The 56,107-nt window shown below is 66.3% G+C and carries 51 protein-coding genes (1 of these 51 running past the window's edge); 19 read left to right on the top strand and 32 right to left on the bottom strand.

Annotated features, from left to right (window positions below):
• A protein-coding gene (gene potE, locus PCA10_RS19215; protein WP_016493735.1) for a putrescine-ornithine antiporter crosses the window boundary here: on the bottom strand, positions 1-498 show its 5' portion. 840 nt of this gene lie to the left of the window's left edge; only the first 498 of its 1,338 coding nucleotides appear in the window; its start codon is at positions 496-498; its stop codon lies off the left edge, out of view.
• Between the two features lie 113 nt (positions 499-611).
• Between potE and PCA10_RS19210 the strand changes: the two genes are divergently transcribed.
• Complete coding sequence (locus PCA10_RS19210; RefSeq protein ID WP_016493734.1) at positions 612-1,241, top strand: class I SAM-dependent methyltransferase; 630 nt, start codon at positions 612-614, stop codon at positions 1,239-1,241.
• 60 nt (positions 1,242-1,301) lie between these two features.
• Here PCA10_RS19210 and PCA10_RS19205 read toward each other — a convergent pair whose 3' ends face one another.
• Positions 1,302-1,694, bottom strand: a complete 393-nt coding sequence (locus PCA10_RS19205) for a DUF1801 domain-containing protein (protein ID WP_016493733.1) — start codon at positions 1,692-1,694, stop codon at positions 1,302-1,304.
• 443 nt (positions 1,695-2,137) lie between these two features.
• Entirely contained in the window at positions 2,138-2,380 is a 243-nt protein-coding gene (locus PCA10_RS19200) for a hypothetical protein (protein ID WP_016493732.1), read from the bottom strand.
• Between the two features lie 274 nt (positions 2,381-2,654).
• On the opposite strand from PCA10_RS19200, the gene PCA10_RS19195 reads away from it, so the two are divergent.
• Positions 2,655-3,920 (top strand): CynX/NimT family MFS transporter, encoded by a 1,266-nt coding sequence (locus PCA10_RS19195; RefSeq protein WP_016493731.1) that lies wholly within the window; start codon positions 2,655-2,657, stop codon positions 3,918-3,920.
• A gap of 81 nt (positions 3,921-4,001) precedes the next feature.
• On the opposite strand, the gene PCA10_RS19190 is transcribed toward PCA10_RS19195, so the two are convergent.
• Entirely contained in the window at positions 4,002-4,949 is a 948-nt protein-coding gene (locus tag PCA10_RS19190; protein ID WP_016493730.1) for a LysR family transcriptional regulator, read from the bottom strand.
• Between the two features lie 120 nt (positions 4,950-5,069).
• On the opposite strand from PCA10_RS19190, the gene PCA10_RS19185 reads away from it, so the two are divergent.
• Positions 5,070-5,819: a 3-oxoacyl-ACP reductase family protein gene (locus PCA10_RS19185; protein ID WP_016493729.1), complete on the top strand. Its 750-nt coding sequence runs from the start codon at positions 5,070-5,072 to the stop codon at positions 5,817-5,819.
• Between the two features lie 154 nt (positions 5,820-5,973).
• On the opposite strand, the gene PCA10_RS19180 is transcribed toward PCA10_RS19185, so the two are convergent.
• From PCA10_RS19180 to fnr, 11 genes are all read right to left on the bottom strand, one after another.
• A complete protein-coding gene (locus PCA10_RS19180) occupies positions 5,974-6,897 on the bottom strand; it encodes an aldo/keto reductase (protein ID WP_016493728.1) in 924 nt (307 codons plus the stop codon).
• Entirely contained in the window at positions 6,894-8,186 is a 1,293-nt protein-coding gene (locus PCA10_RS19175) for an NTP/NDP exchange transporter (protein ID WP_016493727.1), read from the bottom strand. Before PCA10_RS19175 ends, PCA10_RS19180 begins: the two co-directional genes overlap by 4 nt.
• A gap of 178 nt (positions 8,187-8,364) precedes the next feature.
• Positions 8,365-9,687, bottom strand: coding sequence for a two-component response regulator AauR (aauR, locus tag PCA10_RS19170; RefSeq protein ID WP_016493726.1), 1,323 nt, complete (start codon positions 9,685-9,687; stop codon positions 8,365-8,367).
• Positions 9,684-11,594 carry a sensor histidine kinase gene (locus PCA10_RS19165; protein WP_041770858.1) on the bottom strand — a complete coding sequence of 637 codons (1,911 nt, stop codon included), beginning with the start codon at positions 11,592-11,594 and terminating at the stop codon, positions 9,684-9,686. Before PCA10_RS19165 ends, aauR begins: the two co-directional genes overlap by 4 nt.
• Positions 11,595-11,653: 59 nt before the next feature.
• On the bottom strand, positions 11,654-13,321 hold the full coding sequence (gene ggt, locus PCA10_RS19160) for a gamma-glutamyltransferase (RefSeq protein WP_041770856.1): 1,668 nt from the start codon (positions 13,319-13,321) through the stop codon (positions 11,654-11,656).
• 77 nt (positions 13,322-13,398) lie between these two features.
• Entirely contained in the window at positions 13,399-14,133 is a 735-nt protein-coding gene (locus PCA10_RS19155; RefSeq protein ID WP_016493723.1) for an amino acid ABC transporter ATP-binding protein, read from the bottom strand.
• Positions 14,130-14,798, bottom strand: coding sequence for an amino acid ABC transporter permease (locus PCA10_RS19150; protein ID WP_197539886.1), 669 nt, complete (start codon positions 14,796-14,798; stop codon positions 14,130-14,132). The genes PCA10_RS19155 and PCA10_RS19150 overlap by 4 nt, the downstream gene beginning before the upstream one ends.
• Positions 14,795-15,541, bottom strand: a complete 747-nt coding sequence (locus PCA10_RS19145; RefSeq protein WP_016493721.1) for an amino acid ABC transporter permease — start codon at positions 15,539-15,541, stop codon at positions 14,795-14,797. Before PCA10_RS19145 ends, PCA10_RS19150 begins: the two co-directional genes overlap by 4 nt.
• 170 nt (positions 15,542-15,711) lie before the next feature.
• On the bottom strand, positions 15,712-16,620 hold the full coding sequence (locus tag PCA10_RS19140; RefSeq protein WP_016493720.1) for a glutamate/aspartate ABC transporter substrate-binding protein: 909 nt from the start codon (positions 16,618-16,620) through the stop codon (positions 15,712-15,714).
• A 352-nt stretch (positions 16,621-16,972) separates the two neighbouring features.
• Positions 16,973-17,521, bottom strand: a complete 549-nt coding sequence (locus PCA10_RS19135) for an adenine phosphoribosyltransferase (protein ID WP_016493719.1) — start codon at positions 17,519-17,521, stop codon at positions 16,973-16,975.
• Between the two features lie 51 nt (positions 17,522-17,572).
• The gene (fnr, locus tag PCA10_RS19130) at positions 17,573-18,307 is read right to left on the bottom strand and encodes a fumarate/nitrate reduction transcriptional regulator Fnr (protein ID WP_016493718.1); all 735 of its coding nucleotides are present in this window, start codon (positions 18,305-18,307) and stop codon (positions 17,573-17,575) included.
• A 145-nt stretch (positions 18,308-18,452) separates the two neighbouring features.
• On the opposite strand from fnr, the gene PCA10_RS19125 reads away from it, so the two are divergent.
• Complete coding sequence (locus PCA10_RS19125) at positions 18,453-18,908, top strand: hypothetical protein (RefSeq protein ID WP_016493717.1); 456 nt, start codon at positions 18,453-18,455, stop codon at positions 18,906-18,908.
• A gap of 7 nt (positions 18,909-18,915) precedes the next feature.
• Here PCA10_RS19125 and hemN read toward each other — a convergent pair whose 3' ends face one another.
• The 14 genes from hemN to ccoN (PCA10_RS19055) all read right to left on the bottom strand — a co-directional run bounded on the left by hemN (position 18,916) and on the right by ccoN (PCA10_RS19055) (position 32,623).
• Entirely contained in the window at positions 18,916-20,298 is a 1,383-nt protein-coding gene (hemN, locus tag PCA10_RS19120) for an oxygen-independent coproporphyrinogen III oxidase (RefSeq protein ID WP_016493716.1), read from the bottom strand.
• 81 nt (positions 20,299-20,379) lie between these two features.
• A complete protein-coding gene (locus tag PCA10_RS19115) occupies positions 20,380-21,105 on the bottom strand; it encodes a sulfite exporter TauE/SafE family protein (RefSeq protein WP_016493715.1) in 726 nt (241 codons plus the stop codon).
• Positions 21,098-21,319 (bottom strand): cbb3-type cytochrome oxidase assembly protein CcoS, encoded by a 222-nt coding sequence (gene ccoS / locus PCA10_RS19110; RefSeq protein WP_016493714.1) that lies wholly within the window; start codon positions 21,317-21,319, stop codon positions 21,098-21,100. Before ccoS ends, PCA10_RS19115 begins: the two co-directional genes overlap by 8 nt.
• Before the next feature lie 25 nt (positions 21,320-21,344).
• Positions 21,345-23,744, bottom strand: a complete 2,400-nt coding sequence (locus tag PCA10_RS19105) for a heavy metal translocating P-type ATPase (RefSeq protein ID WP_016493713.1) — start codon at positions 23,742-23,744, stop codon at positions 21,345-21,347.
• A 6-nt stretch (positions 23,745-23,750) separates the two neighbouring features.
• Positions 23,751-24,251: a FixH family protein gene (locus tag PCA10_RS19100; protein WP_016493712.1), complete on the bottom strand. Its 501-nt coding sequence runs from the start codon at positions 24,249-24,251 to the stop codon at positions 23,751-23,753.
• Positions 24,252-24,266: 15 nt separating this feature from the next.
• Complete coding sequence (ccoG, locus tag PCA10_RS19095; RefSeq protein WP_016493711.1) at positions 24,267-25,682, bottom strand: cytochrome c oxidase accessory protein CcoG; 1,416 nt, start codon at positions 25,680-25,682, stop codon at positions 24,267-24,269.
• Between the two features lie 134 nt (positions 25,683-25,816).
• A complete protein-coding gene (gene ccoP / locus PCA10_RS19090) occupies positions 25,817-26,791 on the bottom strand; it encodes a cytochrome-c oxidase, cbb3-type subunit III (protein WP_016493710.1) in 975 nt (324 codons plus the stop codon).
• Positions 26,788-26,976 (bottom strand): CcoQ/FixQ family Cbb3-type cytochrome c oxidase assembly chaperone, encoded by a 189-nt coding sequence (locus PCA10_RS19085; RefSeq protein WP_016493709.1) that lies wholly within the window; start codon positions 26,974-26,976, stop codon positions 26,788-26,790. The genes ccoP (PCA10_RS19090) and PCA10_RS19085 overlap by 4 nt, the downstream gene beginning before the upstream one ends.
• A 6-nt stretch (positions 26,977-26,982) precedes the next feature.
• Positions 26,983-27,594, bottom strand: a complete 612-nt coding sequence (ccoO, locus tag PCA10_RS19080; RefSeq protein WP_016493708.1) for a cytochrome-c oxidase, cbb3-type subunit II — start codon at positions 27,592-27,594, stop codon at positions 26,983-26,985.
• Positions 27,594-29,033, bottom strand: coding sequence for a cytochrome-c oxidase, cbb3-type subunit I (ccoN, locus tag PCA10_RS19075; RefSeq protein WP_041770359.1), 1,440 nt, complete (start codon positions 29,031-29,033; stop codon positions 27,594-27,596). Before ccoN (PCA10_RS19075) ends, ccoO (PCA10_RS19080) begins: the two co-directional genes overlap by 1 nt.
• Before the next feature lie 438 nt (positions 29,034-29,471).
• Entirely contained in the window at positions 29,472-30,407 is a 936-nt protein-coding gene (gene ccoP, locus PCA10_RS19070; protein ID WP_016493706.1) for a cytochrome-c oxidase, cbb3-type subunit III, read from the bottom strand.
• Positions 30,404-30,571 (bottom strand): CcoQ/FixQ family Cbb3-type cytochrome c oxidase assembly chaperone, encoded by a 168-nt coding sequence (locus PCA10_RS19065; protein WP_016493705.1) that lies wholly within the window; start codon positions 30,569-30,571, stop codon positions 30,404-30,406. The genes ccoP (PCA10_RS19070) and PCA10_RS19065 overlap by 4 nt, the downstream gene beginning before the upstream one ends.
• A 4-nt stretch (positions 30,572-30,575) precedes the next feature.
• The gene (gene ccoO, locus PCA10_RS19060) at positions 30,576-31,187 is read right to left on the bottom strand and encodes a cytochrome-c oxidase, cbb3-type subunit II (RefSeq protein ID WP_016493704.1); all 612 of its coding nucleotides are present in this window, start codon (positions 31,185-31,187) and stop codon (positions 30,576-30,578) included.
• Between the two features lie 11 nt (positions 31,188-31,198).
• The gene (ccoN, locus tag PCA10_RS19055) at positions 31,199-32,623 is read right to left on the bottom strand and encodes a cytochrome-c oxidase, cbb3-type subunit I (RefSeq protein ID WP_016493703.1); all 1,425 of its coding nucleotides are present in this window, start codon (positions 32,621-32,623) and stop codon (positions 31,199-31,201) included.
• Positions 32,624-32,731: 108 nt separating this feature from the next.
• Between ccoN (PCA10_RS19055) and PCA10_RS19050 the strand changes: the two genes are divergently transcribed.
• Positions 32,732-33,349: an alpha/beta family hydrolase gene (locus PCA10_RS19050; RefSeq protein WP_016493702.1), complete on the top strand. Its 618-nt coding sequence runs from the start codon at positions 32,732-32,734 to the stop codon at positions 33,347-33,349.
• Positions 33,350-33,414: 65 nt separating this feature from the next.
• Complete coding sequence (gene rhuM / locus PCA10_RS19045; RefSeq protein WP_016493701.1) at positions 33,415-33,726, top strand: RhuM family protein; 312 nt, start codon at positions 33,415-33,417, stop codon at positions 33,724-33,726.
• 240 nt (positions 33,727-33,966) lie between these two features.
• On the opposite strand, the gene PCA10_RS19040 is transcribed toward rhuM, so the two are convergent.
• Positions 33,967-34,443 carry an Lrp/AsnC family transcriptional regulator gene (locus PCA10_RS19040; protein WP_016493700.1) on the bottom strand — a complete coding sequence of 159 codons (477 nt, stop codon included), beginning with the start codon at positions 34,441-34,443 and terminating at the stop codon, positions 33,967-33,969.
• 130 nt (positions 34,444-34,573) lie between these two features.
• Between PCA10_RS19040 and kynB the strand changes: the two genes are divergently transcribed.
• From kynB to PCA10_RS19020, 4 genes are all read left to right on the top strand, one after another.
• A complete protein-coding gene (gene kynB / locus PCA10_RS19035) occupies positions 34,574-35,215 on the top strand; it encodes an arylformamidase (protein WP_016493699.1) in 642 nt (213 codons plus the stop codon).
• Positions 35,216-35,224: 9 nt separating this feature from the next.
• On the top strand, positions 35,225-36,475 hold the full coding sequence (kynU, locus tag PCA10_RS19030) for a kynureninase (RefSeq protein ID WP_016493698.1): 1,251 nt from the start codon (positions 35,225-35,227) through the stop codon (positions 36,473-36,475).
• 86 nt (positions 36,476-36,561) lie between these two features.
• Positions 36,562-37,878, top strand: coding sequence for an OprD family porin (locus PCA10_RS19025; protein ID WP_016493697.1), 1,317 nt, complete (start codon positions 36,562-36,564; stop codon positions 37,876-37,878).
• A 33-nt stretch (positions 37,879-37,911) separates the two neighbouring features.
• Positions 37,912-39,321 (top strand): amino acid permease, encoded by a 1,410-nt coding sequence (locus PCA10_RS19020; RefSeq protein WP_016493696.1) that lies wholly within the window; start codon positions 37,912-37,914, stop codon positions 39,319-39,321.
• Positions 39,322-39,334: 13 nt separating this feature from the next.
• Here the strand turns inward: PCA10_RS19020 and PCA10_RS19015 are convergent, their stop codons facing one another.
• Entirely contained in the window at positions 39,335-40,666 is a 1,332-nt protein-coding gene (locus PCA10_RS19015) for an alpha/beta fold hydrolase family protein (protein WP_016493695.1), read from the bottom strand.
• Between the two features lie 613 nt (positions 40,667-41,279).
• The gene (locus tag PCA10_RS19010; protein WP_041770855.1) at positions 41,280-42,845 is read right to left on the bottom strand and encodes a methyl-accepting chemotaxis protein; all 1,566 of its coding nucleotides are present in this window, start codon (positions 42,843-42,845) and stop codon (positions 41,280-41,282) included.
• Positions 42,846-43,470: 625 nt separating this feature from the next.
• On the opposite strand from PCA10_RS19010, the gene PCA10_RS19005 reads away from it, so the two are divergent.
• The 9 genes from PCA10_RS19005 (at position 43,471) to PCA10_RS18965 (ending at position 55,977) form a co-directional block, all read left to right on the top strand.
• The gene (locus PCA10_RS19005) at positions 43,471-44,781 is read left to right on the top strand and encodes a nucleotide sugar dehydrogenase (RefSeq protein WP_016493692.1); all 1,311 of its coding nucleotides are present in this window, start codon (positions 43,471-43,473) and stop codon (positions 44,779-44,781) included.
• Between the two features lie 76 nt (positions 44,782-44,857).
• Positions 44,858-46,339: a glycosyltransferase family 2 protein gene (locus PCA10_RS19000; RefSeq protein ID WP_016493691.1), complete on the top strand. Its 1,482-nt coding sequence runs from the start codon at positions 44,858-44,860 to the stop codon at positions 46,337-46,339.
• A gap of 66 nt (positions 46,340-46,405) precedes the next feature.
• Positions 46,406-47,584, top strand: a complete 1,179-nt coding sequence (locus tag PCA10_RS18995; RefSeq protein WP_016493690.1) for an alginate biosynthesis protein Alg44 — start codon at positions 46,406-46,408, stop codon at positions 47,582-47,584.
• The gene (locus PCA10_RS18990) at positions 47,581-48,963 is read left to right on the top strand and encodes a sel1 repeat family protein (RefSeq protein WP_041770358.1); all 1,383 of its coding nucleotides are present in this window, start codon (positions 47,581-47,583) and stop codon (positions 48,961-48,963) included. Before PCA10_RS18995 ends, PCA10_RS18990 begins: the two co-directional genes overlap by 4 nt.
• A complete protein-coding gene (locus tag PCA10_RS18985; RefSeq protein WP_016493688.1) occupies positions 48,960-50,408 on the top strand; it encodes an alginate export family protein in 1,449 nt (482 codons plus the stop codon). Before PCA10_RS18990 ends, PCA10_RS18985 begins: the two co-directional genes overlap by 4 nt.
• A 14-nt stretch (positions 50,409-50,422) precedes the next feature.
• A complete protein-coding gene (gene algG / locus PCA10_RS18980) occupies positions 50,423-51,943 on the top strand; it encodes a mannuronan 5-epimerase AlgG (RefSeq protein WP_016493687.1) in 1,521 nt (506 codons plus the stop codon).
• Positions 51,944-51,947: 4 nt separating this feature from the next.
• A complete protein-coding gene (locus PCA10_RS18975) occupies positions 51,948-53,336 on the top strand; it encodes an alginate O-acetyltransferase AlgX-related protein (protein WP_016493686.1) in 1,389 nt (462 codons plus the stop codon).
• Positions 53,333-54,424, top strand: a complete 1,092-nt coding sequence (locus tag PCA10_RS18970; protein WP_016493685.1) for a mannuronate-specific alginate lyase — start codon at positions 53,333-53,335, stop codon at positions 54,422-54,424. The genes PCA10_RS18975 and PCA10_RS18970 overlap by 4 nt, the downstream gene beginning before the upstream one ends.
• A gap of 107 nt (positions 54,425-54,531) precedes the next feature.
• On the top strand, positions 54,532-55,977 hold the full coding sequence (locus PCA10_RS18965; protein ID WP_016493684.1) for a mannose-1-phosphate guanylyltransferase/mannose-6-phosphate isomerase: 1,446 nt from the start codon (positions 54,532-54,534) through the stop codon (positions 55,975-55,977).
• Positions 55,978-56,107 lie beyond the last annotated feature (130 nt).

Raw genomic sequence — 56,107 nt, 5'->3', positions numbered from 1 at the left:
CACCGACAGCCCCGCCACCGGGATGATCACCCCCCAGACGGTGATCGAGCCGATGTGCCCGGTGATCTTCGGTCCGCCGAAGTTGGCCAGGGTGGTCAGCCAGATCAGCACCACCGCGCCGATGAACAGGGGGATGGCGCCGCTGCCCAGCCAGGGGAGGAAGGGTGTCAGGTAGCCCACGGCGGAGATGGCGATGGCCACGTTGCCGATGGCCAGCGAGAGGAAGTAGAGGTAGGAACAGAGGAAGAAGGCCGACTTGCCATGGGCCTCCTCGGTATAGGCCGACATCCCGCCGGAGCGGTTGCAGTAGATGCCGCACTGGGCGAAGCAGTAGGCGATGGCCATGGAGCCCACCGCGGTGATCGCCCAGGACAGCAGGGAGATGGCGCCCAGCTGGGCCATGCTCGACGGCAGCATGATGATGCCCGAGCCCATCATGTTCACCGCCACCAGGGTGGTCAGGCCGGTGAGGGTCATTTTCTTGCCGGAAGCTGCCATGCGGGAATCCTTCGAGGAGAAGCGCTTCCAGAAAGATAGGCGGCGCACGCCGTTGCTGCCGCCGGCCACGAGGTAGAATTCCGTTATTCGTAATTCGCCGCGTCGAGCCGCCCATGCCCCTGCCACCCGAAGACCTCGCCAGCATCACCGCCACCACCCTGGGCGACTACAACCGCAACGCCGCCGCCTTCCGCGAGGGCACCCGCGACCACGACGTGAGCCAGAACATCGAGGCGCTGCTGCGGCACATCCAGGGTGAGGCACCTTTCGCCATCCTCGATTTCGGCTGCGGACCGGGGCGCGACCTCGCCACCTTCACCCGCCTGGGCCACCAGGCCATCGGCCTGGACGGCGCGGCGAGCTTCGTCGCCATGGCTCGCGCCGATTCGGGTTGCGAGGTCTGGCACCAGGACTTCCTCGCCCTCGACCTGCCGGCCGAACGTTTCGACGGCATCTTCGCCAACGCCAGCCTGTTCCATGTGCCGCGCCAGGAACTGCCACGGGTCCTGGCGCAACTGCGCGCGGCGCTGAGGCCCGGCGGCGTGCTGTTCAGCTCCAACCCGCGCGGGCACAACGACGAAGGCTGGAGTGGCCAGCGCTACGGCGCCTGGCACGACTATGAAAGCTGGAAGGCGTTGCTGGAGGCGGCGGGCTTCGAGGAACTCGAACACTACTACCGCCCCGCCGGCCTGCCCCGGGAACAGCAACCCTGGCTGGCGAGCCTGTGGCGCAGGGTGGGGTAAGGCGGTAGCCCGGATGCAATCCGGGGAAGGCCCAACCGCCGCTCCCGGATTGCATCCGGGCTATGAAAGATTGAACGCCACCGCCGTGCGGATCAGCGTCGCCAGCGCCGCTTCATCGATGCGCTCGCCCTCATGGATATCGATGGCGCGACGGGTGTTGCCTTCGAGGCTGGCGTTGAACAGGCCGGTTGGATCGTCCAGCGACGCGCCCTTGGCGAACGTCAGCTTCACGGCTTTCTTGTAGGCCTCGCCGGTGCAGATGATGCCGCCGCGGGACCACACCGGAACCTGCCATTTCCACTCCTCGACCACCTCCGGATCGGCCTGGAGGATGATCGCGCGCACACGGGCCAGCGTCTCGCCGCGCCAATCGCCCAGCTCGGCGATGCGTGTGTCTATCAGGTGGGAGGCGGGGGCTTCCGCTGCCGTGGTTTCCGTCCTGTCCTTCTTCATGGATGTGTCGCCTGCTCCGAGGGATGGACGCTTGAGTATCGTCAATGGATGGCGTTCCGGTAGGCGCGATTTCAATCGCGATCCTGGCCGTAGGATGGGTAGAGCCTGCGAAACCCATCGCGCTCTGCCGAGCTGGGCAGTCGGTGGACCACGCTTCACCGGTCCACCATCGGCGGTCTGGCGTGGCACTGTTGGTGGATGGAAAAGCGCCATCCACGAAGTCATCGCGTTGACATGAAACGCCCTGCGAATGCGCGGTGCCGATACCGGAAAGAGAGCCGTAGGATGGGTTGAGCGAAGCGATACCCATCAGCGCTGTTCGATGGTGTGGAATTGCGCATGGGAGAAGGAAAACGCCGCACCTTGTGAGTGCGGCGTTTTTGTTGCCGGGGCCGGTCGCTCCTGGCAGTGGACGGGCCGGGTGGGCCCATCCGGGAAAAGGGTCAGCCCTTGCGCGGGGCTTCCTTGGGCAGGTCCTCGCCGGCTTCCGGTACCCGGGGGTGGAGGATGGCCTGGCGGACCTTCTCGTAGTCGTCGTAGGGCAGGCCGGCGCGGCTGAGCATTTCCAGGGCGAACTGTTTCACTTCGGCGTCGGTGTAGGGGCGTTGCTCGGGTTCGGGCTGGCCGGCGCAACCGGTGAGGACCAGGGCTATTACGGCCAGCGCAAGGATGTGTGCGTGCTTCATGGTGCCCCCTGGGCAGTCCGTTGCGGAATGTGCGAAGGCTACCAATGGCATGGGGTGGGGAAAAATCATCCCCGCCGATAATGACTATTTCGTGAATCGCAAGTATCCCCGTTGCGAGGCATTGCTTAGGGAGCTAACCTTTTCCCCTTCGCCTCCCGGGCCTTCCTCCTGCAGTGCGCGCGGCTGGAAGCCCTCGAACGACTGGATGCGGACGCCGCCCTCGCGGCCAACCGCGCCGTGCTGATCTGACCTTGCCCCATTTGCCGGAACTGCCATGAATGCCGCCAACGACCCCAAGCCGGCCTGCCCGCCGGAAGAACTGCTGATCGACGCCGAGGCCGACGACGAGCCCACGCCACCCGTGATACGCGGCGGCACCTGGCTGTTGCTGGCGGGCCTGGTGATGGTGGCGCTGAACCTGCGCCCGGCGCTCTCCAGCCTGGCGCCGATGCTGAACATGGTGCGCGAGGCCACGGGCCTTTCGGCCACCGGCGCGGGCCTGCTGACCACCTTGCCGGTGCTCTGCCTCGGCCTGTTCGCACCGCTGGCGCCTATCCTCGCGCGGCGCCTGGGCAGCGAGCGCACGGTGCTGCTGATCCTCCTCACCCTGGCCGGCGGCATCGTGCTGCGCAGCCTGTTCCCGGTGGCCGGGTTGTTCCTCGGCAGCCTGCTGGCGGGGGCGAGCATCGGCATCATCGGCGTGCTGCTGCCGGGGATCGTCAAGCGCGATTTCCCCCATATCGCCGGGCTGATGACCGGGGTCTACACCATGGCCCTGTGCCTGGGCGCGGCGCTGGCCGCCGGCGCCACGGTGCCGATGGCCGGTCTGCTGGACGACGCCTGGCAACCGGCCCTGGCCTTCTGGGCGCTGCCGGCGATCCTCGCCGCGCTGGTCTGGCTGCCCCAGGCGCGCCAGGCCCAGCACGGCCACCGCCAGGCCTACAAGGTCACCGGCCTGTGGCGCGACCCCCTGGCCTGGCAGGTGACCCTGTACATGGGCCTGCAGTCGTCCCTGGCCTACATCGTCTTCGGCTGGCTGCCGTCGATCCTCATCGATCGCGGTCTTTCCGCGGTGCAGGCCGGCCTGGTGCTCTCCGGTTCGGTGATGGTGCAGCTGATCAGCGCCCTCGGCGCGCCCTGGCTGGCCACCCGTGGCCGCGACCAGCGCGCCGCCGTGGTGCTAGTGATGGGTCTGACCCTGGCGGGCCTGCTAGGCATGCTCTATGGGCCGCTGTCGGGCATCTGGGGTTGGGCGGTGGTGCTCGGCCTCGGCCAGGGCGGCACCTTCAGCATCGCCCTGGCGCTGATCGTGCTGCGCTCGCGGGACGCCCACGTGGCCGCCAACCTCTCCGGCATGGCCCAGGGCGTGGGCTACACCCTGGCCGCCATGGGCCCGCTGATGGTGGGGGTGGTGCACGACCTCACCGACGGCTGGAGCGCGGTGGGGATCATCTTCGTGGTGGTCAGCCTGGCCGCCACGGCGTTTGGCCTGGGGGCCGGGCGCAACCTGCATGTCTCCGCCCGCAGCGAGCATGTTTGACGGGCGCGATTTGTAGGATGTGGTTGAGCGCAGCGATACCCATCACCGGGACCGCATGGGTATCGCTTCGCTCAACCCATCCTACGGGCTGCCACGCATAGGGACAGAGTTGGCGTTGAACTTCTCCGCCAGCGTCCGCTCGCGGAAGCGTTCGACGATGAAGTCGATGAACACGCGTGTCTTGGCCGGCAGCAGCTTCTGCGCGCTGAAGTAGAGCGACAGCCCGCCGGTGTCCACGTACCAGTCCGGCAGCACCCGTTCCAGGCTGCCGCTCTGCAGGTGGGGCAGGGCATGCACGGTGCTCACCAGGGTCACTCCCAGGCCTTGCAGGGCCGCATGGCAGGCCGCCTCCGGGTCGCTCATGGCCATGCGCATTTTCAACTCGAAGCTGGCCTGCTGGTTGTCGCGGGTGCGTAGCGGCCAGGCACGCACCCGGCCGGTCTGGGGCGAGCGGAGAAGGATGCCGTCGTGTCGGGCGAGGTCGTCTGGTGATTCGATGGCCGGGTGCCGCGCCAGGTAGTCCTTCGCTGCCAGCAACACCCGGTGGCCCGGCCCCAGTTGCCGGGCGATCACCCCGGGCGGCAGTTCGAAGCCGCCGCCGATGGCCGCGTCGAAGCCTTGGCCGATCAGGTCCACCGGGCGGTTGTCGAAGTGCCAGTCGGGGACGATGGCCGGGTAGCGGGCGAGGAAGTCGGCCAGGTGCGGCAGGATGTAGTCGCGGCCGAAGGCCATGCCCATGCTCACCTTGAGGGTGCCCGCCGGCTGGCCCTGGCTGCTGGCGAGGTTGGCCACCGCGCCCTGGATGCTCGCCAGCCCGCCGCTCACTTCCGCCAGGAAACGCTCGCCGGCCTCGGTGAGGCTCAGGCTGCGGGTGCTGCGCAGGAACAGCCGGACGCCAAGGCCGGACTCCAGTTTCGCCACGTTCTTGCCCACCGCCGCCGGGGTCAGGCCCAGGCGCCGCGCGGCCTCGGCAAAGCTGCCGGCCTCGGCGGCGCGGACGAAGCACTCGATGCTGCTGAGGGTTTCCATGGGCTCTCCATAAACCATTGGTATCGACTGAATATAGCGATTGCCAGCTTATCGGTTGTGAATCCTGGAGCAATACTGGGGCCGTCTTCCACACCAACCCCCAGTTCCAGGAGAAACCCCATGAGCACTCTGAAAACCCTCGAAGGCAAAGTCGCATTCATCCAGGGCGGTTCCCGCGGCATCGGCGCCGCCATCGCCAAACGCCTGGCCAAGGACGGTGCCGCCGTCGCGCTGACCTATTCGGCCTCCGCCAGCAGTGCCCTCGAAGTGGTCGAGGCCATCGAAGCCGCCGGCGGCCGCGCCATCGCCATCAAGGCCGACAGCCGCGACGAGCAGGCCATCCGCGCGGCCATCCGCCATGCCGTGGACAGCTTCGGCCGCCTCGACATCCTGGTGAACAACGCCGGTGTGCTGGCTGTGGCACCCATCGAAGAGTTCAAGATCGAAGACCTGGACCGCACCCTCGACGTGAACGTGCGCAGCGTGGTGATCGCCAGCCAGGAAGCCGCCCGGCTGATGGGCGAGGGTGGTCGGATCATCACCATCGGCAGCACCAATGCCGAGCGCATGCCCTTCGCCGGTGGCTCGGTCTATGCCCTGAGCAAGGCGGCGGTGGCCGGTTTCACCAAGGGCCTGGCCCGCGACCTGGGGCCGCGCGGTATCACGGTGAACAACGTGCAGCCCGGCCCGGTGGATACCGAAATGAACCCCGACAGCGGCGAGTTCGCTGAGTCCCTCAAGGGGATCATGGCCCTGCCGCGCTATGGCCAGGCCGAGGAGATCGCCAGCTTCGTGGCCTACCTGGCCGGCCCTGAGGCGGGCTACATCACCGGGGCCAACCTGACGATCGATGGTGGGTTCTCGGCCTGAGGTTCTGCGAAACCCGTCGACCTGATCGATGGGTTTCGCTTCGCTCTACCGTCCTACGGGGTGCGTGATCACGCGTAGGGTGGATCACGCTTCATCGATCCACCAGCGGAGTCCGGCTCGGCACCGTTGGTGGAAATGAAGAGCGATTTCCACCCTACAAGAGACGAATCAGGCGCTCGCGAAACGCCTGGTCGGCTTCCCGCCCCCGCCCTGCCTGTAGGTTGTCCAGCATGTGGCGGGGGTTTCCCGTTCCGGGAATCACGCAGGTCACCGCCGGGTGGCTCAGGCAGAACTTCAGCAGCAGTTGTGGCCAGCTGGTGCAGTGGTAGTCGCCGGCCCAGTCCGGCAGGGGTTTGTCCAACAGCGTGCGCAGCAGGTTGCCGCCGCCAAAGGGACGGTTGATCAGCACCGCCACGCCACGCTCGGCGGCCAGGGGCAGGATGCGCCGCTCCGCGGCCCGGTCGTTGACCGCGTAGTTGATCTGCACGAAATCCAGTTTCTCGCTGCCCAGCACCTGCTCCAGCTGGTCGTAGGCGCTCTCGGTGTAGTGGGTGACGCCCAGGTAGCGGATGCGGCCGGCTTCCTTCCACTGGCGCAGGGTCACCAGGTGTTCCTGCCAGTCCACCAGGTTGTGCACCTGCATGAGGTCGATGCGCTGGCGCTGCAGCAGCGCCATGGACTGCTGCATCTGCTTCACGCCGGCCTGGCGACCCTGGGTCCAGACCTTGGTGGCGACGAAGGCGCGGTCCTGGGCCTGGAGTTCGTCCAAGAGGCCACCGATGGCTTGCTCCGCCTGGCCGTACATGGGCGAGCTGTCGATCACCGAGCCGCCGGCGGCGAACAGCGCTTGCAGCACCTGGCGGCAGTCGGCCCAGGCCGCGCTGTCCTGGCGGGCGATGTCGAAGCCCCGGTAGGTGCCGATGCCGACCACCGGCAGCTGCTCGCCGCTGGAGGGAATCGCGCGCTTGCGCAGGGGCTGTTGCGCCGTGTCGGCGCCCAGGCTGAAGGGGCTCATGGCCAGGAGCGCCGTACCGGCGCTGAGCCGGAGGAATTGGGCGCGGGTGATGCCGCTTTTCATGGCTTGGCCTCCTGTGGGCTTGCCGAGGATTGAGTCTGCTCGTGGCGGCGGCCCAGGCGCCAGCCCAGTGCCGACCAGGCCAGGGCCACGCCGGCACCCACCAGCGCCACTGCGGCGGCACCGAGGCCGATGGCGTTGAGCAGTGCATTGAGCCAGGCGCTCAGGGCATCGCCGCCGCGATAGACCAGGGTGTCGATGAAGTTCTTCGCCCGGTATTTCTGCTGGGCATCCAGCGGCACGAATAGCATCTCCCGCCCCGGCCGCACGAAGGCGTATTCCCCCACCCGACGCAGCACCATCACCCCGGCCAGCACGGCGAACTGGGGCAGCAGCGCCAGGCCGACGAAGCCCAGCGCCACCAGCAGCGGCACCCCGGCCAGCAGCGCTCCGACGCCGAAGCGCTGGGCCACGCGCCCGGCGATGAACAGCTGGCAGGCCAGCGACAGTGCCTGCACGACGAAGTCGAGCAGGGCGAACACGCGAACCTGCTGCTGGCTGTCGGGGAACAGCGCCGCCACCAACCGCGCCTGCTCGAAGTAGAGGAAGGTGCTGGTGCAGGACAGCAGCAGGACGAAGGCGCAGATGCCCAGCAGGTAGGGCGAGCCCAGCACCAGGCTGATGCCCGCGAAGGGGTTGCCGGGCACCGGGCGTTCCGGTGGTTCCCGCTCCGCGCCGGGGCGCCCGGCGCCGCCCTGGGCACGCCAGCTCATCAGGTAGCGGCGCAGGGCCAGGGGCGGTAGCAGGAGCAGCGCGGCCAGCACCAGCAAGCCGGCGGTGCCCAGGCTGCCCACCAGCAGGCCGCCGAGCACAGGGCCGAGCAGCCCGCCCAGGCTGGCCCCGGCGGCGATGGCGGGGAACAGGCGCTTGGCCTGGCGGCGGTTGAATACGTCGGCCAGCAGGCTCCAGGCGAGCGACACCACGAACAGGTTGTAGACCGACAGCCAGACGTAGAAGGCTCGCGCCGTCCACAGCGGGTCGGGAGTGCGCCAGAGCAGCCAGGCGAAGATGCACAGGTGGCTGGCGAAGAACAGGTAGACGCAATCGAGCAACACCCGCCGCGGCACCCGCGCGTTCAGCCAGCCGAAGGCCGGCACCGCCAGCAACATGGCGACGAAGGTGGCGCTGAACAGCCACTGCAGGTTCTCCACGCCACCGGCGATGCCCATGGTTTCGCGCACCGGGCGCAGCATGAAATAGCCGCCGAACAGGCTCAACAGCAGGGCGAAGGCGGCCAGGGCCGGGCCCAGTTCACCAGGCCTGGCATGGATGGCGCGGTGCAGCGGGGACATGGCGGTGGTTCGTTGGGAGTGGTCTGGAAGGGTTTAGACCATGGAGGGGCGGGATGTCTTGCGGGAGGGGTTGCAGGATTTTTCGTAGGTTGGGCCAAGCGCAGCGCGGCCCAACATGGGGGCGTGGCGCAGGGATGTTGGGCTTCGCGTCGCTCAGCCGCAACCTACGGTTCGCATTTCACAGCCCGTACTTCTTCACCTTGTCGAACAGGGTGGTCTTGGCCATGCCGAGGGCGATGCAGGCCTGGCTGAGGTTGCCGCCGTGGCGTTCCAGGGCGGCGCCGAGCAGGTTCTTCTCGAAGGCTTCCACCGCTTCGGCGAAGCGCGGCTCGTTGCCGTCCGGGGTCTGGCCGCTCTTCTTGAACACCGGCAGGCCCAGGGCGAAGCGTTCGGCCACGTTGCGTAGCTCGCGCACGTTGCCCGGCCAGTCGTGGGCCATCAGCGCGGAGAGGGTGGCGTTGTCCAGTTCGGGCGCCGGCCGGTCGAATCGCAGGGAGGAGAGCTGCAGGAAGTGCTCGAACAGCAGCAGGATGTCCTCGCGGCGGTCGCGCAGCGGCGGCAGCTCCAGGGTGACCACGTTCAAGCGGTAGTAGAGGTCGCTGCGAAAACGCCCGGCGCGGCCTTCCTCGTCCAGGTCGAACTTGGTGGCGGCGACCACCCGGCAGTCCACCGGGATCGGCTGGTTGGAGCCCAGGCGTTCCAGGGTCTGTTCCTGCAGCACGCGGAGGAACTTGATCTGCAGGTTGAGCGGCATGCTCTCGATTTCGTCGAGGAACAGGGTGCCCTGGTGGGCGTGCTCGATCTTGCCGATGCGGCGCTTGCCGGCGCCGGTGAAGGCGTGGGCCTCGTGGCCGAAGATTTCGCTGTCGAACAGGTTCTCCGGCAGGCCGCCGCAGTTGAGCGCGACGAATTGCCTGGGTTGGCGCCGGCTGTAGTCGTGCAGGCAACGGGCGACCAGTTCCTTGCCGGTGCCGGTCTCGCCTTCGATGAGCACGTTGGCCGAGGTGTCGGCGACGTTGGCGATCAGCTCGCGCAGGGCCTGGATGGCCGGCGAGCGGCCGATGATGCGCTGCTCGAGGGATTGCCGGCCGGCGAGCTGGCGACGCAGCTGCGACACCTCGCGGGCCAGGGCGCGTGTTTCCAGGGCGCGGCGCGCCACGTCCACCAGGCGTTCAGGGGAGAAGGGCTTCTCCATGAAGTCATAGGCGCCGTCGCGCATGGCCTGCACCGCCATGCTGATGTCGCCGTGGCCGGTGATCAGCACCACCGGCAGGCTGCGGTCGCGGGCCTTGAGGCGTTCGAGCAGGGTCAGGCCGTCCATGCCGGGCAGGCGGATATCGCTGATGACGATGCCGGCGAAATGCTCGCCCACCTGGGCCAGGGCCTCTTCGGCGCTGCCGACGCCGATGCTGGGAATGTCTTCCAGGGCCAGCGCCTGCTGGCAGCCCATCAGGACGTGGGGGTCGTCTTCGACGATGAGGACGCTGAGGGGCTCGGTCATGGGGCGGTGCTCGCGGTTCCTTCGGGGCGGTGCAGCAGCGGCAGGCAGAGTTCGAACGCGGTGCCGCCGGTTTCCGGATGCTGGGCCGCCAGGCTGCCGCCCGCAGCGGTGGCCAGGCTGGCCGAAAGGGTCAGGCCCAGGCCCAGGCCATGTTCGCCGGGCTTGGTGGTGAAGAAGGGCTCGAACAGGTACTGGCGGTTGGCCGGGTCGATGCCGGGGCCGTTGTCGCGCACCTGCAGGCGGTAGGTATCGCCGTCGGCGTGGCCGCTGAGCCAGAGCAGGCAGTCGCTCTGGCCGCTCATGGCGTCCAGGGCGTTGGCCACCAGGTTGACCAGGATCTGCTCCAGGCGGGTCTGGTCGATGGCCAGCAGCACATCGTCGACGTCGCGATTGAGGGTCAGCCCGCTGCGGTCAAGGCGGCTGTGCAGGAGGAACAGCGCGGCGTCCACCGCCTTGCCCAGGCGCGCCTGGCCGTGGTCGTCGGAGCGTCGGGCGAAGGCGCGCAGGCTGGCGGTGATGCGGCCCATGCGATCGACGAGTTCGTTGATCGCCGCCAGGTTGGTGCTGGCGGTGTCCAGGGCGCCACGGGCGAGGAAGCGCACGGTGTTGCCGGAGAGGGTGCGCAGGGCCGCCAGGGGTTGGTTGAGTTCGTGGGCGATGCTGGTGGACATCTGCCCGATCACCGCCAGCTTGCCGGCCTGGACCAGGCCGTCCTGGGCCTTGCGCAGGTTGTCCTCGGTCTGCTTGCGCTCGCGGATTTCCGCCAGCAGGCGGCTGTTGCTGGCGCGCAGGTCCTGGGTGCGTTCGGCGATCTTGCGTTCCAGCTCGTTGTTGGCCGCCAGCAGTGCCTCGCGGGCCGCCAGGCGGGTGGCGAAGACCTTGCGCCGCTCGTTCCAGGCGATCAGCAGGAAGGCCAGCAGGGCGAAGCCGACGGCGGCGAGCATGCCCTGGATCACCGCTTCGCGGCGCAGGTCGGCCAGCGGCGAGAGCAGGGTGAAGTGCCAGGGGGTGTCGTCGAGGGTGCGGGTCTGGGCCAGGTAGGCCACTTCGCCTTCGGCCGCTCCCACCGGGTCGCTGGCGGCGAAGCTGATGGCTTCCAGGCCCTCGCCCAGCACCTGGCGGCTCAGGGGTTCCCATTCGTTCAGGGCCCACCAGTAGTACTGCAGGCTGCGGGCCAGGCGTTCCTTGTCTTCGGCCGAGAGCGGGCGCACCGCCTTCATGCGCAGGGCCGGGTCGCTGGAGAGGATGATGATGCCGTTCTCGTCGCTGACGAAGGCTTGCAGGCGGGCCTTTTCCCAGCGCTCCTGCAGGGTTTCCAGCTTCACCTTGACCACCGCCACGCCAATGATCCGGTCCTGGTAGCGCAGGCCGTGGGCCAGGTAGTAGCCGGCCTCCCCGGTGGTGCTGCCGATGCCGTAGAAGCGGCCGGGGCGGCCTTGCACGGCTTCCTGGAAGTAGGCGCGGAAGGCCAGGTCCTCGCCCAGGTAGCTGTCCGCGTCGCGCCAGTTGCTGGTGGCCAGCACCCGGCCCTGGGTATCCAGCAGGTAGATGGCGCGGGCGCCGCTGCGGCGGTTGAGGCCTTCGAGGTAGTGGTTGACCAGGTTGCGCCGGTAGGGCGTGGGGTTGAGCAGCAGGTGGCTGACGCTGGATTCCAGCTCCAGCAGGCTGGGCAGGTAGGTGTAGCGGTTGATCTCGCTTTCCACGGCGCGGGCGTGGAGTTCCAGCTGGCGCTCGCCATCGTCCCGTAGCTGACGGATGCCCGCCTCTTCGCTGAGGTGGTAGCCGACGTAGCCGAAACCCAGCATGCACAGGGCGAGCAACAGGAACAGCAGGAAATGGCGGAGCAGGCGCGGTTTCACGGTCAGGGCGGGCGGCACGGCGCGGAGGCTGGCGGTGGGGCATTGCATCATAGTCGACCCGTACGGGCCAGCCCGCCGCCCGGGTGGGCGACGGGCTGGCCTCGGCGTTATGGCTTGACCACCAGGCCGACGCCCCGGCCACGCGGGTCGGAAGCGGTTTCCAGATTCGCGCCGTCGACGCGGATGGCCTGGATGTCGCCCATGTTCCAGCCCTGGTCTTCCAGGGTGTAGCCCATGGCCTTCAGCTCCTCGGCCACCTTGCCGGTGAGCGGGGCGTGGGCGTCGTAGTAGAGGGTGTCCTTGGGCAGCAACTGGTGGTGCACGCGCTGGGCGGCCACGGCTTTCTCCAGCGGCAGCTGGTAGTCGTAGACGTTGTTCAGCACCTGGAAGATCGAGGTGAAGATGCGCGAGCCGCCGGGGGTGCCCAGCACCAGGCTGACCTTGCCGTCGCGGGTGACGATGCTCGGGCTCATGGAGGAGAGCATGCGCTTGCCCGGCTCGATGGCGTTGGCGTCGCTGCCCACCACGCCGAAGGCGTTGGCCACGCCGGGCTTGGCGCTGAAGTCGTCCATTTCGTCGTTGAGCAGGAAGCCGGCGCCCTTGACCACCACGCCGCTGCCGAAGTCCCAGTTGAGGGTGTAGGTGTTGCTCACCGCGTTGCCGTCGGCGTCGACGATGGAGAAGTGGGTGGTCTGGTGCGGTTCCAGGCCCGGACGCACCTTCTCGGTGGCGGAGATGGCGTTCGGGTTGACCTCGGCGGCGCGCTTGGCGATGTAGCCGGCGTCGGTCAGCTGGGCCACCGGCACCTTGGAGAAGTCCGGGTCGCCCAGGTAGTCGGCGCGGTCGGCGAACACGCGCTTCTCGATTTCCGCCAGCAGGTGGATGTAGCGCGCGGAGTTCAGTTCCACGCCCTTGAAGTCGGCGGCGCGGGCTTCCTTGATGCCGATCAGCTGGGCCAGGGCGATGCCCCCGGAGCTGGGCAGCGGCGCGGTGTAGAGGCTGTTGCCCTGCCAGTCGATGCGCATCGGCTCGCGCCACTTGGCGCTGTAGCCGCTGAGGTCGTCCTGGCTGATCAGGCCGCCGTCCTGCTGCATCTGCGCCACCAGCAGGCGCGCGGTTTCGCCCTTGTAGAAGTCCTCCGGGCCCTTGTCGGCGATGCGCTCCAGGGTTTTGGCGAGCTCCGGCTGGGTGAAGGTTTCGCCGGCCTTCATGGTGCCGAAGTAGTCGCCGAAGTTGGTCTTGCCGTTGAACAGGGCGATGGCGTCCTGGCGGTACTGGAACTGCTTGTCGGCGACCTTGAAACCGCTTTTCGCGTAACCGATGGCCGGGGTGACCAGCTCGCTCCAGGGCAGCTTGCCGAAGCGCTGGTGCGCCTCCCACAGGCCCATCACGGTGCCGGGCACGCCGGCGGCCCGGACGCCCACCAGGCTGAGGTTCTCTATCACCTCGCCCTGGTCGTCCAGGTACATGGTTTTGGTCGCGGCCTTGGGCGCCACTTCGCGGTAGTCGAGGAAGTAGGGCTTGCCGTCCATGTACAGAGTCATGAAACCGCCGCCACCGATGTTGCCGGCTTCGGGGTAGGTGACCGCCAGGGTGAAGGCCGTGGCCACCGCGGCGTCCACCGCGTTGCCGCCGGCCTTCAGCACGTCGGCTGCGACCTTGGCGCCGTACAGGTCCGGCGCGGCCACCGCGCCGCCTTCGAGGCTGGCGGCGAACACCGAGGAACTGGCGGTGGCGATGGCGACGCCAAGGGCGACGGGGCGCAGGAGGATCATCGGTTGCATGGGATATCCCTATCTTGTTGTTGTGGGGTGGTACAGGTCCCCGGCCGAATGCCGGCCGGGGATGTGTCTCAGTGCTGCAGGATCTTGGCGAGGAACTGCTGGGCGCGGTCGGAGCGGGCGCTGACGTCGCCGAAGAACTCGTCCTTGGCGCAGTCTTCGACGATCTGCCCGCGATCCATGAAGATCACCCGGTCGGCCACCTTGCGGGCGAAGCCCATCTCGTGGGTCACGCACATCATGGTCATGCCTTCCTGGGCCAGCTCGACCATCACGTCGAGCACTTCGTTGACCATTTCCGGGTCCAGCGCCGAGGTGGGTTCGTCGAACAGCATCACCACCGGGTCCATGGCCAGGGCGCGGGCGATGGCCACGCGCTGCTGCTGGCCACCGGAGAGCTGGCCGGGGTGCTTGTGGGCATGGGCCTTGAGGCCGACCCGATCGAGCAACTTGAGGCCCTTGTCCAGCGCCTCTTCCTTGCCACGGCCGAGCACGCGGGTCTGGGCGATGGTGAGGTTCTCGGTGATGGACAGGTGCGGGAACAGCTCGAAGTGCTGGAACACCATGCCGACGCGGGAGCGCAGCTTGGGCAGGTTGGTGGCCTTGTCGGCGATGGAGGTACCGTCGACCACGATGTCGCCCTTCTGGAAGGGCTCCAGGGCGTTGACGCACTTGATCAGGGTGGACTTGCCCGAGCCCGAGGGGCCGCAGACCACCACCACTTCGCCTTTCTTCACCTGGGTGCTGCAGTCGGTCAGCACCTGGAAGTCCCCATACCACTTGTTGACGTTCTTGATGGAAATCATACGGCTAACCTTTTCTGCAGGAGTTTGACCAGCTGGGAGGCGATGAAGCTGACGCTGAAGTACACCAGGCCGGCGAAGATGAGGAACTCGTGGGGCTGGCCGATGATGTCGCCACGGGAGCGGGCGGCGTTGAGGAAGTCCATCAGGCCCACGGTGTAAACGAGCGAGGTGTCCTGGAACAGGATGATGCTCTGCTGCAGCAGCAGCGGGGTCATCTTGCGGAAGGCCTGGGGCAGGATGATCAGGCGCATGCTCTGGCCGTAGGTCATGCCGAGCGCCTGGGCGGCGCCCATCTGGCCCTTGGGGATGGCCTGGATGCCGGCGCGGACGATTTCGCAGAAATACGCCGCCTCGAACATCATGAAGGCCACCAGGCAGGAGGTGAACGCGCCCACCGGGGTGTCTTCGCCGGTGATCGCCCGCAGCAGGAAGGGCACCGCGAAGTAGAACCAGGTGATCACCAGCAGCAGCGGGATGGAGCGGAAGTAGTTGACGTAGATCCCGGCCGCCTTCGACAGCAGCGGGTTGTGGGACAGGCGCATGAGCGCCAGCACGGTGCCCAGGGCCACGCCGCCGAGCACGCCGAGGACCATCAGCTGGAAGGTCATCAGCAGGCCGTCGGCCAGGCCCGGCAGGGCGGGGATGATCGCGGAGAAATCCATTATTTGCCCCCTACGGAGATCAGGCCGGGTACCGCGACCTTCTTCTCCACCAGGCGCATGAGCAGCATCAGGCTCATGTTCAGGGTGAAGTAGATCAGGGTGGCCAGCGTGAAGGCCTCGAACAGGTTGGCGGAGAACTCGGCGGTCTGCTTGGTCTGCGCCAGTAGCTCCATCAGGCCGATCAGGGACGCCACCGAGGAGTTCTTGAAGATGTTGAGGAACTCGCTGGTGAGCGGCGGAATGATGATGCGGAAGGCCTGGGGCAGAAGCACGTAGCGGTAGATCTGCGGCAGGCGGAAGCCCATGGCGCGGGCGGCGCCGAGCTGGCCCTTGGGCAGTGCCTGGATGCCGGTGCGCACCTGTTCGCAGACGCGGGCAGCGGTGAACAGGCCGAGGCAGACCACCACGCTGAGGTAGGCCGAGGTGGCCGGGTTGAGGTCCTGCTTGAACCAGATTTCCAGCGGCTCGGGCAAAAGGTCCGGTACCAGGAAGTGCCAGAGGAACAGCTGCACCAGCAGCGGCACGTTGCGGAAGATTTCCACGTAGACGGTGGCGATGCCGGAGACCCAGCGGCTCGGCATGGTGCGCATCACGCCGAGGAGCGCGCCCAGCGACAAGGCGATGATCCAGGCGGCCAGGGCGATGGCGATGGTCCAGCCCAGGCCGGTGACGAACCAGTCCAGGTAGATTTCGCTGCCGATGCCGGTGGACTTGAAGAACACGCTCCAGTCCCAGTTGTAATTCATCAGGGTTGTCCCCTATCAGGTCGATCTGCGGTGAAGGCAAAAGCACCCTCTCCCTGTGGGAGAGGGCTGGGGTGAGGGCAGCATGACTCTGCACGGCCCCCACCTTCCCTCTCCCCCAACCCCTCTCCCGGAGGGAGAGGGGAGTAACGGCGGAGAGGGGAGGGGCAAGGTCAGATCTCTTCAGCCGACTTGTCGGTGGGGTTGGCTACCAGCTTCTTCAGCTCGTCGCTCATGGGGAAGTTCAGGTTCAGGCCCTTGGGCGGGATGGGCTGGGTGAACCACTTGTCGTAGATGCCGTTGATCTCGCCGGAGGCGAAGGTCGCGGCGATGGCCTTGTCGACCACCTGCTTGAAGGGCTCGTCGCCCTTGCGGACCATGCAGCCGTAGATCTCGTAGGACTGCGGCGCGCCGGTCACGACCCAGTCATCGGGCTTCTTGGCCTTGGCCATTTCGCCGTAGAGCAGGGCGTCGTCCATCATGAAGGCCACGGCGCGGCCGGATTCGAGCATCAGGAAGGACTCGCCGTGGTCCTTGGCCGAGATGATGTTCATGCCCATCTGTTTCTCGGCGTTCATGGATTTCAGCAGGCGCTCGGAGGTGGTGCCGGCGGTGGTCACCACGTTCTTGCCCTTGAGGTCGGCGAAGTCGCCGATGGCGGCGCTCTTCTTCGACAGCAGGCGGGTGCCCACCTCGAAGATGCCCACGGAGAAGCCGACTTGCTTCTGGCGCTCGAGGTTGTTGGTGGTGGAGCCACACTCGATGTCCACGGTGCCGTTCTGCACCAGCGGGATGCGGGTCTGGGAGGTCACCAGGTTGTAGCGCACCTTCAGCTCCGGCATGCCCAGTTCCTGCTTGATGGCATCGACCACTTTCAGCTGCAGGTCATGAGAGTAGCCGATGGGCTTGCCCGGCTCGGTGCCGAGGTAGGAGAAGGGGATGGAGGCGTCACGGTGACCGAGGGTGATGGTGCCGGTCTCCTTGATCTTCTTCAGGGTACCGGTCAGCTCGGCGGCGAACGCCGGAGCGGAAATCAGGGTTGCTGCGATAGCGGTGGCCAGCACCTTGGGGAGCATACGCATGAACGACAGTCCTCGATGTTGATTGTTCTTATCGGCGCGAGCGGTTGTTCGCGTCCGTCGGGGATCTGTATTGGCAGGATGTGTGCCAGCTGTATGGTGCTTATCGTAAGTTTATAACTTATTGATAAATAACGGTTTTAATTGATTTTATGACGGACCGCTTCCCAGTGGTGTCCGGCTTGCCGAATATCCGGCCGATCGGCGTTCGGATTTCCGAACGATATTCGCGAATGAATGCGCACCTACGGTTCGTTTCCGTGGGAGGCTTCGCGGAATTCACCGCCCTGAACGACGAAGCCCCTGGCACCGCGTGGTGCCAGGGGCTTCGAATTTCACCGGGCCCGCGCGCGGATCAGCGCTCGTCGAGGGCGAAGGCGGTCAGGGCGAAGGTGGGGATGCCGGCGTCGGCCAGGCGTTCCGAGCCGCCGAGTTCCGGCAGGTCGATGATGGCGGCGGCCTCGAACACGCTGGCGCCCATGCGGCGGACCAGGCGCGCGGCGGCCAGCAGGGTGCCGCCGGTGGCGATCAGGTCATCGAAGACCAGCACCTTGTCGCCCTCGCACAGGCTGTCGCTGTGCACTTCCAGCAGGGCTTCGCCGTATTCGGTCTGGTAGGGCTCGGCGAGCACGTCGGCCGGCAGCTTGCCCTGCTTGCGGAACAGCACCAGGGGCTTGTTGAGTTCGTAGGCGATGATCGAGCCGATCAGGAAGCCACGGGCGTCCATGGCGCCGATGTGGCTGAAGTCGGCCTCGACGTAGCGCTGGATGAAGCTGTCGGCCACCAGGCGCAGGGCACGGGGGGACTGGAACAGCGGGGTGATGTCGCGAAACACCACGCCGGGCTTGGGGAAGTCCGGGACGGGGCGGATCAGGGTCTTGAGGGAGAAATCGTCGAAAATCATCGTTGCAGCCTGAAAGGAAGGGGCAGGGGGGAGCACGCGGACCCGCGGGGATCAGCTTTCGATACTGCCGCCGGCCATGGCGCAGAGTTCGATGGGATCGAGGATATGCACTTCCTTGCCCTCGGCGGCGATCAGGTTGGCCTGCTGGAAACGGGTGAAGACGCGGGAAACGGTCTCCACCGCCAGGCCCAGGTAGTTGCCGATTTCGTTGCGCGACATGGCCAGGCGGAACTGGTTGGCGGAGAAGCCACGAGCGCGGAAACGGGCCGACAGGTTGACCAGGAAGGTGGCGATGCGCTCGTCGGCGGTCTTCTTCGACAGCAGCAGCATCATCTGCTGGTCGTCGCGGATTTCCCGGCTCATCACGCGCATCAGTTGGCGGCGCAGCTGCGGCAACTGGACCGAGAGTTCGTCGAGGTGTTCGAAGGGGATCTCGCACACCGAGGTGGTTTCCAGGGCTTGGGCGGATACCGGGTAAAGCTCGGTGTCCATGCCGGACAGGCCGACCAGCTCGCTGGGCAGGTGGAAGCCGGTGATCTGCTCTTCACCGGCGTCGGTGACGGTGAAGGTCTTCAGGGCGCCCGAGCGCACGGCGAAGACGGAGCCGAAGGCATCGCCCTGGCGGAACAGCAGTTCGCCTTTCTTCAGGGGGCGACCGCGTTTGACGATCTCGTCCAGTGCATCCATGTCTTCCATGTTCAACGACAGGGGCAGGCACAGGGCCGCCAGGCTGCAATCCTTGCAGTGGGCCTGGGGAAGGTTACGCACCTTGATGGTTTCGGACATGGGCTCTTCCTTGCAATGCAATCACACAATGCCCGTAAGGGTAACGCAGGGGGCAGGTGACGGCCAGAAAAAGCCTACCTGACGCATCGTTCAAGTTCTGGTTCCGGAGGCCGACATCGGGGGGAGTCATAGGGAGGAAATGTCTATGTTGAGCCTGGACGTCAACAACTCAGTGGCACGGCTGTCGGAGGCGGTGCGGCGACAGGTCGCAGCCAAGGAGCGGGGTGACGAGCCCGAGGATCGGGCCACCGTGCTCCAGGGAATCCGCGTCAGCCTGTCGGACCTGGGCAAGGCCGGCAAGCCGCAGAAGAACGACGATATCGACGAGAGCAGCCTGCCGGACCGCATCAAGGAGCTCTTGAAGATGATCCGCGAGCTCAAGGCGCAGATCGCCGAGCGCAAGGCGGAGTTGCAGGCGATCGCCAGCGACCCCGGCCTGGACGAGGAAACCCGCAGGCAGCGGCTGGAAGCGGTACAGGGCCAGTTGGCGTCCCTGCAGGGGGCGCTGGGCAGTGCCAACGCCAACCTGGTCAAGGCGGTGCGCGACGCCAACCTCAGCCAGGAGCAGGCCGGCGAGCTGGGCAAGCTGCTCGCCGGTTGAGGCGGGTTCAGATCACCCGGGAGAAGCGCTGCTGGTTCTGCGCCGGCAGGTAGGCGTCGAAGAGCATGCACAGGGCGCGCACCAGCAGGCGGCCGGCCGGCAGCACGTCGATCCGGTTTTCGCTGAGGTCGATCAGGCGATCCGCGTGCATTTGCTGCAATTGTGGCCAGATGTCGGCGAAGTAGCCGCGAAATTCGATGTTGAAGCGGCCTTCGATGCTGTCGAAGTCCAGCTCGAACTCGCAGATCAGTTGCTGGATCACCGCCCGCCGGACGCGGTCGTCCTGATCGCATAGCAAGCCCCGCTCGGTGGCCAGCAGGCCCGCGTCCAGGGCGTTCTGGTAGTCGTTGATCTGCGCGGTGTTCTGGCAGTAGAGGTCGCCCACCTGGCTGATGGCCGATACCCCGAGGCCGATCAGGTCGCAGTGGCCGTGGGTGGTGTAGCCCTGGAAGTTGCGCTGCAGGCGGCCATCCTCCTGGGCGATGGCCAGCTCGTCGTGGGGCAGGGCGAAGTGGTCCATGCCGATGTAGCGGTAACCGGCGGCGGCCAGCTGTTCACTGCTGCGCTGGAGCATCTCCAGCTTTTGCCCGGGGCTGGGCAGGTCTTCGTTGCGGATGCGCCGCTGGGGCATGAAGCGCTCCGGCAGGTGGGCGTAGTTGAACACCGAGAGGCGGTCCGGCTGCAGGGCGATCACTTCGTCCAGGGTGCGGGCGAAGCCGTCCGGGTTCTGCTTGGGCAGACCGTAGATCAGGTCGAGGTTCAGCGAGCGGTACTGCAGGGTACGCGCGGCTTCGACTATGGCGCGGGTCTCGTCGAGGCTCTGCAGGCGGTTGACCGCGCGCTGCACCGCCGGGTCCAGGTCCTGCACGCCGAGGCTGACGCGGTTGAAGCCCAGTTCGCGCAGCAGGCCCATGGTGGGCCAGTCGGCCTCCCGGGGGTCGATCTCGATGCCGTAGTCGCCGGAATCGTCGTCCAGCAGATGGAAGTGCTTGCGCAGGTGGCCCATGAGCCGGCGCAGTTCGTCGTGGCTGAGGAAGGTCGGGGTGCCGCCGCCAAAGTGCAGTTGCTCGACCCGTTGCTTGGGGGCTAGGTGGCAGGCGATCAGTTCGATTTCCCGCTCGAGGCGCTCCAGGTAGGGCAGGGCGCGGCCACGGTCCTTGGTGATGACCTTGTTGCAGGCGCAGTAGTAGCAGATGTTCGCGCAGAACGGCACGTGCACGTAGAGCGACAGTGGGCGGCAGGCCTTGCGGCTGTCGCGCAGGGCGTGGAGCAGGTCGAAGGACGCCACCTTGTGGTTGAACTGCACGGCGGTGGGGTAGGAGGTGTAGCGGGGGCCGGGGGTGTCGTAGCGGCGGATCAGGTCCGTATCCCAGCGAATGTTGTCGAGCATGCGGGCATCCCCGGAAAGTCTGTCAGTGGCTGGCAGTCTAGGGGCCCGTGACCTGGGCGATCTTGATTTGTATCAAGCCGTTCAGTGGCTGTGCTGGTGTTGCTCGCTGGCGGCGTTGTGGCCGCCGTGGCCCATCAGCCAGGCCTGGTGCGGTCCGGGCAGGGTCCAGAGGCCGAAGAGGATCACCAGCAGGCCGCCGGCGATGCGGATGCCGCGCTTGCGCAGCAGTGCGGTCAGGCGTTCGGCGGCCAGGCCCGTGGCCACCAGGACCGGCAGGGTGCCGACGCCGAAGGCCAGCATCAGCAGCGCGCTGTCCGCCGCCGACCCCTGGCTGGCCGACCAGAGCAGGGTGCTGTAGACCAGCCCGCAGGGGAGCCAGCCCCAGAGCCCGCCCAACAGCAGGGCGCGGGGCAGGGACGACACCGGCAGCAGCTTGCGCGCTATTGGTTGGATATGGCGCCAGAGGCCCTGGCCCAGGGCTTCGATGCGGGTCAGGCCGCTCCACCAGCCGGCCAGGTACAGGCCCATGGTGATCAGCAGCACGGCGGCCACCACGCGCAGGCCCATGGCGGCGGGGCTGCTGGCGATGGCCCAGCCGGCGAGGCCGATGAGCAGGCCGGCGAGCGTATAGCTGGCAATGCGCCCGACGTTGTAGGCCAGCAGCAGGCGCAAGCGCCTGGCGCGCTGCTCCGGCGGGATGGCCAGGGTCAGGGCGCCCATCAGGCCGCCGCACATGCCCAGGCAATGGCCGCCGCCGAGCAGGCCGAGGATGAACGCGGAAAGCAGCAGTGGAGCCAGTTCAGCCACGGGGCTTGTCCTGCTCGTCCGCCTTGTCCTTGTCTTCGCCCTTGGCTTCGGCGATGCCGGCCTGGTGCTTGGGGTCCTCGTCGTCGAAGAGGATGCTGTGGGCCGGGCCGTCGAGGTCGTCGTACTGGCCGCTGTCCACTGCCCAGAAGAACAGCCAGATGGCGAAACCGACCAGGCCGACGGCGACCGGAATCAGTATGTAGAGCGCTGGCATGGGGGACTCCGGTGGTGGATTGAGATCAGGTGCGGGCCAGGCGCAGGGCGTTGAGCACCACCAGCAGCGAGCTGACCGACATGCCGAAGGCCGCCCAGAGCGGGGTGATCCAGCCGAGGGCGGCGAAGGGCAGCACCAGGCCATTGTACAGGGTCGCCCAGGCCAGGTTCTCGATGATGATGCGGCGGGTACGGCGGGCCAGGGCGAAGGCCTGCACCAGGCTGTCCAGGCGGTTGGACAACAGCACGGCGTCGGCGCTGGTCTTGGCGAGGTCGGTGGCGCTGCCCATGGCGATGCTGATGTCGGCGCCGGCCAGCACCGGCACGTCGTTGACCCCGTCGCCCAGCATCAGCACCTTGTGGCCTTGCTGGTGGAGCTGGCGCAGCACGTCCAGCTTGGCGTCCGGGGTAAGGCCGCCACGGGCGTCGTCGATGCCCAGTTCCCGGGCGATGCCGGCGACCATGGGCGAGCTGTCGCCGGAGAGCAGCAGGAGCTTCCAGCCGCGTTCGCGGCAGGCATCGAGCAGGGCGGGGGCGTCCTCGCGCAGGCGGTCGTCAAGGACGAACCAGGCCAGTGGCCTCTGTTCGTCTCCGAGCAGCAGCCACTGGCCCTGGTCGCCGGGGATGGCCGGTGTCGGCTGGCCGCTCAGTTCGGCGACGAAATCGGGCTGGCCGATCCGCAGCAGGTGCTCGCCGACGCGGCCTTCGAGGCCACGGCCGGGAATGCTGTCCACTTGCCCGGCCGCTTGCGGGGCACGGCCGAAGGCACGGGCGATGGGGTGCTCCGAACGGTTCTCCAGGGCCGCGGCCAGGCCCAGGCAGGCATCGCGGTCGAGGCTGCCCAGGGTATGGATGGCGTTCAGGGTCAGGCGGCCTTCGGTGAGGGTGCCGGTCTTGTCGAAGATCACCGTGTCGATCTGGTTCAGGCCTTCCAGCACATGGCCACGGGTCAGCAGCAGGCCGAGCTTGTGCAGGCTGCCGGTGGCCGTGGTCAGCGCGGTGGGGGTGGCCAGGGCCAGGGCGCAGGGGCAGGTGGCCACCAGCAGCGAGAGCACGACCCAGAAGGCGCGCTGTGGGTCGATCTGCCACCAGACGAGGCCGACGATGGCGGCGGCGCCGAGGACGATGATGAGGAACCACTGAGCCACCTTGTCGGCCACTTCTGCCAGGCGCGGCTTGTCGGCCTGGGCGCGTTCCAGCAGGCGGACGATGGCGGACAGGCGGGTGTCGTCGCCCAGCGCCTGGACTTCGAGGGTCAGCGGGCCTTCGACGTTGAGGGTGCCGGCGGTGACGGCGTCGCCTTCGCGGCGCGGCAGGGGCAGGTATTCGCCTGTGAGCAGGGACTCGTCGACGCTGGACTGGCCCTGGAGGATGCGGCCATCGGCCGGCAGCAGGGCGCCCGGCGGCACCAGTACGCGGTCGCCGACCTTCAGTTCGCTGAGCAGGATGCGCTCGCTGTGCCCTTGGCCGTCGAGGCGCAGGCAGGAGGCGGGCAGCAGGTTGACCAGTTGCGCGGTGGCCGCCGCCGTGCGTTCGCGGGCGCGGCGTTCGAGGTAGCGGCCGGCCAGGAGGAACAGGGCGAACATGCCCACCGCGTCGAAGTAGAGCTCGCCCACCCCGGTGACCGTGGACCAGATGCCGGCGACGTAGGCGCCGCCGATGGCCAGGGATACCGAGACGTCCATGGTCAGGTGGCGGGTGCGCAGGTCGCGCAGGGCGCCACGGAAGAACTGGCCGCAGCAGTAGAAGACGATGGGGGTGGTGAGGAACAGGCTGACCCAGCGCAGGATGGTGTCCAGCTCCGGCGACAGGTCGATGTTGAATTCCGGCCAGGTGGCCATGGCGGCCATCATCACCTGCATCCACAGAAGGCCCGCCACGCCCAGCTGGCGCATGGCGCGACGGTTCTCGCTGGCCAGGCGCTCGGCGGCCTCGTCGGCCTTGTAGGGATGGCCGGCGTAGCCGATCTTGCGCAGCGCCTTGAGCAGCGCGCTCAGGGGCAGCTGGCTATCGGACCAGCGCACCTGCAGGCGATGGTTGGAGAGGTTGAGGCTGGCTTCGGCGACGCCCGGCAGGGTTTTCAGGTGCTTCTCGATCAGCCAGCCGCAGGCGGCGCAGCTGATGCCTTCGATGAGCAGGCAGGTTTCGCTGAGTTCGCCCTGGTGCTGGACGAAGGGCTGCTGTACCTCGGCGCGGTCATACAGCGCGAGCTCGTCGGGCAGCTCGCGGGGCAGGGCGTCGGGGTTGGGGGCGGAGTCGCTGCGGTGGCGGTAGTAGCTTTCCAGGCCGCCGGCGACGATGGCCTCGGCCACCGCCTGGCACCCCGGACAGCACATGGCCCGCGTCTCTCCCAGCACGCGGGCCTCGAAGCGGCTGCCTTTGGGTACCGGCAGGCCGCAGTGGTAGCAGGGTTGCGGTGCGCTCATCGGCGCTTATTCGCCGAGGCGAATGGCGCTGCCCTGGGTCAGGGTTTCCTCTTCGAACAGGCGCCAGTCCTGGCCTTGCTCCTGGCCGATCAGCTCGACGAAGCGACGGCCGCTGACGCTGTCTTCCACCTGGCCACGGTAGTGACCGTCGGCCTGGGGCTGGAGCACGACGCGGCGGTCCTTCTCCGGCTGGGTGGGGGAGATCAGGCTCAGCACCAGTTGCTGCGGACGGCTTTCACCCTGCAGTTGCAGGTCGATGCTGCCACTGGCCTGGTCCATCTGCAGGTCGGCGCGCATGCCCAGCTTCTTGGCCAGGTTCTCGCGTTCCAGGGAAGTGTTGATGCCTTTGCCGACTTCGTAATAGTTGTCGGCCACCAGGCTCGGCGGGTTCTTGCTGGCGATCACCAGCAAGCTGCTGCCCAGCACCACGGAGGTGCCGAGGATGGCGAGGATGAACCAGGGCCAGGGTTGCTTGTACCAGGTGCTCGTGGGCGATTCGGACTGCATGGGTATTCCGTTCTGCTAGCGGACGCTGGGGCCGATGAAGCGGCTGTCGGCGTCGGTCTTGATGCTGGGATCGTCCGCGCTGTGGACGCGGAAGAGGATCTTGTTGGCGCTGGACGGCAGCTGGTCCGGCTCGATGGACAGTTCCACCGGTACCGAGAGGACTTCGCCGGCGTCGGCGCGGACTTCGCGCTTGCCTTCGTAGATCAGGCCGTCGAGGCCTTCGGCTTCGATGACGAAGGTCTGGTCGACCTGTGCCTTGTTCATGATCTTCAGGGTGTAGACGTTCTCGATTCGCCCTTGCTCGTTCTCGCGGAACAGCACGCGGTCCTTGATCACGTCCAGTTCCACCAGGGAACGGCTGGCCACGGCGTAGAAGAAGAAGCCGATCATGGCGACAAGGGCGATAGCGTAACCGATCAGGCGCGGACGGAGCAGGTGAGTCGTCTGACCGTTCAGGTTGTGTTCAGTGGTGTAGCTGATCAACCCCTTGGGATAGTTCATCTTCTCCATGATGCTGTCGCAGGCGTCGATGCAGGCGGCGCAGCCGATGCATTCGATCTGCAGGCCGTCGCGGATGTCGATGCCGGTGGGGCAGACCTGGACGCACATGGTGCAGTCGATGCAGTCGCCCAGGCCCTGGGCCTTGTAGTCGACGCCTTTCTTGCGCGGACCACGGGATTCGCCGCGACGGGGATCGTAGGAGACGATCAGGGTGTCCTTGTCGAACATCACGCTCTGGAAGCGCGCGTAGGGGCACATGTAGATGCACACCTGCTCACGCAGCCAGCCGGCGTTGCCGTAGGTGGCGAGGGTGAAGAAGGCGACCCAGAAGTAGGCCCAGCCGCTGGCGGCGCCTGTGAAGAATTCGAAGACCAGTTCGCGGATGGGGGTGAAGTAGCCGACGAAGGTCATGCCGGTGGCGAAGCCGATCAGCAGCCAGAGGCTGTGCTTGGCGAACCGGCGCGCGAATTTCTGGCCGCTCATGGGAGCCTTGTCGAGCTTCATGCGCTGGTTGCGGTCACCTTCGGTGATCTTCTCGCACCACATGAAGATCCAGGTCCAGACGCTCTGCGGGCAGGTGTAGCCGCACCAGACGCGGCCGGCGAACACGGTGATGAAGAACAGCCCGAAGGCGCAGATGATCAGCAGGCCCGACAGCAGGATGAAGTCCTGGGGCCAGAAGGTGGCGCCGAAGATGTAGAACTTGCGCTCGGGCAGGTTCCACCAGACGGCCTGGCGCTCGTTCCAGTTGAGCCAGACGGTGCCGAAGTAGAGCAGGAAGAGGAAGGCGCCGCCGGCCATCCGCAGGTTGCGGAACAGCCCGGTGAAGGCTCGGGTGTAGATTTTTTCGCGACTGGCGTAGAGGTCGGTGGAGGCACCGCCCTTGGCCGGAGGAGGGGAGATGTTCTTGACGGGGATCTGTTCGCTCATCGTTCTCATACCACGGCGGTTGTCGGCGCCCTGACCAGTACTTTGCCGGTCGGAGTCATGTTGCCTGCCGCATATGGTACGCCTGATAGCGGCCTGCCATGTGCGACAGTGCGTCGCGCATGGCAGGCTGGGTCTTACTTGGCTTCGGCTTCGGCCGCAGGTTTCTGCGACAGGCTGAAGACATAGGCAGCCAGCAGGTGCACCTTGTCATTGCCGAGGATGTTTTCCTGGGCAGGCATGGTGCCTTGGCGACCATAGCGGATGGTCTGTTGCAGCTGAGCGTAGCTGCTGCCGTAGATAAAGGCATTCGGGTGGGTCAGGTTCGGTGCGCCCATTGCCGGGGTGCCCTTGCCTTCCGGACCGTGGCAAGCCACGCAGTTGGCGGCGAAGATCGCCTTGCCAGCTTCCGGATCGGCCTTGGTGTCCTTCGGCAGGTCGCGACCGTGCAGGGTCACGCGCAGGAAGGCGGCAACGTCGCTGACGCCCTGGTCGCCGATGACTTCGCCCCAGGCCGGCATGATGCCGTGGCGACCGCCCATGATGGTGGTCTTGATGGTGGCGGTGTCACCACCCCAGCGCCAGTCATTGTCGGTCAGGTTCGGGAAGCCGTAGGAACCCTTGGCGTCGGAACCGTGGCACACGGAGCAGTAGGAGGCGAACATGCGGCCACCCATCTTCAGTGCTTGCGGGTCCTTGGCCACTTCCTCGATGGGCATGGCAGCGTACTTGGCGAAGATCGGGCCGTACTCGTGGTCAGCCTTGTCCATCTCCTTTTCCCACTGGTGCACACCGGTCCAGCCGGGTTCGCCGTTGGCGAAGGGCTTGCCCTCGGCTACTTCGGTGTAGCCCGGGAACATGCCGCGCCATTTGCCCATGCCCGGATACATGATCAGGTAGCCGACGGCGAAGATCAGGGTGGCGACGAACAACATGAACCACCACTTGGGCAGCGGGTTGTCGTATTCCTCGATGCCGTCGAAGGCGTGGCCGACGGTTTCCTCGGTGCTCTCCTGACGCTGGCCACGGCGGGTGGCGAAGATCAGCCAGGTCAGCGCGATCAGCGTGGCGCTGGTGAGCAGGGTGATATACCAACTCCAGAACGAAGTCATTCTTTGTTACTCCTAGAAGCTTGCTCGTCGCGCTCGGAGGACTTGGGCGGCTCATCCGCGAAGGGCAGGTTGGCAGCTTCGTCGAAGCTCTTCTTGCGCTTGCTGCTATAGGCCCAGAGCACGAGGCCGATGAAGGCCACGAAAACTACGAAAGTACCTATGCCGCGGAGAGTCCCGATATCCATCGTGCGTTACCGTTTGTTCTTGATAGAGGTGCCCAGGCCTTGCAGGAACGCGACGAGCGCGTCCATCTCGGTCTTGCCTTTGACAGCTTCCTTCGCGCCGGCGATGTCTTCGTCGGTGTAGGGCACGCCCATGCCGCGCAGGACTTCCATCTTGGCCGCGGTGTGCTTGCCGTCCAGTTTGTTCTCCACCAGCCAGGGGTAGGAGGGCATCTTGGACTCGGGCACTACGTTGCGCGGGTTGTACAGGTGAGCACGGTGCCAGTCGTCGGAGTAACGACCGCCAACGCGGGCCAGGTCCGGACCGGTACGCTTGGAGCCCCACAGGAAGGGGTGGTCCCAGACGCTTTCGCCGGCGACGGAGTAGTGGCCGTAACGCTCGGTTTCGGCACGGAACGGACGGACCATCTGCGAGTGGCAGCCTACGCAGCCTTCGCGGATGTAGATGTCGCGGCCTTCGAGTTCCAGGGCGGTGCGCGGCTTCATGCCTTCAACCGGGGTGTTGACCACGTCCTGGAAGAACAGCGGCACGATCTGCACGAGGCCGCCGATGCTCACGGCAATCACCATGAACAGGGCGAGCAGGCCGATGTTCTTCTCGACTAATTCGTGTTGCTTCATTAGTGAGCTCCTTGCGGGATCTGCGCGTCGGCGTCGTATTCAGCCGGCTTCGCAGCACGTACGGTGCGGTAGGTGTTGTAGGCCATCAGCAGCATGCCGGTCACGAAGAAGGCGCCGCCGATCATGCGCACCACGAAGCCGGCGTGGCTGGCTTCCAGGGCTTCAACGAAGGAGTAGGTGAGGGTGCCGTCTTCGTTGATCGCGCGCCACATCAGACCCTGGGTGATGCCGTTTACCCACATCGAGGAGATGTACAGAACGGTACCGATGGTAGCCAGCCAGAAGTGGGCGTTGATCAGGCCGACGCTGTGCATCTGCTCACGACCGAACACTTTCGGGATCAGGTGGTACAGGGAACCGATGGAGATCATCGCTACCCAGCCGAGGGCGCCGGCGTGTACGTGGCCGATGGTCCAGTCGGTGTAGTGGGACAGCGCGTTCACGGTCTTGATGGCCATCATCGGGCCTTCGAAGGTGGACATGCCGTAGAAGGCCAGGGAAACCACCAGGAAGCGCAGGATGGGGTCGGAACGCAGCTTATGCCAGGCGCCGGACAGGCTCATCATGCCGTTGATCATGCCACCCCAGCTCGGAGCCAGCAGGATCAGGGACATGGCCATGCCGAGGGACTGGGCCCAGTCCGGCAGAGCGGTGTAGTGCAGGTGGTGCGGACCGGCCCAGATGTACAGGGTGATCAGCGCCCAGAAGTGCACGATGGACAGGCGATAGGAGTAGATCGGACGCTCGGCCTGCTTGGGTACGAAGTAGTACATCATCCCCAGGAAGCCGGTGGTCAGGAAGAAGCCTACGGCGTTGTGGCCGTACCACCACTGGATCATCGCGTCGGTCGCGCCGGCGTACATGGAGTAGGACTTGAAGGCGTAGACCGGCATTTCCATGCTGTTGACGATGTGCAGCATGGCGGTGACCAGGATGAAGGCGCCGAAGAACCAGTTGCCCACGTAGATGTGCTTGGTCTTGCGCTTCATGATGGTGCCGAAGAAGACGACGGCGTAGGTGATCCAGACGACAGCCAGGAGGATGTCGATCGGCCACTCGAGCTCGGCGTATTCCTTGGAGGAGGTGTAACCCAGCGGCAGGGTGATGACTGCCAGCACGATCACGGCTTGCCAACCCCAGAAGGTGAAGGCGGCCAGACTGTCGGATACCAGGCGGGCCTGGCAGGTGCGCTGCACCACGTAGTAGGAAGTGGCGAACAGGGCGCATCCGCCGAAGGCGAAGATCACCGCGTTGGTATGCAGGGGACGCAGGCGGCCGAAAGAGGTCCAGGGAAGGTTCAGGTTGAGTTCCGGCCACACGAGTTGTGCGGCGATGAACACGCCTAGACCCATCCCAATGACCCCCCAGATCACCGTCATAATGGCGAACTGGCGGACCACCTTATAGTTATAAGCAGTCTGACTGATTGCTGTGCTCATGCTAGGGGTTCCACGGTTAATGGAGGTTTTTCGGGGGACAAAAAATCGGCGGCAAGTATGGAGAAAGAGGGTAGCCATTGCAACGACACAAGCCGACACAAACCGGGCTGGGAAGCCCACTGGACAAGGATTTGCGGCTGTGTTTGCGGCTTTGGCCAGTACGCCGTCGAAGCCTGATGGGTTGCGTGGCCGGGGGGATCGCCTTGGAGTAGTGACAGGTGGCGGCTGGAAAGCAGCTTAGCCGATGTCAATGAAGGCAGGGTGCTACTGGTCGGAGAGGTGCGACACTGGGTCGCACTATATAAAGGAAGGAGTGGACACTTCCCTGTGTCCATGGCACCCGGCTGAGGGTGCCGTTTCGCGCGGCGTGCAGTTCAAGCCCGGAGGCCTGGCTGCCTGGTGGGGGCGACGCGTCCCTGCGTCGCTCCCGTTTCTTAGCTACTTGGCCGCCAGCTTCTGTTCCTTGTTGGACAGGCTGTAGATGTACGCGGCCAGTACATGGACCTTGTCCTGGCCCAGGTACTCCTGCTGCGCGGGCATCTGGCCGTTGCGGCCGTAGCGGATGGTCTGCTGCAGCTGGGCCAGGCTCGAGCCGTAGATCCAGCCGGCGGGGTGGGTCAGGTCCGGCGCGCCCATCAGCGCGGTGCCGGTGCCCGTGGCGCCATGGCAGGCGACGCAGGTGCTGGCGAACAGGGTCTTGCCGGCTTCCAGGTCGGCCTGGGTGCCTTCCGGCAGCTTCAGGCCGGCCAGGTCCTGGCGCACGTAGGCCGCGACGTTCTTCACGCCTTCATCACCGAGCATTTCGCCCCAGGCGGGCATGGCGGCCATGCGGCCATGGAGGATCGAGGCCTTGATGGTTTCCGGTTCGCCGCCCCAGCGCCAGTTGCTGTCGGTGAGGTTGGGGAAGCCCATGGCGCCCTTGGCGTCCGAGCCATGGCAGATGGAGCAATAGGTGGCGAAGAGGCGGCCGCCCATCTTCAGGGCCTGCGGGTCCTTGGCCACGTCCTCGATGGACATGGCGGAGTAGCGGGCGAAGATCGGCCCGTACTCTTGCTCGGCCTTGTGCACTTCGCGTTGCCATTGGCCTACCTGGGTCCAGCCGTCGTCATAGCCGGGGAGCACGCCTTTCCAGTTGCCCAGGCCCGGATAGAGCACCAGGTAGCCGGCGGCGAACAGCAGGGTGCCGACGAACAACAGGAACCACCATTTGGGCAGCGGGTTGTCGTATTCCTCGATGCCGTCGAAGGCGTGGCCCATGGTCTTGTCAGTGGTGCCCTGGGACTCGCCCTTGCGGGTGGCGAAGATCAGCCAGAGCAGGGCCAGCAGGGTGAAGCTTGTGAGCAGGGAGACGTACCAGCTCCAGAAAGTGGTCATGCGCGGGGGCTCCTTGGGTCGTTCCGGTCTTCATCGGCAAAGGGCAGGTTGGCGGCCTCGTCGAAGGCGCCCTTGCGCTTGCCGCTATAGGCCCAGCAGATCACGCCGAGGGTGGCGATCAGCACCAGCAGGGTGCCGAGGCCACGCAGGGTTCCGATATCCATGGCCTTACCTCTTGTTCTTCAGGCTGGTGCCCAGCACTTGCAGGTAGGCGACCACGGCGTCCATCTCGGTCTTGCCCTTGACGGCGGCCTGGGCCCCGGCGACGTCCTCGTCGCTGTAGGGCACGCCGAGGGTCTGCATGGCGCGCAGCTTGGCGGCGGTGTGCTTGCCGTCCAGGGTGTTCTCCACCAGCCAGGGGTAGGCCGGCATCTTCGACTCCGGCACCACGTTGCGCGGGTTGTAGAGGTGCGCGCGGTGCCAGTCGTCGGAGTAGCGGCCGCCGACGCGGGCGAGATCCGGGCCGGTGCGCTTGGAGCCCCAGAGGAAGGGGTGGTCCCAGACGCTCTCGCCGGCCACCGAGTAGTGGCCGTAGCGTTCGGTCTCGGCGCGGAACGGGCGGATCATCTGCGAGTGGCAGCCCACGCAGCCCTCGCGGATGTAGATGTCGCGGCCTTCCAGTTGCAGGGCGGTGTAGGGCTTCATGCCCTCCACCGGGGTGTTGACCACGTCCTGGAAGAACAGCGGCACGATCTGCACCAGGCCGCCGATGCTCACGGCCAGCACCATGAACAGCGCCATCAGGCCGACGTTTTTCTCGATGATTTCATGCTTTTTCATCTATCGGCTCCTCAGGCGATCTGGGCGATGGCGTCGTATTCGGCCGGCTTGGAGGCGCGCGCGGTGCGCCAGGTGTTCCAGGCCATGAGGAACATGCCGCTGAGGAAGATGGCGCCGCCGATCACCCGCACCACGAAGCCGGCGTGGCTGGCTTCCAGTGCCTCGACGAAGGAGTAGGTGAGGGTGCCGTCCTCGTTGATCGCACGCCACATCAGGCCCTGGGTGATGCCGTTGACCCACATCGAGGCGATGTAGAGCACGGTGCCGATGGTGGCGAGCCAGAAGTGCGAGTTGATCAGGCCGAGGCTGTACATCTGCTCGCGGCCGAAGATCTTCGGGATCAGGTGGTACAGGGAACCGATGGACACCATCGCTACCCAGCCCAGCGCCCCGGCGTGTACGTGGCCGATGGTCCAGTCGGTGTAGTGGGACAGCGCGTTGACGGTCTTGATGGCCATCATCGGGCCTTCGAAGGTGGACATGCCGTAGAAGGCCAGGGACACCACGAGGAAGCGCAGGATCGGGTCGTCGCGCAGCTTATGCCAGGCCCCGGAGAGGGTCATCATGCCGTTGATCATGCCGCCCCAGGAGGGCGCCAGCAGCACCAGGGACATCACCATGCCGAGGGACTGCGCCCAGTCGGGCAGGGCGGTGTAGTGCAGGTGGTGGGGGCCGGCCCAGATGTACAGGGTGATCAGCGCCCAGAAATGCACGATGGACAGCCGGTAGGAATACACCGGGCGCTCGGCCTGCTTGGGCACGAAGTAATACATCATCCCGAGGAAGCCGGCGGTGAGGAAGAAGCCCACGGCGTTGTGCCCGTACCACCACTGGATCATGGCGTCGGTAGCGCCCGAGTACAGCGAGTAGGACTTGGTCAGGGTGACCGGGATCTCCAGGTTGTTGACCACATGCAGAAGGGCCACGGTGAGGATGAACGCGCCGAAGAACCAGTTGCCGACGTAGATGTGCTTGGTCTTGCGCGTGGCCACGGTGCCGAAGAAGACGATGGCGTAGCTGACCCAGACGATGGTGATCAGGATGTCGATCGGCCATTCCAGTTCGGCGTATTCTTTCGAGCTGGTCCAGCCCAGCGGCAGGCTGATGGCGGCGAGCACTATCACCAGCTGCCAGCCCCAGAAGGTGAAGGCCACCAGGGGACCGCCGAACAGGCGCGCCTGGCAGGTGCGCTGCACCGCGTAGTAGGACGTGGCGAACAGGGCGCATCCGCCGAAGGCGAAGATCACCGCGTTGGTGTGCAGGGGCCGCAGGCGGCCGAAGCTCGTCCAGGGCAGGTTGAAGTTGAAGTCCGGCCAGGCCAGCTGGGCCGCGATAAGAACGCCGAGCCCCATCCCGACTATTCCCCATACCACGGTCATGATGGCGAACTGGCGGACCACCTTGTAGTTATAGGCGGTACTGCTTGCTGTGCTCATTTTATGGGCTTCCGTCCACGGTTTTTAGATAGCGCGGCAAGCATGGTGAAAGCCCATTGGGCGACTATTGATCTGGATCAATCGCCCACAATTGATGGAGAAGTCTGAATGCTCGTGTGGAACAGGCCTGACGGCCAGGTGTCATGCACCCTCATCCTGGCCCATGGCGCGGGGGCGCCGATGGACAGTCCGTTCATGGAGGACATGGCGCAAAGGCTCGCCGCCCGTGGCGTTGCCGTGGTTCGTTTCGAGTTCCCCTACATGGCCGCGCGACGGGAGGATGGCCGGCGCCGGCCACCGAATCCCCTGGCGCAATTGCTGGCCTGCTGGCGGGAAGTGCATGCCCTGGTGCGACAGCAGGTCACAGGCCCTCTGGCCATCGGCGGCAAGTCCATGGGCGGGCGCATGGCCAGCCTGCTGGCCGATGAACTGGGCGCTGACGCACTGGTGTGCCTGGGCTACCCCTTCCATGCCGTGGGCAAGGCCGACAAGCCCCGGGTCGCCCACCTGGCGGACCTGAAGACCCCGGCCCTGATCGTCCAGGGCGAGCGCGACCCCATGGGCGACCGCCTGACCGTGGCGGGCTACTCGTTGTCCGATGCCATCCGCGTGCACTGGCTGGCGGCGGCCGATCACGACCTCAAGCCGCTGAAAGCCTCGGGCCTGACCCATGAGCAGCACCTGGCGAATGCGGCCGATGAAATCGCGAAGTTCCTGACAGCCTGACCAGCCCCGTCCCAGCCCTGGGGCCAACAGACTGTGGCGTCCGACCATCCTCAGGGAAGGACGCCATGGACACCACACAGGACAAACTGCCAGTACTCATCTACCAGCGAGAAGGAGAAAGCGTCACCGAGGTTCGTCTCGACGGGGAGACCGTCTGGTTGACCCAGCGGCAGATGGGGGAGTTGTTCGATACCAGCTCCGACAACATCGGCCTTCACCTGAAGAACATCTATGACTCTGGAGAGCTGGCGGAGTCCGCAACTACCGAGGATTACTCGGTAGTTCGCCAGGAAGGGCCGCGGCAGGTTGCCCGCCGGATCAGGCACTACAACCTGGACGCGATCATTTCGGTCGGGTATCGGGTCAACTCCCGGTAAGGCACCCGCTTCCGCATCTGGGCCAACGGCGTGCTCAAGGAGCACCTGCTCCAGGGCTACAGCCTCAATCGCAGGCGCCTGGAGGCGCAGCGGGAGCGCATCGACCAGCTGCAGAAGACGCTGACACTGTTCCGCGAGAACCTGATCGACCAGGCCAGCCCGGTAGCCCGGATGAAATCCGGGAGCGGTGGTGCGGAATTCCCCGGATTGCATCCGGGCTACGGACTGACCCCCGCCGCCCTACTTGCGCGCCGCCAGCAGGTCGAGCACGCCGCCGCCTTCCTTGATGGCTTGCAGGATGATCTCCGAGCGGATGTCGGTGACCCCGTTGGCGCGGTTGAGGCGGTTGACGATGAAGTCGGAGAACTGCTTGAGGTTGCGTGCCTGCACCCGCAACACGTAGTTGCTGTGGCCGGTGACTATGTAGGCGCTGACCACCTCGGGCCAGCCCTGCACCTGCTGGACGAAGCGCTCGTGCCAGCCTTCCTCGTCCTGGCGCATGGAGACGTGCACCAGGGCTTCCAGCTCGATGCCCAGGCGCTCGGCGTTCAGCAGGGGGCGGTAGCCACGGATGATGCCGTCGTCCTCCAGGATGCGCAGGCGGCGCAGGCAAGCCGACGGCGACAGTGCGACCTTCTCCGCCAGTTCCTGATTGCTGATGCGCCCGTTCTGCTGCAGGCAGAGCAGGATACGCAGGTCGGTGCTGTCCAGGGTCAATTGAGGAATATTCTCCGAATAGCCTTCTGATTGAAATTATCTGCGAAAAGCTGGCGCTAGCGTCGCACAGATAGCACGAAAATTCGATCGCACCTGACGCATGATTTTCCCGCTTTCCGAGGAGAAGATCATGCGCGACGACGAGCACCTGTGGGATATCAGCCCACCACTGGACAGTGGTACCCCGACCTGGCCGGGCGATACGCCGTTCCAGGAGGAACGCTGCTGGCGGATCGACGAACACTGCCCGGTCAACGTCGGACGCATCATCCTCTCACCCCATACCGGGGCCCATGCCGACGCACCGTTGCACTACGACGACAATGGCGCCGCCATAGGCGCCGTGGACCTCGCGCCTTATCTCGGCCCCTGCCGTGTCATCCACTGCCTGGAGGCGGGCGATTGCGTCCGTCCGCAGCACCTGGCCGCGCATCTCGACGGGGTGCCGCCCCGGGTGCTGATCCGCACCTGGAGGCGCGCGCCGCTGGATGCCTGGCCGAGTGAGTTTGCCGCGATCGCCCCCGAGAGCATCGAGCTGCTGGCCCGCCATGGCGTGTGCCTGGTGGGCACCGATACGCCCTCGCTGGACCCCCAGGACAGCAAGTGCCTCGACGCCCACCACGCGGTGGCGCGCCAGCGCATGGCCATCCTCGAAGGCCTGCTGCTCGATGAGGTGCCGCCCGGCGACTACGAGCTGATCGCCCTCCCGCTGAAATTCACCCACCTCGACGCCAGCCCGGTCCGCGCCGTGCTGCGTCGCCTGCCTGTTTAGGATCCGAACATGATGACAAGAGAAGACTGCCTGGCGCTCGACGCCTGTGACCCCCTGGCCGAGCTGCGGGAGGCGTTCAGCCTGCCCGAAGAGGTGATCTACCTGGACGGCAACTCCCTCGGCGCACGCCCGAAGGCCGCCGTGGAACGGGCCCGCCAGGTGCTGGCCGAGGAGTGGGGCGAAGGTCTCATCGGCAGCTGGAACAGCGCCGGCTGGCGTGGCCTGCCCGAGCGCCTGGGTAACCAGCTGGCCCGGCTGATCGGTGCCGGCGAGGATGAGGTGGTGGTCACCGACACCACCTCCATCAACCTCTTCAAGGTGCTGGTGGCGGCCCTGCGCGTGCAGGCCGACCGTGATCCGTCGCGCAAGGTGATAGTCACCGAGGCCAGCAACTTCCCCACCGACATCTACATGGTCGAAGGCCTGGCCGACATGCTCCAGCAGGGCTACAGCCTGCGCCTGGTGGACCGGCCCGAAGACCTGCCGGCCGCCATCGGCTCCGACACCGCCGTGGTGATGATCACCCAGGTCAACTACAAGACCGGCTACCTCCACGACATGGCCGCGCTCACCGCCCTGGCCCACGAGTGCGGCGCCCTGACCATCTGGGACCTGTGCCACTCCGTGGGGGCCGTTCCGGTGGACCTCAAGGGCGCCGGCGCCGACTACGCCATCGGCTGCACCTACAAGTACCTGAACGGCGGCCCGGGCTCGCCGGCCTTCGTCTGGGTCGCCCCGGCCCTGCGCGAGCTGGTCTGGCAGCCGCTGTCCGGCTGGTGGGGGCACGCCCGGCAGTTCGGCATGGAGCCCCGCTACGAGCCGGCGCCGGGCATCGGCCGCTACCTCTGCGGGACCCAGCCCATCACCTCCCTGGCGTTGGTGGAGTGTGGCCTGGATACCTTCGCCAAGACCGACATGCAGGCCCTGCGGGAAAAATCCCTGGCACTGACCGACCTGTTCATCGCCCGCGTGAAGGCGCGCTGCGGCGCTCATCCGCTGACCCTGGTGACCCCCCTGGAGCACGCCCGCCGTGGTAGCCACGTGAGCTTCGAGCATCCCGAGGGCTACGCCGTGATCCAGGCCCTGATCGAGCGGGGCGTCATCGGCGACTACCGTGAGCCGCGCATCATGCGCTTCGGCTTCACCCCCCTCTATACCCGCCTGACCGACGTCTGGGACGCCGCGGAGATCCTCGGCGACATCCTCGACAGCGGTGCCTGGCGCGAGGAGCGCTTCATGACCCGCAAGCAAGTGACCTGAACCCGATCGACAAGCCCTTGCCCGGGCGCCATCCCCAGGGAAGGCGCCCAGCCTCGACCCGATAAGCACAATAAGAGGTCCGATCCATGAAGCTGTATCCCTTGTCCGCGTGCCCATTACTGTTGCTCGGCGCCCTCGGTCCCCACCTGTCGGCCGGGGCGGCCGAGGCGGGTTTCCTCGAGGACAGCCAGCTGGTCCTGAACCAGCGCAATTTCTATTTCCATCGCAACTACCTGAACAACCCGGGCGGCCAGAACTACCGAGAGGAATGGGCCCACGGCATGTCGCTGGACTATGTGTCCGGCTATACCCAAGGCACCGTGGGTTTCGGCATCGACGCCTACGCCAACCTCGGCCTGAAGCTCGACAGCGGCCGTGGGCGCACCGGTACCGACCTGCTGCCGGTGGACTCCAGCGGCCGTCCCGAGGACGAGTATTCCGAACTGGGCAGCGCGGTGAAGCTGCGCCTGTCGCGCACTGAGCTCAAGTACGGCAGCCTGGCGCCGCTGAACCCGGTGTTCGGCACCGGCAATGCGCGCCTGTTCACCCCCATGGCCATAGGCTTCTCCCTCAACAGCCGGGAGTTCGATGACCTGCTGCTGGACGCCGGCCACTTCACCGCCGGCAACGACGGCAACTCCACCAACAGCGACGGCGCCCTCAAGGCCCTCTATGCCCAGGTGGAAACCCGGCGGGTCGACTACGCCGGCCTGCTGTGGGCGCCGGACAACGGCACCAGCCTCTCGGCCTATGGGTCGCGCTTCGACGACATCTGGCACCAGTACTACTTCAACGCCAGCCGGCGCCTGCAACTGGACGCCGGGCGAGCGCTGAGTTTCGACTTCAACCTCTACCGCACCGAGGACCAGGGGCGGCAGCTGGCGGGCGAGATCGACAACACCGCCTGGTCCGCCACCGTCCGCTACGCCCAGGGCCCGCACGCCCTGAGCCTGGCGCACCAGCGCGTACATGGCGACGAGCCCTTCGACTACCTGGGCTTCGACCGCCAGAGCGGTGCGTCGATCTTCCTCGCCAACTCGGTACAGGTGCTGGACTTCAACGGCCCCAACGAGCGCTCCTGGCAGGTGCGCTACGACCTCGACCTGGCCGCCTTCGGCGTCCCCGGCCTGAGCTTCATGAGCCGCTACGTCAGCGGCGACCACATCGACGACAGCCGCTACCAGGGTGGGCCCAACGGCGCCTACGGCCGTTACGGCGAAGACGGCAAGCGCTGGGAGCGGGATGTCGAGCTGCGCTACCTGGTGCAGTCCGGGCCGGCCAGGGACCTCTCCGTGCGCCTGCGCCAGGCCAGCATCCGCTCAAGCGCCGAGGTGGCCCGCGCCGACACCGCCGACAACAACGAGCTGAGGGTGATAATCGATTACCCGCTGCAGCTCCTCTGACGCCTTCCATAACGACAAGATTCGAGGCACGAGATGACCAACAAGACTGGATTCGCCGCTATCGCGGCTCGCGAGCAGGGCCTCAAGCGCCAGCTCACCTCGGCGCAGATGAGCATGATCGCCATCGGTGGCGCCATCGGCACCGGGCTCTTCATGGGCAGCAGCTTCGCCATCGGCTTCGCCGGGCCGGGCGTGCTGATCAGCTACGCCATCGGCGCGCTCATCGCGCTGCTGCTGATGGGCTGCCTGGCCGAGATGACCGTGGCCCATCCCACCTCCGGCTCCTTCGGCGCCTACGCCGAGTACTACGTCGGCCCGCTGGCCGGCTTCCTGGTGCGCTACGCCTATTGGGCCGCCATCGTCCTGGCGGTGGGCACCGAGGTGACCGCCATCGCGCTGTACATGAAGTACTGGTTCCCGGACGTGGCGGGGTGGATCTGGATCCTCCTGTTCTCCGCCGCGCTGATCCTCAGCAACGCCATCAGCGTCAAGGCGTTCGGCCATTTCGAGTACTGGTTCTCGGCGATCAAGATCAGCGCCATCCTCGCCTTCATCCTGCTGGGTGCCTGGCTGGTGTTCGGCGGCTCCCACCCGGAATACGGCTTCCAGCACTACGTCGAGCATGGCGGCTTCCTGCCCAACGGCCTGTCCGGCGTATGGATCGCGGTGATCATCGCCATCTTCAGCTACCTCAGCATCGAGATGATCGCGGTGGCCGCCGGCGAGGCGGAGGAGCCTGAGAAGGCGGTGAAGCAGGCGTTCCGCGTGACCATGGTGCGGCTGGTGGTGTTCTACCTGCTGACCCTGACGCTGATTCTCGCCATGGTGCCCTGGAACCAGGCGGGGCAGGGCGGCCAGAGCCCCTTCGTCAGCGTGATGCAGCAGGTGGGTATTCCCGGCGCCACCGGCCTGATCAACTTCGTGATCCTGGTGGCGGCGCTCTCGGCGATGAACAGCCAGCTCTACACCACCACACGGATGATGTTCAGCCTTTCCCGTGCCGGCTATGCACCCAAGGCCATGGGCCGACTCAGCTCAGCCGGTGTGCCGCTGAACGCCCTGGCGCTGTCCTGCAGCGGCGTGGCCCTGGCCACCCTGGTTCATCTGGCGTTCCCCGAACAGTCCTTCATGCTGATGATCGCGCTCTCGATCTTCGGTGCCCTGTTCGCCTGGATGATGATCTTCTTCACCCACTACCGCTTCCGCCGCTACAACGAGCGCAACGGCGGGGGACGGTTGGCGTTCCGCATGTGGGGCTTCCCGGGGCTGACCCTGCTGGGCCTGGCGCTGATGGTGGCGATCCTGCTGACCACGGCCTTCGTGCCGGCCTTCCGCATGACCCTGGTGTTCGGCGTGCCCTTCCTGGCGTTGCTGGCCTTGTCCTACCGCCTGTACTTCCGGGGCAATGCCCAGGCCGTTTCGGCCCAGGCGCAGGAGGCCTGACGGCGTTCCGCGATCAGCGTTGCGCCAGGGGCGGTTGGTCGCGGAAGAACGCCAGGATGGCGGCACTATTGTCCCGGTAATTGAGGTTGCCGCAGTGTCCGCCACGGGGGTAGAGGGTCAGGCGGTCGCCGAAGGTGCGCCGCAGGAAACCCAGGTCGCCGGGGCCGAGGATGAAGTCGTCGGTGTTGTGCATCACGCCGAGCTTGCGGTTGTCGCGCAGGTAGCTTTCCAGGGCATAGAGGCTGACCTGCTGGTTCAATTGCTCCACATCGTCGTCGCGCGGCTGGGCGCCATTCCTGAATCGGGCGCGCCAGAACGGCAGCACCTGCTGGTGCAGGTAGCAGTCGAAATTGCATTGCAGGGCGAGCTTCATGAAGGGCGTGAGGCTGGTGCCCTGGTTGATCTGCAGGTTCGCCGGGGTTACCAGGCCCCTGTGGTTGAGCGCGTCGGAGGTGAACACCAGGTTGGTGACCGACAAGCGGAATACCGAGCCGATCAGCATTGCCATCTCTTCATCCGAAAGGCGCTGGTCGGAGCGCTGGAAGTCGTAGATCAGTGCGTCGTTGAGGTCGATGTAGCCCTGCTCCTTGAAGAAGGTGGCCAGGCGGGTCAGCAGCATGTCGAAGAAGGTGCTGTCCTTGAGGCCGTTGACCTTGGCCTGGACCAGCAGGTCCAGGTTGCTGATCGAGGTGTAGAGGTTCACCGGCGGGTTGATCAGCAGGACCTTCTTGAAGTTGAACGCGCGCCGGCTTTCGTCGAGGTGGCTGATGAAGGCCGCGTTCAACCCGCCCAGGCTGTAGCCCACCATATGGAACTCGGTGACGGGCAGGTCGGGGTGCTGGGCGCGAATGGCGCGCATCACCTGGTACAGGTCCTCGGCATCGGCGCTGGAAATCCCCGGGGTGGCGTTGCGCGATGCGGCAACCATGAAGTCGTAGCTGGTGGGCGAAGAAAGCTGCACGACGTGATAGCCATCGCCATAGAACAGCCGCTTCAGGAACTCCGGGGTCCGGCCGGAGTAGTTGGCGCCGGTGCCGGCGATGACGAACACCAGGGGCGCGGCATGGGGCTGCCGGGCCAGGCGGTAGCTGAGGCGGTTCACCGCCCAGAAGTTCGACTGCGGCGTGAACTCCCGCGTCGTTTGCTCGTCCAGGCGGTAGTCGGACTGGGTGATCGTCCGTCTCGACGGCAGTTCGGGGCGCAGCCGGGGCGGGCTGGTCACTATGGTCGCCTCGAAGGGGTTCTCCAGCGGGAAGCCGTAGCTGGCCGGGTCCACATCCTGGGCCAGGGTTGCGGCGCTGATGAGCAGTCCGCATAGCAGAACGGCAAGGCGCGAGTTCAGCATCGACGAGTTCCTGAATGGGCTACGGCCTGAAGTCGAAAAAATTCTGGTTCAACAAGTCGATTACAACAAGGCGCGGGGGCAATCCGGTGCTTCGGGCTTTTGCCCAGCTGCTTTCCGAGCGGGCTGCGGGTTTCTGTTTCGCCTTCCCGGGCGACTCCCTTTGGCAGTCGACGGAGTGCCGCCCACCCCAAAGGAAGCAAAGGGCTTGCCCCGACATCCGGCCCGGCTGCGCCGGGTTCCCTCGCTACATCGTCGCTCCGGGGGCACGGCGTGAGGGGCCATCCATGGCCCCACACGCCTCTCGCGGCATCCATGCCGCTCATCCCCCTACGCAACGATTCCGCTCGGCCTCCTGAAGGGGCGTTTGGCGCGGCGTCATCTTCTCTGCTTCGTTTCAGGCTGCAGTTCGCATCAGGTTGGTTTGTGCCTCGCCGGCGCGAGTCACCCCTCGCCCTTCGGGAGAGGGGCGGGGGAGAGGGTGGTATCCGGCAGCTGGGAGCCAGTTTGGGCACTCACACAAAATCGCCAATCCAGCCTGAACAGCCCTTCCCCGGAACTCCGCAACGAGCCAATGAGAAAGGGCGCCTCACGGCGCCCTTTTGCTATTGCCGGTTCAGCGATTGAACCGGTCCACCAGGGAGTACTGCCCCTGGGCGGTATGGGTCAGTTCCTCGCTGAGCAGCGCGGTGCGCTGGGCTTCGTCCGAAGTCTGGTCGGCCAGGTGGGCGATGCTGCTGATGCTCTGGTTGATCTGCTCGGCCACCGCGCTCTGTTCCTCGGTGGCGGCGGCGATCTGGTCGGCCATGTCGGCGATGTTGGCCACCGCTTCGCTGATGCCCACCAGCGCCTGGTCGGCCTGGAGTACGCGCTCGACACCTTCGTCCGCCTGGCGACGACCGTTTTCCATGGTGTGCACGGCTTCCTCGGCGGTCTTCTGCAGCTGGGCGATCAACTGGTGGATCTGCCCGGTGGACTCCGCCGTGCGTTGCGCCAGCTGGCGCACTTCATCGGCCACCACGGCGAAGCCGCGACCCATCTCGCCGGCGCGGGCCGCTTCGATGGCGGCGTTGAGCGCCAGCAGGTTGGTCTGGTCGGCGATGCCCTTGATCACATCCACCACACCGCCGATTTCATTGCTGTCCTGGGCCAGGCGGGTAACGGTTTCGCCGGTTTCGCCCACCGACTGCGACAGGCGCTGGATGGCCTCGCGGGTTTCGGCGGCGATGTTGCGGCCCTCGCTGGTCAGGCGATTGGCCTGCTGGGTCGCGTCGGCGGTGCGCTGCACATTCGTGGCCACTTCCTGGGTGGTGGCGGCCATCTGGTTGACCGCGGTGGCCACCTGCTCGGTTTCCACCCGCTGGCGTTCCAAGCCCTCGGAGCTGTTGTGGGCCAGGGTATCGGCCTGGCGGGCTTGCTGGGTGAGGTGCTCGGCGGTGTCCTGCAGGCGTGTCAGGCAGGTCTTCAGGCGGGCTTCCTGGCTGAGCATGGCCATTTCCAGGCGCGCCTGGGCGCCACGGCTGTCGGTGTACATCTGCGCGATCAGCGGGTCGGAGGTGGTCTGCTCGGCCAGGCGCAGTAGGCGCTTGAGGCCGCGGTTCTGCCACATCAGGCCGACCAGGCCCAGCGGCACCGAGAGCAGCGCGGCGAGCAGGAAGCCCCAGTGGGAGTTCAGCCAGGCGCCGATGAGGAAGCCGATCTGGCTGATCAGGATGAAGGGCAGCCAGTCCTGCAGCACCGGCAGCCATTTGTCGCGGCCGGGGATGGCGGCCTTGCCGGCGTTCAGGCGCTGGTAGAGGTTTTCCGCGCGGCGCACTTGTTCGGCGGTCGGCTTGATCCGCACCGACTCGTAGCCGGTGACCTGGCTGCCGTCGAAGATCGGCGTGACGTAGGCGTTGACCCAGTAGTAGTCGCCGTTCTTGCAGCGGTTCTTCACCACGCCCATCCAGGGGCGGCCCTTCTTCAGGGTCGACCACATGTGGGCGAACACGGCCGATGGCACGTCCGGATGGCGCACGAGGTTGTGCGGCGAGTGGATCAGCTCGTCGCGGCTGTAGCCGCTGATGTCGACGAAGGCTTCGTTGCAGTAAGTGATGACGCCCTTGCTGTCCGTGGTGGAAATCAGGCGTTGCTGGGCGGGGAAGCTACGTTCCCGCTGGGTAACAGGTTGGTTGTTTCTCATGGTGTCCATCCGCAAGGCTTACAGCTTCTATCGGCATCCAGGCGCTAAGGTTGAGCCTTTTCTTTCGCGCGCAGTCTACTTGGTTCCCACCGAAGCTGCTGTCCGCGCGTGCCTTGCCGCCTTTCCTTTCCCTCCTGAATATCCGCTTTGTTTTTTGGCGCTGTTTATGCGGCGATATCTAAATGCTTCCCGTAGTTTGGCTGTTTGAGTTGTGTCGGAAAAATGCCGGCAGATATATGGCGCAATTCTGGTTGCTCTTTTGGTTAATCAATAACTCCTCTTGGTTTGCACTCTAAACAGGCCTCAAGTTGGTTTGTGCCAGCTTTTGGTGCCGATTATTTTGGCGTCAAAAGCCTGTGGTTGATGGGTTTCAGGTTAATTGACTGTTTTATATTGATTATTAATTTTGAAATCTTCAGGTGTTTATCTGTGTGCCTGTGTGGCACTCGATTTGCTCTGTGCAAGTTGTCTTCCGCTTTACGGCTGTTGTGCTTTCAAGTTGCGGTGAGGTTTGCCTTGCAGCTCCCCGCCAAGAATCCTGCCGTGCCTTCGAGTCATGTACGAGTTGGATGCTCGCACCTTTGCGGCGAGGTCCGGATTGGCCATTAGCCCAGGGGGTCGTGCAATGCGCATCAGTATTTTCGGATTGGGGTATGTGGGGGCGGTTTGCGCGGGGTGCCTGTCGGCGCGGGGCCACGACATAGTCGGGGTGGACATCGCCGCGGTGAAGATCGACATGATCAACCAGGGCAAATCGCCCATCGTCGAGCCTGGCCTGGAGGAGTTGCTCCAGCAGGGCGTGGCCAGCGGCAGGCTGCGCGGCACGCTGGATGTGCGCGAAGCGGTGCTGGCCACCGATATTTCCTTTATCGCCGCACCGACGCCGAGCAAGAAGAATGGAGACCTGGACGTGTCCTACATCGCCCAGGTCTGCGAGCAGATCAGCAGCGTGCTGCCGGAGAAGGGCTCGCGCCACACGGTGGTGGTGCGCAGCACCGTGCTGCCGGGCACGGTGATGAACGTAGTGGTGCCCATGCTCGAGCGCTGCTCGGGGATGAAGGCCGGCATCGATTTCGGTGTGGCGGTCAACCCGGAGTTTCTCCGTGAAAGCACCGCCATCAAGGACTACGACTATCCCGCCATGACGGTGATAGGCGAGCTGGACCAGACCTCCGGCGACCTGCTGCAGGCCATCTACCAGGAACTGGACGCCCCGATCATCCGCAAGGGCATCGAAGTCGCGGAGATGATCAAGTACACCTGCAACGTCTGGCACGCCACCAAGGTCACCTTCGCCAACGAGATCGGCAATATCGCCAAGGCGGTCGGTGTCGATGGCCGTGAGGTGATGGAGGTGATCTGCCAGGATCACAAGCTCAACCTCTCCAAGTACTACATGCGTCCCGGCTTCGCCTTCGGCGGCTCCTGCCTGCCCAAGGATGTGCGGGCGCTGACCTATCGCGCCGGCCAACTGGATATCGAGCATCCGTTGCTGCACTCGATCATGCGCAGCAATCGGGTCCAGGTGGAGCGCGCCTTCGACCTGATCGCCAGCCACGACAAACGCCGCATCGGCCTGCTCGGTCTGTCCTTCAAGGCCGGCACGGACGATCTGCGCGAGAGCCCCCTGGTGGAGCTGGCCGAGATGCTCATCGGCAAGGGCTTCGACCTGCACATCTTCGATCGCAACGTCGAGTACGCCCGCGTCCACGGCGCCAACAAGGACTACATCGAATCGAAGATTCCCCACGTCTCCTCGCTGCTGCGGTCCGACCTGGACGAGGTGGTGGCGCGGGCCGACGTCATCGTCCTCGGCAACGGCGATCCGCACTTCGCCAGCCTGGTGGAGAAGGTGGCGCCGGGCAAGACGGTGGTCGACCTGGTGGGCTTCATGAAAGAGCGCAGCTGCGCCGGCATGGAAGGCATCTGCTGGTAGGGAAATGCCCGGGCGCCAGCCCCTGATTCCGGCGTGGCCGGGCAGGGGCCTGGCCCCTTTCTGGAGGGCGATGGGGATGGAAGCTTTGGCACGCGGCCTGCGCGAAGGCGCCGGCTGGATGGTGTTTTGCACCGCACTGATGCTGCTGGCCCTGGCCATGCCGCAATCGGTGTTCGACCCGGAGTCCCGGGATTTCCTGCTGTTGCTGGGGGCGGTGGGCATCTGGCGCTACTCCATGGGCGCCATCCACTACCTGCGCGGCTTGCTGTTTCTCTACCTGGTGTTCCCCTGGTATCGGCGTCAGGCGCGCAAGCTGGGGGAGGCGGCCGATCCGTCCCACGTTTTCCTGCTGGTGACGAGCTTTCGCATCGATGCGCTCACCACCGCCGAGGTCTACCGCTCGGTGATCGAGGAAGCCATCGCCTGCGGCTATCCGGCCACGGTGGTCTGCTCCCTGGTGGAGATGTCCGATGAGCTGCTGGTCAAAAGCCTGTGGCGCAAGCTCGATCCACCGGCCCATGTCAGCCTGGACTTCGTGCGCATCGCCGGGACCGGCAAGCGCGACGGCCTGGCCTACGGCTTTCGTGCCATTTCCCGGCACCTGCCGGATGACGACGCGGTGGTGGCGGTGGTGGATGGCGACACCGTGCTGACCCCGGGCGTGATCCGTCGGACGGTGCCGTATTTCCGGCTGCTGCCCAAGGTCGGCGGGCTCACCACCAACGAGTTCTGCGAGGTGCGCGGCGGCTACGTCATGAGCGAGTGGCACAAGCTGCGCTTCGCCCAGCGCCACATCAACATGTGCTCCATGGCCCTGTCGCACCGGGTGCTGACCCTGACCGGGCGGATGTCGGTGTTTCGCGCCCAGGTGGTGACCAACCCCGGCTTCATCGCCGACGTCGAGAGCGATCACCTGGACCACTGGCGCCTGGGCCGCTTCCAGTTCCTCACCGGCGACGACAAGTCCAGTTGGTACAGCCTGATGCGCCTGGGCTACGACACCTTCTACGTGCCGGACGCGGCGATCAACACGGTGGAGCACCCGCCGGAGAAGAGCTTCCTCAAGGCCAGCCGCAAGCTGATGTTCCGCTGGTACGGCAACAACCTGCGGCAGAACTCCCGCGCCCTGAGCCTCGGGCCGCGCCGTCTCGGCTGGTTCACCTGCCTGGTGCTGGCGGACCAGCGCGTGGCCATGTGGACCAGCCTGCTGGGCCCGGCCGTGGCGATCATCGCCAGCCTCAAGTACGGCATCCAGTTCCTGCTGATCTACCTGCTCTGGATCGGCATGACGCGCCTGGCGCTGACGCTGCTGCTGGTGGCGTCCGGGCACCCGGTCGGGCCGGCCTATCCGCTGATTCTCTATTACAACCAGGTGCTCGGCGCCATGGTGAAGGTCTACGTGTTCTTCCGTCTCGACCGGCAGTCCTGGACGCGGCAGAACACCAGGCTGGAACGGGGCCTGGCGACCTTCCAGAGCTGGTTCAACGCCTGGTCGTCACGGGCCATGACGTTTTCCGCGGTCAGCGTATTCCTGGCCGTGCTTGTGAGTGTTGTGTAAGGGGGCGGGGCCGACGGAGCGGTCGGCCCGGCAGGGGACAAATCCGAGTCGGGAAGGAATGGAACAATGAGCACAGCCACGGGTGTTGCCAGCAATTCGAACATCGTCCACGAGTCCGAGGCCCAGCGTCAGTACGCGCGCCTCAAGATGCCGGCCAAGGTGCGATTCCTCGGCCCCAACCGCGAGACACTGGAGAGCGAGCTGCTGGATCTCTCCGCTGGCGGCTTCAGCTTTGCCAATAGCGCCCACGCGCTGAAGGAGGGCTCGCACCACAAGGGCAAGCTGGTGTTCCAGGTGGATGGCCTGGGCATGGCCATCGACGTCGAGTTCCAGGTTCGCTCGGTGCAGGGCGAGGGCAAGCGCGTGGGCTGCGAGTTCCACAACCTGCGCCCCCGTGAAGTGGCGGCCCTGCGCTACCTGATCACCGCCTACACCAGCGGCGAGATGGTGACCATGGGCGACATGCTCAACACCCTGCAGCGCGACAACTTCGCCAAGGCGCGCAAGGGCAAGGGCGCCGGCGGCGGCATGGGCTTCTTCGGGCGCCTGCGGGCCCTGACCTTCAGCCTGGCGATCTTCCTGGTGGGCGTCGGCGCCTTCACCTACATCCTTAACCAGCTCTACCAGCTGTATTTCGTGACCCATGCCGACTCGGCCATGGTCAACCTGCCCAGCCAGGTGGTCAGCATGCCGCGCGAGGGCGTGGTGCAGGCGGCACTGGTGAAGGTGGGCGGCGAAGTGGCCAAGGGCGCGCCGCTGGCCACCTTCAGCGCCACCATGCTCGATGTGCTGAAGAACAACCTGCCGGAAGGGCAGATGACCCCGGACAACATCGAGCGCCTGTTCAGCAAGTCGCTGCAGGGCACCCTCACCAGCCCCTGCGATTGCCGCGTGGTGGCGCAGCTGGTGGGCGACGGCCAGCCGGCCGCCAAGGGCGCACCGGTGTTCGAGCTGCTGCCGCTGGAAGGCCAGGCCACCATCGAGGCGCGCTTCCCCTACAAGACCTTCGCCAAGGTGCAGCCAGGGGCCGAAGTGAACGTCCAGGTGGCCGGCGAGAGCGTCCCGCGCGTGGGTCACATCAGCTCCGTGACCCTGCAGCAGGGCGGCCTGGCCTCGGACCTGCGGGTGTCCATCCTCACCAGCGAACCCCTGGCCACCGAGATGGCCGGGCGCCCGGCGGAAGTGACCATCGACGGCCTGCCCGGCAACCTGCTGCTGGACAAGGTCATGGCGGCCGGCAAATGAAGGCCCTCCTGCTGCCCTTGATGGGCTGCGGCCTGCTCCTGGGCTGCGCCGGCTTGCCCGACCAGCAACTTGCGCGCGAAGCCATGGCGCGCGGTGACAGCGAGACCGCCCGGCAGAACTACGAGGCCCTGGCCGGCAAGGGCTACGCCGATGCGCAGACCGCCCTGGGCGACATGGCGGCCGGCAGCCGCGACCCCAGCCGGGTGGCCGAGGCCGAAAGCCTGTATCGCCAGGCTGCGCCCAGCTCGGTGCGTGCGCAGTCGCGCCTCGGCCGGCTGCTGTCGCGCCAGGGCGGCGCCAGCGACGACCAGCTCAAGGAGGCCGAAAGCCTGCTGAACCAGGCCATCGCCCAGGGCGAGTACAGCGCCGTGGTGCCCCTGACCACGCTCTACCTGAACTACCCGCAGCTGTCGCCGGCCCTGGACCCGCAGCAACTGGTGGATGGCTGGCGGGCCCAGGGGATCGGCGAAGCCGAGCTGGCGCAGATCCTCATCTACCGCAGCCAGGGCAGCTACACCGCGCACCTGGCCGAAATCGAGGCCAAGTGCCAGGCGCAGTTGGCCCTGCAGGATGTCTGCTACCTGGAGTTGGCCACCGTCTACCGCCTGCGCCAGCAGCCCGAGGCCATGGAGCAGTTGCTGACCCGCCTGCGCGGCGCCTACGCGGCCAGCCTGGTGCCGCCCACGCGGGTGGAATCGGTGGCGCTGGCCCTCGCCGATCCGAGTATCCCGGCGCCGGCCGAGTTGAGCCTGGCCAAGGCCTTGCTGGACGAGATCGCACCGGCTTACCCCGGTGCCTGGGCGTCCCTGGCCAAGCTGCTCTACGACTACCCAGCCCTCGGCGGCACTGAGGAAATGCTCGGCGACCTGGAGCGTGGCCGTGGGGCGGGAGACAGCCGCGCCGAGCTGCTCACCGGACGCCTCTACTACGACGGGCGCCTGCTGCCGATGGACCCGCATCTCGCCGAAGCCCATTTGCTCAGGGCCGCGGCCGAGCAGCCGGCGGCCAACTACTACCTGGGGCAGCTCTATCGCCGTGGCCTGCTGGGCGAGGTACGCCCCCAGGACGCGCTGGACCGCCTGCTGCTGGCGGCCCGCGCGGGCCATTCGACGGCCGACCTGGCCCTGGCGCAGATGTTCAGCGAGTCCCTCGGGGTCAAGGTGGATCGGGTGAACGCCTACGTCTTCGCGCGTATGGCGGCGAGCCGGGCGCAACCCGAGGCGACCCGGTTGCTGGCCACCCTGGAACCGGCCATGAGTGCCGCCGAGCGACAACGCGCCGCGCAGCTCCTCGAGGAAGAACAGGGCACGCGGCAGGTGGTCGACCCGGTACGCCTGGCCCGTATTCAACCGCTGCAGAACGGAGTGGACCTGCTATGAAAGTGACGGGCTGGATGGGGGGCATCCTGGGTGGTTCGCTGCTCTGCGGCCAGGTTGCGGCGGCAACCCTGGAGGCACCACGCAACTTCGGCCTGGACATCAAGGTCACCGGCCAGTCCGAGGACGACCGCGACCTGGGCACCCGCTCCGGTGGCGATGTCGAGGGCATCGGCCTGGATGTGCGGCCCTGGCTCTACGGCCAGTGGGGCGACTGGAGCGCCTACACCATGGGGCAGGGCGTAGCCGCCACCGACGTGATCGAGACCGATACCCTGGAGTCGGACAGCATAGTGGCCGACAGCGAGGACGATGACGACGCCCGCGAAGCCGACAAGAGCTACCTGGCAATGCGCGAGTTCTGGGTCGACTACGGCGGCTTCACCGCCTACCCCGGCGAGCATCTGCGCTTTGGCCGGCAACGGGTACGCAGCGACGAAGGCACCTGGTGGGACACCAATATCGAAGCCCTGCACTGGGTGTTCGACACCACCTTGCTCAAGGCCAACCTGGGCGTGGCCGAGCGCTTCAGCGAATACCGCACCGACATCGACGACCTGGCGCCCGAGGACGAAGACCGCCGGCACTACTTCGCGGGTATTTCCACCCAGTGGGCGCCGGGCCACAGCGTCGGCGCCAAGCTCCACCACAGCCGCGACGACGGCCACCTGGCGCGGGTCGGCGAAGAGCTGGACTCGCTGTCCAAGACCCAGACCGGCGACCTCACCTGGCTGGGGCTGCAGGCCGACGGCGACTACTTCAACCCGCGCACCACGCTGCCGTTCAACTACTGGGCCCAGGCCATCTGGCTCACCGGCGACCAGGACAGCGTCACCCAGAGCAGCACCTCCGGCCTGCCCCTGGTCACCGGCAGCCGCAGCGGCGACCTGGATGCCTGGGCGCTGGACCTGGGCTTGCGCTGGAATATCGACGACCAGTGGCGGCTGGGCGGCGCCTACGCCCGTGGCAGCGGCGGCGTCGACTCCAACGGCCGGGACTCCGAGCAGTTCGTGCAGCCGGGCCTGGAAAGCAACCGCTCCAGCTTCACCGGCACCCGCACCCGCGTGCACCGCTTCGGCGAGGCGTTTCGCGGCGAGCTGACCAACATCCAGGTGGCCACCCTCTATGGCTCTCTGGCGGCGCGCGAGGACTACGACGCCAGCCTGGTCTACCACCGCTTCTGGCGCCTGGACGACGACCAGCCCACCGGCGATTCCGGCCTCAGCGCCAACCTGGTGGACGGCGACAAGGACCTCGGCCAGGAACTCGACCTGGTCGCCACCTACTACATCAAGGGCGGCCTGGTGCCGCCGGGACTGGATTGGGTCGACGAACCCTCGGCGCTGGTGCGCATGCGCCTGGGGTTGTTCTTCCCCGGCGACGCCTACGGCGATGACGCGGATTCCACCATGCACCGCGCCTTTGTCGACTTCATCTGGCGCATTTGACGGAGAACGGGACGATGCAACGGACGATCAAGGTGGGACTCGCGCTGGCCGGCTGGCTGGCCTGCACCCTGGCCAGCGCCGACATGCTTGCCGACGGCTACCGCCTCAGCGCGGAACCCGGGGAGACCCTGGACATGGCCCCGCCCGCGCTGCCGGATCTTTCCGGCTACACCGCCGCCGCCGTCGAAGCGAAGATCCAGCGTCCGCCGGCGGGCCGGGTGGTGGTCAAGGACATGCTCCATGAGGACGCCCTGGACGAGTTCATCGGCGGCGACGAACGCCTCAAGGAATGGGTGGTGCGGCAGAAGCGCATGCCCCAGGCGATCTTCATCGAGAACGGTTACCTGAACACCGCCGAGTTGGCCAGGCAGCTGCCAGACAATCTCTTCGCCGAGACCGAGCCCGGCGTCTACCTGGCGCGTCTGCCGATCATCGTGCGGCCTGGCGCCACCCTGCATATCGACCGCGCTACCCGCGAGCTGCGCCTGTCCCAGGAGGCCGGTGCCTTCCTGGTCAACGACGGGAGGATGTTCATCACCGGAACCCGGGTGACCGCCTGGCGCGAGAAGGAGGGCACCCCGGCGTTCTGGCGCGACGGCAAGGAGTTCCGCCCGTATTTCCTGGCCTGGGGCGGCACCGAAACCTATGTGGTCGACAGCGTGATCCAGAGCTTCGGCTACGACGCCAGCAAGGCCTACGGCTTCTCCATCTCCCAGTACAGCCCGAGCATGGCGCCGAAGATGAGGCGCGCGCGGCCCACCGGCTGGCTGCTGAACTCGCGCTTCATCGACATGTGGTACGGCTTCTACTGCTACGAGGCCGACGACGTGGTGATACGCGGCAACACCTACGAGCACAACATCGTCTACGGCATCGACCCCCACGACCGCTCGCGGCGGCTGATCATTGCCGAGAACGAAGCCTTCGGGACCCGCAAGAAACACGGCATCATCATTTCCCGCGAGGTCAACGACAGCTGGATCATCAACAACCGCTCCCACCACAACCAGCTCTCGGGCATCGTCCTGGACCGCAGCAGCGTCAACAACGTCGTGGCCTTCAACGAAACCTACAAGAACCTGTCCGACGGCATCACCCTCTACGAAAGCCCGCACAACCTGCTCTGGCAGAACCGCAGCACGAACAACGAGCGGCACGGCATCCGGGTGCGCAACAGCCTGGACGTGAGCCTCTACGGCAACCTCCTGGCGGCCAACAAGCTCACCGGCATCTACGGCCACATCAAGGACCTGCGTGGCACCCACCGTGACCTGGAGGAAGACCCCTTCGATCCCAGGGTGTCGCTGCGCATCGTCGGCGACCAACTGGTGGGCAACGGCTCCAGTCCGATTTCGGTGCACTCGCCGACCCGGCTCGAGCTGTACCGCTTGAACATCCTCGCGCCGCAGAAATCCTCGGGCATTTCCTTCAGCGGCCTGCTGGGCGAACACCAGGGCGAAATCATGGACATTCTGCTGCGCCAGCAGCGGGCGGTGCTGATCGAGCCCGCCGGCAGCCTGGCCAGCAAGGAGTGAGGCGATGAACCGAGCTACCTACCTGATCGCGGCCACTCTGCTGGTGGCCGCCAGCGACTTGCGCGCCGCGCCGCCGACCTACCAGGCCGAGGCCTGCTGCAGCCTGTGCCCGGCGGCGGCCAGCCTCGATCCGAGCCTGCCCGGCCTGGCGGGCCTGGGTGGCCTGGTCGAGGCCCGCGACGGCTGGCTGTTCAGCCGTGCCCAGGACCTGCGCAGCCAGTTCGGCCTGGACGACTACAGCTACAAGCAGCTGGAGCGCCTGCGCAATGCCCTGAAGCACAACGGCACAGAGTTGCTGGTGGTCTACCCGCCCAGTCGCGGGCTGATTCACGGCGACAAGCTGCAGCCGGCCGATCGCGCCCGCTTCGACCAGGCCCAGGCGCGGGAGAACTACCGCGCGACCCTGGCGCGCCTGCGCAAGCTGGATATCTGGGTGCCTGACCTGGCGAGCCTCCTGGAGGCCCAGGCCGGAACCCCGGATTACTACTTCAAGGGCGACCAGCACTGGACGCCCCAGGGCGCCGAACGCACCGCGCGCCTGGTGGCCGAGACGGCGCGGGGCATCCCGGCGCTGGCGCAGCTGCCCCACGGGGCATACGCCAGCCAGCCGGCGGGGTTGGTGGGCCGCAGCGGTTCGCTGCAGAAGGCCGCCCAGATGGCCTGCGGTACCGGCTACCCACGGCAGTTCGTCCAGGGCTATGTGACCCGGCCCCTGGAGCCCGAGGCGGCGGTGGAGGCCGACGTGGTGCTGGTGGGCAGCAGCAACAGCGCCGACGCCTTCAACTTCGCCGGCTTCCTCGAGCAGTACCTGGGCACGCCGGTGCGCAATGCCAGCCTCGCCAGCGGCGGCCACACCAGCGCGCTGATGCAGTACCTGATGAGCGCCGACTACCGGAAGAAATCGCCCAAGCTGCTGGTCTGGGAACTGGACGATGCCGACAGCCTCATGCAACGCAACTTCTATCGGCAAGCGATCGCCGCCGTGGGCGATGGCTGCAGCGGCCAGCCCGCGCTGCTCCAGGGGCGTACCGGCCTCGCCGGCGGTAGCCGCCAGGTGCTGTTCAACGGCGCCGACGGGGTGCTGCCGATCCGTGGCAGCGACTACCGCATCGAGCTGCAACTGGAAGCCCCGGACGTGCAGCAACTGGGCGCCACCCTGACCTTCATGAACGGCCGCCAGGAGAACCTGCTGTTCGAGCGCGGCACCGGGCCGGGACGCTTCCTGCTGGAACTGCGTGAGGATGCCGACTGGGACGACCTGACCTTCCTCGCCCTCAGTGTCCAGGCCATGCCGGGCGGCAGCCAGGGCGAGCTCAGCGCGCGGCTGTGCAAGGCGCGCAGCGACCAGGCGCGGCCCGAGCTGCGCACCGCCCAGGCCGGAGCCGGGTCGTGAACCGCGTCGGTGCGTTGCTGGCGTTGCTGGTGCTGCCGGCAATGGGGATGGCCACCGAGCTGGTACCGCCTGGCGGCTATTACCTGCCGGCGACGCTGAAGAAGGGCACGGCGGAAACGTGCCCGGTGGTGGCCAGGCCTTACGTCGGCGACCTGAACATTCCCAGCAAGTACGAAGGCTCGGGCCCGGCCCGCGACCAGTTGAACGTCGATTCCAATGCGCGCTACCAGGCCCGCGCCGAGCAGATCCGCGTGCTGGAAAAGACCGTCAACAAGCAGGTGGCCGCCTGGCTGCGGCTGGGCCGCGAAGGGCACCTGGACTGCGCCCTGGAATGGCTGGGCCAGTGGGCGGCGGCCGAGGCGCTGCTGAGCCGGGAGTTCACCCATACCGGCAAGTCCATGCGCAAGTGGGCGTTGGGCAGTATTTCCTCGGCCTACCTGCGGTTGAAGTTTTCCCGCTCCCAGCCCCTGCTCGGGCGCGAAGCGCAGACCCGGCCCATCGAGGCCTGGATCGCCCGTCTCGGCGAGCAGGTGGTGGACGATTGGCGCGACCAGCCTCTGGAGCGCCTGAACAACCACCAGTACTGGGCCGCCTGGGCGGTGATGGCCGCGTCGGTGGTGGTCGATCGCCGTGACCTCTTCGAGTGGTCCGTGGCGCAACTGCGGATCGGTATTTCCCAGGTGGACGCCGAAGGCTACCTGCCCAACGAGCTGCACCGCGAGACCCGTGCCCTGGCGTACCACAACTACAGCATGGGGCCGCTGCTGATGATGCTGGCCTTCGCCCAGGCCAACGGCATCGACCTGCGCGAGGCCAACCACCGCGCCATCCAGCGCCTGGCCACGCGGGTGGAGCAGGGCATCGAGGACCCGCAGCGGTTCGCTGACAAGACCGGCTTCAAGCAGGAGCTGGAGGATCTCCAGGAGGACGGCAAGTTCGCCTGGCTGGAGCCCTATTGCGCGCTTTATCGCTGCGCCGCCAGCACCGAGGCCTGGCGCCGTTCCATCGAGCCGCTGAAGACCTACCGGCTGGGTGGCGACATCACCCAGCTGTTCGCCGCGCCGACCCAGGTCGGCGGGCGTGACTGAGACATGCGTTTGCCCGGCACAGGGAGTGCCGGAGGCTTGATCCGGCCGGGTCGTCGGGAAGACGGCACGGCCCCTGTTGGATTCGCGGGTTGAGAGGAGAGGCAAGCATGATTCCAGTGATTCTGTCCGGCGGCAGTGGTTCGCGGCTCTGGCCCCTGTCGCGCAAGCTCTATCCCAAGCAGTTCCTGGCCCTGGCCGGGGAGCGCACGCTGTTCCAGCAGACCCTGCAGCGCCTGGGCTTCGACGGCATCGAGCGGCCCATGGTGGTGTGCAACCAGGAGCACCGCTTCATCGTCAACGAGCAGTTGGCCGGCATCGGCCTGGCGGCCCAGGCGGTGTTGCTGGAACCCTTCGGCCGCAACACCGCGCCGGCGGTGGCCATCGCCGCCCTGCGGGTGCTCGCCGAGGGCCGTGACGAGCTGCTGCTGGTGCTGCCCGCCGACCATGTGATCAGCAACGAAAGCGGCCTGCGCCAGGCCCTGGAGATCGGCCGGGCGGCGGCGGAGGAGGGCGAGATGGTGCTGTTCGGCATTCCCGCCGAGCGTCCGGAAACCGGCTTCGGCTACATCAAGGCGGCGCGGGAGGGCGACGGCGCGGCGCTGGCGCCCGGCGCCCTGCGGGTCGAACAGTTCGTCGAGAAGCCGGACAGCGTTCGTGCCACGGAATTCGTGCGCAGTGGTGGTTACTACTGGAACAGCGGCATGTTCCTGTTCCGGGCCAGCCGCTACCTGGACGAGTTGCGCAGCCATGAGCCGGACATCTACGACACCTGTGTGCTTGCGCTGGAGCGCAGCAAAGGCGAGCGCGAGGTACTGCGCATCGACCCGGGCACCTTCGAGTGCTGCCCGGACAACTCCATCGACTACGCGGTGATGGAAAAGACCGCCCGTGCCTGCGTTGTGCCGCTTTCCGCCGGCTGGAACGACGTGGGCAGCTGGTCGTCGCTCTGGGAGGTCAATGCCAAGGACGGCGACGGCAACGTGCTCAAGGGCGATGTGCTGTCCCATGACAGCCACAATTGCTACGTCCACGGCAGCTCCAAGCTGGTGACCCTGCTGGGCATGGAGGATGTGGTGGTGGTGGAAACCCGCGACGCGGTGATGATCGCCCACAAGGACAAGGTGCAGGACGTGAAGAAGCTGGTGGGCACCCTGGATGCCAGTGGCCGCTCGGAAACCCAGAGCCATTGCCAGGTCTATCGCCCTTGGGGCGGCTATGACTCGGTGGACTCGGGGACCCGTCACCAGGTCAAGCACATCACCGTGAAGCCCGGCGCCCAGCTCTCCCTGCAGATGCACCACCACCGCGCCGAGCACTGGATAGTGGTGTCCGGCACCGCGCGGGTGACCTGCGACGACAAGACTTTCCTGCTCACCGAGAACCAGTCCACCTACATCCCCATCGCCTCGGTCCACCGCCTGGCGAACCCCGGCAAGATTCCCCTGGAGATCATCGAGGTGCAGTCCGGCAGCTACCTGGGCGAGGACGATATCGAGCGGCTGGAGGATGTCTACGGGCGCAACGTGCAGGACCTGGGCGTGGTGCGGGGTTAGCCAGGGCACAGTCGTAGGGTGGACCACGCTTCACCGGTCCACCATCGGTGGTCCGTCTTGGCACCGCTGGTGGATGGAAAAGCGCCATCCACCCTACGGAGTCGTAGCCCGGATGAAATCCGGGAGCGGT

Source organism: Pseudomonas resinovorans NBRC 106553 (assembly GCF_000412695.1).
Lineage (GTDB): Bacteria > Pseudomonadota > Gammaproteobacteria > Pseudomonadales > Pseudomonadaceae > Metapseudomonas > Metapseudomonas resinovorans_A.
The sequence above is the reverse complement of the archived record's forward strand: the minus strand, read 5'-3'. Positions and strand labels throughout refer to the sequence as shown.

Excerpts from the sequence above, each read along its gene's own strand:
- PCA10_RS19205 (WP_016493733.1), bottom strand. The coding sequence starts at position 1,694 with ATGAAGAAGGACAGGACGGAAACCACGGCAGCGGAAGCCCCCGCCTCC.
- PCA10_RS18965 (WP_016493684.1), top strand. The coding sequence starts at position 54,532 with ATGATTCCAGTGATTCTGTCCGGCGGCAGTGGTTCGCGGCTCTGGCCC.
- PCA10_RS19020 (WP_016493696.1), top strand. The coding sequence starts at position 37,912 with ATGACCAACAAGACTGGATTCGCCGCTATCGCGGCTCGCGAGCAGGGC.
- ccoO (WP_016493708.1), bottom strand. The coding sequence starts at position 27,594 with ATGAAGCAACACGAATTAGTCGAGAAGAACATCGGCCTGCTCGCCCTG.
- aauR (WP_016493726.1), bottom strand. The coding sequence starts at position 9,687 with ATGACCGAGCCCCTCAGCGTCCTCATCGTCGAAGACGACCCCCACGTC.
- PCA10_RS18975 (WP_016493686.1), top strand. The coding sequence starts at position 51,948 with ATGAACCGAGCTACCTACCTGATCGCGGCCACTCTGCTGGTGGCCGCC.
- ccoS (WP_016493714.1), bottom strand. The coding sequence starts at position 21,319 with ATGCCAGCGCTCTACATACTGATTCCGGTCGCCGTCGGCCTGGTCGGT.
- PCA10_RS19065 (WP_016493705.1), bottom strand. The coding sequence starts at position 30,571 with ATGGATATCGGAACCCTGCGTGGCCTCGGCACCCTGCTGGTGCTGATC.
- PCA10_RS19195 (WP_016493731.1), top strand. The coding sequence starts at position 2,655 with ATGAATGCCGCCAACGACCCCAAGCCGGCCTGCCCGCCGGAAGAACTG.
- PCA10_RS19050 (WP_016493702.1), top strand. The coding sequence starts at position 32,732 with ATGCTCGTGTGGAACAGGCCTGACGGCCAGGTGTCATGCACCCTCATC.
- PCA10_RS19015 (WP_016493695.1), bottom strand. The coding sequence starts at position 40,666 with ATGCTGAACTCGCGCCTTGCCGTTCTGCTATGCGGACTGCTCATCAGC.
- ccoP (WP_016493710.1), bottom strand. The coding sequence starts at position 26,791 with ATGACTTCGTTCTGGAGTTGGTATATCACCCTGCTCACCAGCGCCACG.
- PCA10_RS18990 (WP_041770358.1), top strand. The coding sequence starts at position 47,581 with ATGAAGGCCCTCCTGCTGCCCTTGATGGGCTGCGGCCTGCTCCTGGGC.
- ccoN (WP_041770359.1), bottom strand. The coding sequence starts at position 29,033 with ATGAGCACAGCAATCAGTCAGACTGCTTATAACTATAAGGTGGTCCGC.
- fnr (WP_016493718.1), bottom strand. The coding sequence starts at position 18,307 with ATGTCCGAAACCATCAAGGTGCGTAACCTTCCCCAGGCCCACTGCAAG.
- PCA10_RS19185 (WP_016493729.1), top strand. The coding sequence starts at position 5,070 with ATGAGCACTCTGAAAACCCTCGAAGGCAAAGTCGCATTCATCCAGGGC.
- PCA10_RS19105 (WP_016493713.1), bottom strand. The coding sequence starts at position 23,744 with ATGAGCGCACCGCAACCCTGCTACCACTGCGGCCTGCCGGTACCCAAA.
- PCA10_RS19125 (WP_016493717.1), top strand. The coding sequence starts at position 18,453 with ATGTTGAGCCTGGACGTCAACAACTCAGTGGCACGGCTGTCGGAGGCG.
- hemN (WP_016493716.1), bottom strand. The coding sequence starts at position 20,298 with ATGCTCGACAACATTCGCTGGGATACGGACCTGATCCGCCGCTACGAC.
- ccoN (WP_016493703.1), bottom strand. The coding sequence starts at position 32,623 with ATGAGCACAGCAAGCAGTACCGCCTATAACTACAAGGTGGTCCGCCAG.
- PCA10_RS19165 (WP_041770858.1), bottom strand. The coding sequence starts at position 11,594 with ATGCAATGCCCCACCGCCAGCCTCCGCGCCGTGCCGCCCGCCCTGACC.
- PCA10_RS19175 (WP_016493727.1), bottom strand. The coding sequence starts at position 8,186 with ATGTCCCCGCTGCACCGCGCCATCCATGCCAGGCCTGGTGAACTGGGC.
- PCA10_RS19000 (WP_016493691.1), top strand. The coding sequence starts at position 44,858 with ATGGAAGCTTTGGCACGCGGCCTGCGCGAAGGCGCCGGCTGGATGGTG.
- kynB (WP_016493699.1), top strand. The coding sequence starts at position 34,574 with ATGCGCGACGACGAGCACCTGTGGGATATCAGCCCACCACTGGACAGT.
- ggt (WP_041770856.1), bottom strand. The coding sequence starts at position 13,321 with ATGATCCTCCTGCGCCCCGTCGCCCTTGGCGTCGCCATCGCCACCGCC.
- algG (WP_016493687.1), top strand. The coding sequence starts at position 50,423 with ATGCAACGGACGATCAAGGTGGGACTCGCGCTGGCCGGCTGGCTGGCC.
- PCA10_RS19145 (WP_016493721.1), bottom strand. The coding sequence starts at position 15,541 with ATGAATTACAACTGGGACTGGAGCGTGTTCTTCAAGTCCACCGGCATC.
- rhuM (WP_016493701.1), top strand. The coding sequence starts at position 33,415 with ATGGACACCACACAGGACAAACTGCCAGTACTCATCTACCAGCGAGAA.
- PCA10_RS19200 (WP_016493732.1), bottom strand. The coding sequence starts at position 2,380 with ATGAAGCACGCACACATCCTTGCGCTGGCCGTAATAGCCCTGGTCCTC.
- PCA10_RS19100 (WP_016493712.1), bottom strand. The coding sequence starts at position 24,251 with ATGCAGTCCGAATCGCCCACGAGCACCTGGTACAAGCAACCCTGGCCC.
- kynU (WP_016493698.1), top strand. The coding sequence starts at position 35,225 with ATGATGACAAGAGAAGACTGCCTGGCGCTCGACGCCTGTGACCCCCTG.
- PCA10_RS19190 (WP_016493730.1), bottom strand. The coding sequence starts at position 4,949 with ATGGAAACCCTCAGCAGCATCGAGTGCTTCGTCCGCGCCGCCGAGGCC.
- ccoG (WP_016493711.1), bottom strand. The coding sequence starts at position 25,682 with ATGAGCGAACAGATCCCCGTCAAGAACATCTCCCCTCCTCCGGCCAAG.
- PCA10_RS18985 (WP_016493688.1), top strand. The coding sequence starts at position 48,960 with ATGAAAGTGACGGGCTGGATGGGGGGCATCCTGGGTGGTTCGCTGCTC.
- ccoP (WP_016493706.1), bottom strand. The coding sequence starts at position 30,407 with ATGACCACTTTCTGGAGCTGGTACGTCTCCCTGCTCACAAGCTTCACC.
- PCA10_RS19085 (WP_016493709.1), bottom strand. The coding sequence starts at position 26,976 with ATGGATATCGGGACTCTCCGCGGCATAGGTACTTTCGTAGTTTTCGTG.
- PCA10_RS19005 (WP_016493692.1), top strand. The coding sequence starts at position 43,471 with ATGCGCATCAGTATTTTCGGATTGGGGTATGTGGGGGCGGTTTGCGCG.
- PCA10_RS19155 (WP_016493723.1), bottom strand. The coding sequence starts at position 14,133 with ATGATTTCCATCAAGAACGTCAACAAGTGGTATGGGGACTTCCAGGTG.
- PCA10_RS19025 (WP_016493697.1), top strand. The coding sequence starts at position 36,562 with ATGAAGCTGTATCCCTTGTCCGCGTGCCCATTACTGTTGCTCGGCGCC.
- PCA10_RS19010 (WP_041770855.1), bottom strand. The coding sequence starts at position 42,845 with ATGAGAAACAACCAACCTGTTACCCAGCGGGAACGTAGCTTCCCCGCC.
- ccoO (WP_016493704.1), bottom strand. The coding sequence starts at position 31,187 with ATGAAAAAGCATGAAATCATCGAGAAAAACGTCGGCCTGATGGCGCTG.
- PCA10_RS19180 (WP_016493728.1), bottom strand. The coding sequence starts at position 6,897 with ATGAAAAGCGGCATCACCCGCGCCCAATTCCTCCGGCTCAGCGCCGGT.
- PCA10_RS18995 (WP_016493690.1), top strand. The coding sequence starts at position 46,406 with ATGAGCACAGCCACGGGTGTTGCCAGCAATTCGAACATCGTCCACGAG.
- PCA10_RS19135 (WP_016493719.1), bottom strand. The coding sequence starts at position 17,521 with ATGATTTTCGACGATTTCTCCCTCAAGACCCTGATCCGCCCCGTCCCG.
- PCA10_RS19210 (WP_016493734.1), top strand. The coding sequence starts at position 612 with ATGCCCCTGCCACCCGAAGACCTCGCCAGCATCACCGCCACCACCCTG.
- PCA10_RS19140 (WP_016493720.1), bottom strand. The coding sequence starts at position 16,620 with ATGCGTATGCTCCCCAAGGTGCTGGCCACCGCTATCGCAGCAACCCTG.